The sequence below is a fragment of the Streptomyces sp. NPDC048171 genome, assembly GCF_043202655.1.
GTDB lineage: Bacteria > Actinomycetota > Actinomycetes > Streptomycetales > Streptomycetaceae > Streptomyces.
In genome coordinates this window covers 169,481-216,046 of sequence record NZ_JBIDAU010000005.1, presented here as the reverse complement: position 1 = coordinate 216,046, position 46,566 = coordinate 169,481, and the positions used below count along the sequence as shown (strand labels likewise).

Genomic DNA, 46,566 nt, shown 5'->3' with positions numbered 1-46,566 from the left:
CACCCCCCGCGCCCCCCCCCCCCCCCCCCCCCCCCCCCCCCCCCCCCCCGGGGGGCGGGGGGCGGCCCCCCCCCGCCCCCCCCCCCCCCCCACGGCGATGTTTCACGTGAAACGGCGGCTCAGCGGCCGTAGCGGCGTTCGCGCAGCGAGTAGGAGCGCAGGGCGCGCAGGAAGTCGATCTCGCGGAAGTCCGGCCAGTAGGTCTCGCAGAAGTGGACCTCGGCGTAGGCGGACTGCCAGAGCAGGAATCCGGAGAGGCGCTGCTCCCCGGAGGTGCGGATGATGAGGTCGGACTCGGACCGCGTCTTGGAGTACAGGTGCTTGGAGATGTGCTCCATGGTGAAGGTCTCGATGAACTCGTCGATGTCCCCGCCCTGCGAGCTGTGCTCGGTCAGGGCCGAGCGCACGGCGTCGACGATCTCGCGACGGCCCCCGTAGCCCACGGCGACGTCGACCTTGGTGCCGCCCTTGCGGCCCTGGGTGGCGGCGGTGGCGGTCTTGAGCCTTCCGGCGGACTCGGCGGGCAGCAGGTCCAGGGCGCCGACCGCTTCCACGCGCCAGGGGTTGCCGGGGGCAGCGAGCCGCTCGACGACTTCGGCGATGATGTCGATCAGCGGGTTCAGCTGGTCCTCGGGCCGGTGCAGGTTGTCGTCGGAGAGCATGAAGAGGGTGACGTGCTCGATCTGCGCGGAGTCGCACCAGCGCAGGAAGTCCAGCACCTTCGCTCCGCCGGCCCGGTAGCCCTCTCGCGGGTCGTCTATGCCCGACATCTTGGCCCAGCGGCGGTTGCCGTCGAGCATGATGCCGATGTGCTGGGGGCGTGGGCGTCCCTCCAACTCCTTGACCAGGCGCTTCATATACAGCGCGTCGAGAGCGGCCCGTACCTTCGCCCGCATGCTCTACCCCTTCCACCTCGTCGGTAGCGACCGGACGCCTCCGACGGCGATGAGCCACGTGGCACCGGCCCGCCGGGGTGTGGTGGTGGTGCCCTGTGGGGTGACGATATCAAGAGCAGACAGCACCTCCCCGGTGCCGAGCGACGGCCGTCCGTGGGCCCGTTCCCTTCGGGCCGCGTGAGCCGTGCGGCCGTTTCCCGTGGTCAACTGGGCCTTTCCGTGCGGTCGTTGGTGATCGTCCGAATCGGTTGCCCACCGGCGGCCGGGGTGCGCGGGTGCGGTCGGTGAGGAACGTCTCCGCACCCCCGGGGCGGATATCGGGCGAAACACCCTCAGAGGGCGCGCCGACGGCGGTCCAGGGTGGCGGGTCCCGGGCTGGTCACCCTACTGCCGGCGTTCACCAGCTGATCCCCGCGGCCACCGGCAGATGGTCGCTGCCCGTGGCCGGCAGTGTCCACGAGCGGTCCGTCCGTACGCCCCTGACCAGGATCTGGTCGATCCGTACCACCGGGAAGCCGGCCGGATAGCTGAAGCCGAATCCGTCCCCGGCCTGCTCCTGGGCCGAGGCCATCCGCGAGGTGATGCCGTCGAGGGCGCCGTCGTCCACGGTGCCGTTCAGGTCGCCGAGCAGCACCGTCCGCTCGTTCTCCTCGGCGGCGACGGCCTCGGCGAGCGCCTGCGCGTTGCGGTCGCGGCTGCCCGTCCAGAAGCCGGTGCGGGGCAGCACGCGCACGGACCCCAGGTGGGCGACGTAGACCGCGAGCGGCCCCTGGTCCGTGGCCACCGTGGTGCGCAGGGCCCGGGTGGAGGCGAGCTTGACGTCGTCCGGCTTGGTGTCCGCCAGCGGCCCGTAGTCGATCCTGGTGTCGACCGGCGCGGTGCCGGACAGCGGCAGCCTGCTCCACAGTCCGACCGTGCCCTGCACCGTGTGGTGGGGATAGGCGTCCGCGAGTTCCTTCTCGTACGTGGCCCGGTCGCGCTCGGTCAGCTCCTCGAGGGCCAGCAGGTCCGCGCCGGAGGCGGCCAGGTCACGGGCGGTGCCCGCCGGGTCGGGGTTGGCGGCGCCGACGTTGTGGCTGACCACGGTGAGGTCGCTGACGCCCGGGCGGGACTTGTCGGCGATCATGCCGCCGAAGAGGCTCGTCCACGCCACGCACGGAACCAGCAAGGCGACGGTCGCGGTCGCGGAGCGCCGCAGCAGCGCCGCGACCAGGAGAACCGGTACGCCCAGGCCGAGCCACGGCAGGAAGGTCTCCACGAGACTGCCGAGTCCGGCCCGGTCCGTGACCAGCGCGTGCAGCGGCATGACCAGGCCGAGCAGCACGGCCAGGGCGGCGAGGACCCGGCCGCGTCGCCAGGGCCCCGGGCGGGAGAGGGCGCGGGCCACCCGTCGCAGGAGCACGCGCAGGCTCCCGGAGCCGGGCTCCGGGCGGGCGGGTCCGCCCTGGCCGGTCGCCGCCGTGTCCACCTGCGTCATGGGCCGCCCTCGCTCACCGTGCGTGTCACTCGTCTTCACATCGAATGCGCTGGTCACCGCTGTGTCCGCGGGTCCTGCGCGGGGTTGTCGTACAGGGCCGGGCAGCCGTGCGCGGCGGCCTCGGGGCGCAGCTCGTAGTGCCAGGGCTCGTTGGCGTAGGTCTGGCAGAGTCCGTACGCGCTGCCGTTGCGGGAGAGCCAGGCCGTCGCGTCGGAGCCCCCGAGGTCGACGGCGTCTCCCGACACGTGGGCGGAGGTCTCCGGAGCGGCCACCCACTTCGCGGCCTCCTCCTGGGAGCCGTACTCGTCGACCGCCTCGTCGAGGAGCTGTGTCTGGTAGTCCGCGGAGCGCCAGCCGCTGTTGACGCGGAACGCCCGGACGCCGTCGTCCTCGGCGTCGGCCGCCGCCCGCCGCAGGGCCGCGAGGAGCGCCGGCTCGAGGCGGGTGACGGCCGGGACGTCCGTGTCAAGAACGGTCGTGCCGTCGGGGACGACACCGTCCTCCTCGTCGATCACGCCGGGGGGCTCCACGGGCCGTGCCTCACCGGGTGACGCGGTCGGGGACATGGGCGGCGACGGGGACGCCAGCGCCTGGCAGCCGAGGGCGGCGATGATCAGGGCGGCCACCGGCAGACCGGTCTTGAGGACGTCGGTGCGCCGGTGGGGCCTCTTGTGTGCGGATGCGTCGCGAGTCATGCCCCCAGACAAGGGAACGCGGTGTTGCCGCCGCGTACGCGGTTTTCGATACGCCGACGACATGCGCCGGCTCCTAGCATCGGAGCATGCGAGTGCTGATCGTCGAGGACGAGCCGTACATGGCGGAAGCCATCCGCGACGCACTGCGGCTGGCGGCGATCGCCGCCGACATCGCGGGGGACGGCGACACCGCTCTGGAGCTGCTCGGTGTGAACACGTACGACATCGCCGTCCTCGACCGCGACATCCCCGGCCCCTCCGGCGACGAGGTCGCCCGGCGCATCGTCGACTCCGGCAGCGGCATGCCGATCCTCATGCTCACCGCCGCCGCCCGGCTCGACGACAAGGCCTCCGGGTTCGAGCTGGGCGCCGACGACTACCTCACCAAGCCCTTCGAGCTGCGGGAGCTGGTGCTCCGGCTCCGGGCCCTCGACCGCAGGCGCGCGCACAGCCGGCCCCCGGTGCGGGAGATCGCGGGGCTGCGGCTCGACCCGTTCCGCAGGGAGGTGTACCGGGACGGCCGTTTCGTCGCGCTCACCAGGAAGCAGTTCGCCGTGCTCGAGGTACTCGTCGCCGCCGAGGGCGGGGTGATCAGCGCCGAGGAGCTGCTGGAACGGGCGTGGGACGAGCACGCCGACCCGTTCACCAACGCCGTACGGATCACCGTCTCGGCGCTGCGCAAGCGGCTCGGGCAGCCCTGGGTCATCGCCACCGTGCCCGGCGTCGGCTACCGCATCGACGTACGGCGGGACGCGGCGGACGCGCCGGACGTCGCGGGCGAGGGAGCGGGCCGTGGATAGGGAGGGCGGGCCGAGCGTCCGGCTCAAGCTCACCCTCAGCTACACCGGCTTCCTGATGCTGGCCGGCGCCCTGATGCTCGCGGCCGGGTGGCTGTTCCTGACGCGGGTGTCGCACGTCGGGCTCGTCTTCCAGCCCGAGTACCAGCTCTCGGTCGCGCGCGACTTCGCTCCGATGGCGGCGGTCACGATGGCGTTCCTGCTGGTGTTCGGTCTCGCGGGAGGGTGGTTCCTGGCCGGCCGCATCCTGGCCCCGCTGAACCGCATCACGGAGGCCACCCGCACGGCGGCGGGCGGATCGCTCTCGCACCGCGTCCGGCTGCCGGGCCGTCAGGACGAGTTCCGCGAACTCGCCGACGCCTTCGACACCATGCTCGGGCGGCTCGAAGCGCACGTCGCCGAGCAGCGGAGATTCGCGGCCAACGCCTCGCACGAGCTGCGCACCCCGCTCGCGATCTCGAAGTCGCTGCTCGACGTGGCCCGCGCCGACCCGGACCGCGACACCGGTGAACTGGTGGACCGCCTGCACGCCGTCAACACTCGGGCGATCGACCTGACCGAGGCGCTGCTCCTGCTCAGCCGTGCCGAGCAGCGTTCCTTCGCGCGGGAGCGCGTCGACCTGTCGCTCCTGGCGGAAGAGGCCACCGAAACGCTCCTGCCCCTCGCGGAGGGGCGCGGCGTCACCCTCGAGACCAGCGGCGACCTCACGCCGGCGACGGGTTCACCGTCGCTCCTGCTGCAGCTGACCATGAACCTCGTGCACAACGCGATCGTCCACAACCTGCCGGAACGGGGCACCGTCCACGTCACCACCGCCGTCCGCCCCAGGACAGTGGCGCTCACGGTCGAGAACACCGGCGACCAGGTCACCCCCGAGCTGGCCTCGACGCTCACCGAACCGTTCCAGCGCGGCACCGAACGCGTCCACACCGATCATGCGGGCGTCGGCCTCGGCCTCGCGATCGTCAGCACCATCGCGCAGGCCCACGACGGCACCCTCACCCTGACCCCCCGCCCCACGGGCGGCCTCAGCGTCACGGTGGAACTGCCGGCGGCGCCCCGAGCCGCCGGACGGCCGTGAAGGCCGAGCGCCCGCGGCACGCGAAAAGCCCCTCCGAACCACGTTTCCGCAGTTCGGAGGGGCTTTCATCGGTGGAGCCTAGGGGAGTCGAACCCCTGACATCTGCCATGCAAAGACAGCGCTCTACCAACTGAGCTAAGGCCCCTCGGGAGGCGGCGCCGGTCGCTTCGGGCGGGCCGACGGTCACCGCGGACAAGAGTACCGGGTCGCGCCCCGGATCTCACAAATGATTGGGGCTCCCGGGGAACGACCACGCTCCGTAAGATGCTCGGCGTGGTTCGCTGGAGCGAACTGCGGTTCTTGGGGAAGCGATGGGGAGACGCAATGGACGCCGCACAGCAGGAAGCCACCGCGAGAGCGCGGGAACTGCAGCGGAACTGGTACGGGGAGCCGTTGGGGGCGCTCTTCCGTAGGCTCATCGACGATCTTGGTCTCAATCAGGCTCGTCTCGCGGGGGTACTGGGACTGTCGGCACCGATGCTCTCGCAGCTGATGAGCGGTCAGCGGGCGAAGATCGGCAATCCCGCCGTGGTGCAGCGGGTGCAGCTGCTGCAGGACCTGGCGGGGCAGGTCGCGGACGGCAGTGTGAGCGCGGCCGAGGCGACGGAGCGCATGGACGAGATCAAGAAGTCGCAGGGGGGTTCGGTGCTCAACAACACCACGCAGACGACGAGCAGTTCGGGTGCGCCCACGGTCAAGCGGGTGGTCCGCGAGATCCAGTCGCTGCTGCGCTCGGTGGCGGCCGCCGGGGACATCATCGACGCGGCGGACGCCCTGTCCTCCTCGCACCCGGAGCTGGCGGAGTTCCTGCGGGTGTACGGAGCGGGCCGCACCTCGGACGCGGTCGCGCACTACCAGTCCCACCAGAACTGATCCCGGGGTCCGGCCGCCGCAGGGGGGTCGCGGCCGGACCCGGGAGTGGCGCGAGGGGAGGAGCGGCACACAGCCATGGGTGAGGTCTTCGCCGGACGGTACGAGCTGGTCGACCCGATCGGCCGCGGCGGCGTCGGTGCCGTCTGGCGTGCGTGGGACCACCGCCGCCGACGGTATGTGGCCGCAAAGGTGCTCCAGCAGCGGGACGCGCACTCGCTGCTGCGGTTCGTCCGCGAGCAGGCGCTGCGCATCGATCATCCCCATGTGCTCGCGCCCGCGAGCTGGGCCGCCGACGACGACCAGGTCCTGTTCACGATGGACCTGGTCACCGGTGGCTCCCTGGTCCATCTGATCGGGGACTACGGCCCGCTGCCGCCCGCCTTCGTGTGCACGCTGATCGACCAGCTCCTCGCGGGCCTCGCGGCGGTCCACGCCGAGGACGTGGTCCACCGGGACATCAAGCCCGCCAACCTGCTCCTCGAGGCCACCGGCACGGGCCGGCCGCGGCTGAGGCTGTCCGATTTCGGCATCGCGATGCGGCTGGGTGAGCCGCGGCTGACCGAGACCAACCTCGTGGTGGGAACGCCCGGTTATCTCGCGCCGGAGCAGATGATGGGCGCGGAGCCGGACTTCGCCGCGGACCTGTTCGCGGTCGGCCTGGTCGCCCTGTACCTGCTGGAGGGGGCCAAGCCGGACGCCAAGGCGCTGGTCCAGCACTTCGCCGAGCACGGGACACCGGCCGCGCCGCAGGGGATACCCGAGCCGCTGTGGCAGGTCGTCGCGACGCTGGTGCAGCCGGATCCGCCGGCCCGGTTCCGTACGGCGACGGGGGCGCGCAAGGCGCTGGCCGCGGCGGCGGAGCTGCTGCCGGAGCCGGGACCCGACGACGAGCTGATCGAGATCTTCGACCAAGTCGGCCCGCTGCCCCCGGGGTTCGCCGCCGACGGTCCGCTGAAACGGGCGTCCGGACTGGACGACACCCCACCGGGAGCCCCGTCGGCGGACCCACCGGGAGGCCGCTCGACGACCCCACCGGGAGGCCCGCCGACGGACCCACCGGCCGACCCCCGCCGCCCGTCCGCCCCGGTCACGCCCCCGTCTCCGGCGTCGCCGACACCTTCTGGACCCGCGACTCCGCCGGCCTCCTCCACACCGTCGGCACCCCCCGAGCCGTCGTCCGCCATGTCGGAGACCGGCAGCTTCCACCTGCCGCCCCCGCAGCCGACCGTCACCTCCGCCGCGAGGGACGGAGCGCCGACGCCCGCCCCGCCTACCGGCCAGTACCCGCCCGAGTACCCGCCGCCGTACACCCCGCCGCCGCCCGCGCCGACCCTCGCACCGGCTCTCACGCCGCCCCCGTGGCAGACGCCCGACGACGCCCCCACCGCCTCGTACACCGCCCGCACCCCACAGGCCCCCGCGCAGCACCGGGCCACGCGACGGCGGCGCCGTCCAGGTCCCCCGGCGGCGGTGGCGGTGCCCGTGCTGCTCCTCGCGCTGGCCTGCTACGCGGTGGGTTTCTGGGCGCTGACCCGGATCTGAACCGGGCCGCTCCTCACCTCGCCCTGCGCCGGGCCGCCGCGGTCCACACCGTCAGGCCCGCCAGCAGCAGGCTGCCGGTGCCGATGCCGCCCACGGCGACCGCCTTCATGGCGAGGTCCTCGTCGTCCGGCGAGCCGCTCTCCGGCGCCGCCGCCCGGTCCTGGGCCGAGACGGCGAAGATCCCCTCGGGCCGCGACTCCCCCGCGTAGTCGGGCCCGCTCCGCGCGGTTCCCCTCAGCCCGACGCGGAGCGTCAGTCCGAAAGGCCCCTCGCCGAAGTCCTCGGCCACCTGCGCCGCCAGGTGCACGACGACGTAGTAGTCGCCGGCGAAGCGCACCGCGCCGACCTGCCCGCTCGTGGCGTACCGGTTGGGGTAGGCCACCGGCGGCAGGGCGGCGAGTCCGACGGTGGCGGGGCGGCCGGTATAGCCCTTGGCGGCGTCGTCGACCTCGCCGCGCACCGGGTTGTGCAGCGCCAGGCGCAGGGCACCGGTGGCGTAGCCGGAGGCCTCCCGGGCGCCGTCGAGTTCGGCGGTCGCGTGGATCTGGCGGCCCCAGTCCACCGGAACCTTGTAATAGAGGGTCTGTCCGGGCCGGATGCCGTCGCGCCAGGCGCCCGGTCCGAGGGGCGTGGCGTGGGCGAAGCCGTTACCGCCCGTGCGGGGCTCCGGCTCACCGGGTACGGCCTCGGGCGAGGCGGAGTCCCAGGCTTCCGGCGCCTCGGTCGCACCCGTCCGGGCGGGGCGGGGTTCGGTGGCGACGGTGAGTTCCAGGTCCCAGTCCTCGGGCGGGGAGTCCTGGGGCCTGGCCCGCTCGACGGTGACGTAGTAGGTGCCGGGCTCCTGGCACCGGTTGCCGCCGGGCGCGATCTCCCGCATGCCCCACGCGGTGACCGGGCGGGGGCTGTGCGCCGCGCCGAAGGTCGCGCTGTCGGAGGAGCAGGAGCCGCCCTCGGCGTCCTGCACGGAGACGCGGATGCCGTCGACGGCGGTGACCTCACCGGCGGAGCCGGGTACGGCGGTCACGGAGACGTAGGCGTCGGAGGCGGCGTCGAGGCCGAGGCGGTAATAGAGGGTGCCGTCGCGCGGCAGCGAGCTGCGGTACGTGGCCCCGGCCGTCAGCGCCGCGGCGTCCGAGGCGGCGTTCGTCCCCTCGACCCGAGGGGCGCCGTCGGCGAAGGCGTACCCCGGCGCGTCACCGGCCGCGACGGCGGCACCACCGGGGAGGGCGACGGCCGTGACGGTGGCGCAGGCGGTGGCCAGTACGGCGGTCACGACGGACAGCCGCCGCCCGGACGCCGTACGGCTCGCCCCTGCTGTAGGGCTCCCGGGCCCGGTACGCGACACGGGCGCCGCACGCCGACGGGGCGCACTCCGCCGTCCGGGCGCCGGGGCGGACGCGGGCGCGGCCGACTGCGGCCCCGCGCCCCCCGACCCGGCATGCCGCCAAGCCGTACACCACCGTCCCATGACCCGCCACCCCTCGCGCTCGCCGGCCCTCGCCGCCCGCCCCGAACGACCGTGCCCCATCCTGCCGCGCGCCCCGGCGCTTCCGCGCCCCCGCCCGGAGATCCGGGCAACAGAAAACCCCGACCGTTTGACGGCCGGGGTCTGCTCGGGACCGGATGTCGGTCTTGCTCAGGAACCCGTGGGCACGGAGTCAGTCGCCTCCGTCCACAGATCCTGCTCGGCGCGATCCGCCTGGATCTGGCGGTACACGAGGAGCCCGCCGATGGCGGCCAGTGCGACCAGGAGAAGCTTCTTCACCGCGCGACCTCGTCTTTCCTTGACGTAGGGGACCTCTGGCGCCCGACTATACACACCGGCCGATACCGATCGGTGACCTGCGTCGGCGGTCAACTGCCGTACGCCGAAGCCCTCCAGAAGCGGACGAACCCGTTCTGATCGGAGGGTGATCACACCCCTACGCGAGGTGACTTTTCGCCCGCCTCTCTCCCGTATTGGCATCTTTTCTGCACCCTTGCGGCCATTCGGGTTGTGTTCATCTGAACATCGACGCGCCACGGGCGTAGGTCCACCACTTCGCGATCCGCATACACATCATGAGGAAAGTACGCAAATCGCCCAACCTGAAAGTGAGGGGTTATGGCCCGGAACAAGGTCATGACGCTGTGGACCACCGTCGTCACCGCCTTCCTCGCGCTGTGCACGGCGCTCGGACTCATCACGACGACCGCCGCCGCGGCCGCGCCGCAGACCGGAACGCACAGCAAGAGCGAGAGCGCCTCCCCTGAGGCGGCACCCGCGACGGCGGTCCCCTGGTCCTGGTCCCGGGCCGGCTCCCTGCCCCCCACGATGAAGCAGCGCATCCGCGCCGAGGCACACGGCTCGGCCCCCAGTTGCCGGCACCGTCCGCTCAGCGACGCGACCGCCACGGCCACCGAGACCGCGACCGGCCTCCCCTGCGACGACACCGCGGGGTCACCGGCCCAGCACACCGCGCCGCTCCAACGCTGAGCGGGCCGAGGCGGCGCCCGGTTCGCACCGCGCCCGCCCCGCCCGACCCGACACAACGGCGATCTGCGTACCGCACCACACGCGAGAAACGGCCCGGCCGCTCGACAGAGCAGCCGGGCCGCCGCCATGTGTGGCCCCCCGGCCCACCAGCGCCCCTCCAACGCCCCCTAGCCTGTACGGCACTGCACTCCTGCGGAAAGGTGGTGAGTGCCGCCCGTGAGCCGGCGCATCGTCATCGTCACGGCCGTCCACGGCCCCTCGGCGCGCTACCTGCCGGAGGCCCACGCGTCTCTGGCCGCCCAGGAGTTGCCCGACGGCTGGGACTGGCGCTGGGTGATCCAGGAGGACGGCGGGACCCACGACGTCCGCCCGCACGTGCCCGACGACCCGCGCGTCGTCTTCCGCCAGGGCCGCGGGGACCGGCAGGCGGGCCCCGGCGTCGCCCGCACCATGGCCCTGGCCCACGCGGACGGCGAGTACGTGAAGGTCCTGGACGCCGACGACCGGCTCGCGCCGGGCACCCTGGCCCGCGACCTGACCGCGCTGGAGGCCGACCCGGGGCTCGGCTGGGCGACCTCACGGGCGCTGGACCTCCTGCCCGACGGCTCGACGGCCGGTTTCCCGGGCGACCCCGCGCACGGACCGATCGAACGCGGCGCGGTGCTCGACTTCTGGCGGGCCAACGGCTTCCGTGCCCAGGTCCATCCGGCGACGCTCCTCGTCAGGCGCGACCTGCTGCTCGCCCTCGGCGGCTGGATGGCCCTCCCGGCGTCCGAGGACACCGGCCTGCTGCTGGCCCTGAACTGCGTGAGCCGTGGGTGGTTCACCGAGGAGGTGGGCCTGCTCTACCGCAAGTGGGAGGGCCAGGTCACCGGCCAGGCGTCCCACGTGGACCCGGTCGAACGGGAGGCGAGGATGGCGGTGGTCGAGGCCAGGGCGCGGGCCCTGTCGTCCTTCGGCTGGCGTCCGCCGCACCGGACCCAGGGCGCGGACCTGCGGCGTTGACGCCGGTGACGGCCGCCCGCCCCGCCGCCGTGACGACGGCTCAGGGCAGCGTCTCGGCGTCCACCCGGGAGAAGACCAGGTCGCTCTCCCCCACGACCGGCCCCCGCCAGCGGACCGGTACACCGGGCTGGCCGCGCAGCGCCGCGGGGTAGCTGCCGGGCGCGTAGTCGTTGACCAGCCGGTAGACGTGGAATCCGGCGTCCCGCATAACCCCCAGCAGATCGTCGGCCGAGTCCCCCAGCAGCGCCATGCGTTCCGGCGTGACCTCGACACAGATCTCCGCGTCGGGCCGCAGGTCACCCAGCACCGGCGCCAGAGAGCGCACGACGCCGCCCTCCGCGCCCTCCACGTCGATCTTGATCACCCGTGCGCCGGCCAGCTCCGCCGGGTCGAGGAGTTCCGGCAGCGGCCGGGCCTCGGCCTCGAAGCCGGACTCCGCCGGGCCGTCGTACGGGACGATGCTGTTCGCGCCCGTGTTCCGTGAGCTGGCGAGCACGAAGTGCAGGGTCCTGCGGCGGTCGGACACGGCGGCGTCGAGCGCGCGGACGTTGTGCAGGCCGTTGAGCCGCACGTGCCCCACCAGGCGGCGGTGCAGGACGGGGGAGGCCTCGATGGCGACCACGTGGCCCTCCTCGCCGACGAGTCGAGCCGCGAGCACGCTGAAGACCCCGATGTTCGCCCCGACGTCCACGAAGCCGTCCCCCGGGCGCAGCCGGCGCCGCAGCCACGCCGTCAGGTGCGGCTCCCAGACGCCGAACAGGTACAGGTACCGCTGGATGAGGTCCTGTGTGTCCACGGCGAACAGGCCTCCGGAGCGCACCCGGACGACCCTGCGGCGGGGCCGCTCCCGCAGCCGCGCGTTCAGCCAGTGCGTGGTGAGCGCCGACTTCCCGAGGGTGCCGGGCGCATGGCGCACGTAGCGGGCGGCGAGGGTGACCAGGGCCTGGGACGGTGCCCCGGCAACGGACGCGCCCCGTTCCCCCCGGGGGCTCACTCGCCCGAGACGGTGATCGCCGCGGAGGGGCACCCCTCGATCGCCTCCCGCACCCGGTCCACGTCGATGTCGTGCTCCCGCCCGGGTATCACGGCGCCCAGACCGTCCACCTGGGTGAAGACGGACGGGGCCCGGTGGACGCAGTCACCGGAGCCGTAGCACTGCTCGGGGTCGACGGAGATCCTCATACGCGCTCCAGCGTCGGTCGGCTCGGGAACCTTCACGACGTGCCTGCCCGCGGATCACGGCGCCGAACCCGACCGGCTCGCCCGTGTGTTGACCCGGCGCCCGCGGAATCGGACAGCACACGCGCCGGCATGGTTTGGCACCGGTCCCTCCCCTCGTGGGGACCGGTGCCGAACCATGCCGGCGGTGTACTGCGGGTGGTACCGGAGCGGGTCGGGGAGGGCCGGGCCACCGAAAGCTGACCGAGAACGTGCGGCCTCGTGGGGTGGCTCCGCGAACACCGAGCCGCTGACCTGTCAGGGTGCCTCGCGGCCGACTCGCCTCTGCGACGGAATCCTGCCATCCGAGGTCGCCGCCGAGGAGGTTCCGGACCCGCGAAACCGAGGTAGCCGCAGGTCAGGCATATAGAGTGGGTTTTCCGGTCCGGACGTCCAAGTGCGGGGGAAGTAAGGAGTGGAGACCTTGAGTTTCGACTCAGGGGCACGCACGGCCTTCGCGGAACGCCTCGCACTCCTCTACAAGGAGGCGGGCAACCCTCCTCTGAAACGCGTGTCCGAGGCCGTCGTCCGGCTCCAGCGGGTCGACGAACGGGGCCGTCCCGTCCGGGTCTCCGCCCAGCGGATCAGCGACTGGCGGCGGGCCAAGAACGTCCCCGCCCAGTTCCCCGCCCTCGCGGCCGTCCTGCACGTCCTGGTCCCGCTCGCGCGCCGGGCGCGTCCCGTACCGGTCTCCGCCGGGCTGTACGACCTGGTCCAGTGGCAGCGCCTGTGGGAGCGGGCGGTGGCCGACCCTACGGGCGAACGCCCCGCGCCGTCCGCCGCGGACGAGGAACACCCCGCGGCCGATCCCCAGGCCGCCGGCGGAGTCTGCCCGTACCGGGGGCTGGCCGCCTATCGCCGGCAGGACGCCGACTGGTTCTTCGGGCGGGAACGGAGCACGCGGGCCCTGGCCGCCCAGCTCCGCGCGGCCGAGGACACGGGCGGCCTGGTCATGCTGGTGGGCGCCTCGGGGGCCGGGAAGTCCTCGCTCCTGAACGCCGGACTCGTGCCCGCCCTGCGCGAGGGGACGCCGGGCGGCGGGACCGGACCGCCGGGTGGGCCGAGGGAGCCGAGGCAGGTGCTCCAGCTGGTGCCGGGCGTCGATCCGCTCGGGGAGCTGAGCCGCCGGATACCCCAACTGGAGCCCGTCGTACGCGCCGTGCGCAGGACGGGGAGGCCGGGCGCCCCCGGGACCGAGGACGCGGTCAGGGCGGCCTTCGCGGCATGGGCGGCGCCCGGCGAGGGGGCGGGGTCGGGGGCGGGGGCACCGTCGAGGTCGGAAGCGGGGTCGAGGTCGGAGGCGGGGGCGGAGCACGGGCCCGAGCCGGAGTCGCCGTCCGCGCGTCCCGTCGTCATCGTGGACCAGTTCGAGGAGACCTTCACCCTCTGCCCCGACGAGTCCGAGCGGCGCGCGTTCATCGCGCTGCTGCAGGCCGCCTGCGTGCCGGGCGGTCCTGGACAGGCGGCGCCCGTCCTCGTGCTGCTCGGCATACGCGCCGACTTCTACGAGCACTGCCTGCGCCATCCCGAACTGGCCGACGCGCTCCAGCACCGGCACATGGTGCTCGGGCCGCTGACCACCCCGGAACTGCGCGAGGCGGTGACCGCACCGGCCAAGGCCGTCGGCATGGAACTCGAACCGGGCCTCGCCGAGCTGATCATCCGTGAGGTGAGCACCGACGGCCCGCACGGGACCCACGACGCGGGCGTGCTGCCACTCCTCTCGCACGCCCTGCTCGCCACCTGGCAGCGGCGCAAGGCGGGCCGGCTGACGCTCGCCGGGTACCGCGCGGCGGGCGGCATCCAGGGCGCGGTGGCCGGTACCGCCGAACGGGCCTGGTCCGACCTGGACCCGGCGGCCCGCACGGCGGCGAGGCTGCTGCTGCTCAGGCTCGTCCGGCTGGGCGAGGACACCCAGGCGACCCGCAGACGCAGCACGCGGCGGCGGCTGGCGCAGGAGTCGAGGGACCCCGGCAAGACCGAGGAGTCCCTGGAGGCGCTGGTCCGGGCCCGGCTGGTGACCCTCGACGCGGAGGCCGTGGAGATCACCCACGAGGCGCTGCTGCACGCCTGGCCCCGGCTGCGCGACTGGATCGACGAGGACCGCGCCGGCAACCTGCTGCGCCAGCGGCTGGAGGAGGACGGCCGGGCCTGGGAGGAGTCGGACCGCGACACCTCGCTGCTCTACCGGGGCTCCCGGCTGGAACAGGCCCGCGGCTGGGCGGACTCGGCCGGCGGCACCTTCCTGACCCGCAGCGCGGTCGACTTCCTGGCCGCCGCGAGCAGACTGCGCAGGCGCACCGTCCTGATCCGGCGCGCCGCGGTTTCGACGCTGGTCGTGCTCGCCCTGGTGGCCGTCGGTTCGGCGGTGATCGCCTGGCAGCAGCGCAACGACGCGGTGTTCGAGCAGGTGGTCGCCGAGGCGGACCGGGTCGAGGACACGGACCCGTCGCTGTCCGCCCAGCTCGACCTGGCGGCGCACCGCCTGCGGCCCGACGACGAGGACGTCCGCAACCGGCTGATATCGATCGTGAACGCGCCGCTGGCCACCCCGCTCCTCGGGCACACCGGCGCCGTCTACCTGACCTCCTTCAGCCCCGACGGCCGGCTCCTGGCGACGGCCAGCTACGACCGGACCGTCCGGCTGTGGGACGTGTCGGACCCGGCCCGGCCGGAACAGCTGGGCAAGCCCCTCACCGGCCACCGGAGCTGGGTGAGCACCGCCGTGTTCAGCCCGGACGGCCGCACCCTCGCCAGCGCCTCCGACGACGGCACGATCCGGCTGTGGGACGTACGGGACCCGAGCCGTCCGCGTCCGCTCGGCGCACCCCTGTCCGGCCAGGGCGGCACCGTCTACCTGCTCGCCTTCGGCCCCGACGGACGCACCCTGGCCTCCGCCCACGACGATCACGCCGTGCGCCTGTGGAACGTGGCCGACCCGCGCCGGCCGCGGGCCCTGGCCACCCTGACCGGCGCGAAGGCGGCGGTGCGCTCCGTGGCGTTCAGCCCCGACGGACGGACGCTCGCCGCCGGTGGCGACGACAACGCGGTCCGGCTCTGGGACGTCGCCGACCCGAACCGCCCGGAGCCGGCCGGCGCACCGCTGACCGGTCACGGCGCCCTGATCCACTCCGTGGCGTTCAGCCCCGACGGCACCACCCTCGCCAGCGGGAGCGCGGACGACACCGTACGGCTCTGGAACGTGGCCGACCCGGACCGCGCGAGATCGGCGGGTGCTCCGCTCACCGGCCACACCGGCCCCATCTGGTCGGTGGCCTTCAGCCCCGACGGCGCCATGCTCGCCGCCAGCAGCGCGGACAGCACGGCGAGCCTGTGGAACGTCAGCGACCCGTCCTACCCCTCCCAGGTGGGCATGTCGCTGGCCGGGAGCAGCGGCGAGATGTACGCCCTCGGCTTCAGCCCCGACGGGCGGACCCTCGCCACCGGCAACGGCGACAGCAAGGTGCGCCTGTGGTCGCTGCCGACATCGGACATGATCGGCCGGATCGGCGCCTTTCGCCGGGACGGGCACGTGCTGGCCACGGCGGCCCGCGACGGCCGGGTCCGCCTGTGGGACGTGACGAACCCCGCCCGGCCGGTGTCCCTGAGCGAGCCCTTCAGTCCGGGCGAGAGCGACATACGGTCACTGGTGTTCTCCCCGGACGGCGACACCCTGGCGGTGCTCTCCGCCGACGCGGTCCGTCTCTGGAACGTCGGCGACCCGGCCCACCCCACCGCCCACGGACCACCGGTGCCGCTGCGCACCCGCTACGCGGGCCCCGACACCCTGGCGTTCAGCCCCGACGGCCGCACACTGGCCACCGCCTACGACGACCGCACCGTCCAGCTGTGGAACACCGGGGACCCGTCCCACCCGCGCCGCCTGGGCCGGCCGCTGAGCGGCCACCGGGGATACGTCAACACCCTGGCCTTCAGCCCCGACGGGCGTACGCTCGCCAGCGGCAGCGCGGACGACACCGTACGGCTCTGGGACGTGACCGACCCCGCGCACGCCACCCCCCGCGGTACGCCCCTCGCCGGGCATCTCGGGCCCGTCAACGCCCTCGCCTACAGCCCGGACGGCCACACCCTGGCCAGCGGCAGCGACGACGGCACGGTCCGCCTCTGGGCCGTCCCCGGCGGCGGCGGACCCGGCCGGGCCGAGTCGACACTCGCCGGTCACACCGACTCGGTGGTGTCACTGACCTTCAGCCAGGACGGCAAGACCCTGGCCAGCGGCGCCAACGACAACACCGTCCGCCTCTGGAACGTCACGACGCCCGCCGAGGCCGCGCCCATCGGCCAGTCGATGAGCCCCAACGCCAAGACGGGCAACTTCCTCTCCTTCAGCCCTGTGCGTCACATGCTGGGGGTGTCGAGCGGAACGGACACCGTCCGGCTCTGGAACCTCGGGGTGGACGACGCCATCGACCGCATCTGCTCGGCCACCCGGAACGTACTCACCGAGGAGAAGTGGCACGAGTACCTGCCGCGCCTGGACTACGAGCCGCCGTGCGACCGTTGACGAAGTGATCCCGGTCACACCTCGGAGCCCCGACCGACCAGTCGGCACCCATGACGCACCGCCCCTTGTTAGCCTTGGCCACAGCCCGGCCGCTGGCGCATCCCCCGTCGCCAGCGGCCGGGCCTTCTCATACCCGGCGCCGCCCCGGAGCCACTCACACGAAAGACCCCCAGTCGCTACCGACTGGGGGTCTTTTTCGCTGGTGGGGCTAACAGGATTTGAACCTGTGGCCTCATCCTTATCAGGGATGCGCTCTAACCAACTGAGCTATAGCCCCGCCGCGCTCTGCGGTGTATGTCCCGCGCGCTGACTCCTGAAGATTAGCGCACGAGGAGGGCAGTCCCAAAATCGGTTGTCGCGGGCTCCCGGAGGGACGGTCACTCGTCCTCGGCGAGCGTCAGCTCCACGCCTCCGACGAAGCCGGCGGACAGGTTGTAGATGAACGCGCCGAGCGTGGCCAGCGCCGTCGCGAGGACGACGTCTATGACGGCGATGACCGTCGCGAACAGCAGCACGTTGGGCAGCGACAGGAACGACTGCAGGTCGAAGCCGTTGGACTCGTTGGATCCGGTCGCCTCGGAGATCGTGCCGCCGACCGTGGAGAAGACGCCCATGGCGTCCATGACCATCCACAGCACGGCGGACGCGACGATCGTGCAGATGCCCAGCGCGATGGAGAGCAGGAAGCTGACCTTCATCACCGACCACGGGTCGGCCTTCGACACGCGCAGGCGCGCCTTGCGGACCCGGGGCGTGGTGCGCGCGCCGGTGCGCGGGCGGCGCACGGCGGACGCGTTGCCGCCCTGGGTCTGGTAGGCCTGCGGCGGGTGGTACGGCCCGCCGGGCTGCTGGGGCTGCCGTTCCCCCGGCAGCGGCGAGGCCGCCTGCTGAGTCTGCTGGCCTCGGGTGTCCGTCACAGTTCCCCCCTGGGATCCATGCTTCTGCGACGTCTGCGAGTCGGTCGCGCCGTCGTCGATCTTGCGCAGCTGAGTCGTGTGCGGATCGGTCGCACGCGCGGCGGAGCCACGGCCGCCGCCGCCCGTTTCCGTACCCCTGGAGGTACCGGCCGACCCGGCGCCCGTGGCTCCGCTCACGATGACTCTCTCCTCGTGCTACTCGGCCGAGGGCGCCTCACCCTCGTCCGTGCCGGTGGTCCCGGGACCCTCGGCGGCCTCGTCGACGACGACATCGCCGTCGACCTCCTCCGCCTCGCGTCCCGCCTCGGCGTTGCGTGCGATGCCGACGACGGCATCGCGCTTGCCCAGATTGATCAGTTGAACGCCCATGGTGTCACGGCCGGTCTCCCTGACCCCGCTGACTCGCGTACGAATCACACCGCCCGAGAGTGTGATGGCGAGGATCTCGTCGTGCTCCTCGACCACCAGCGCACCCACGAGCGACCCGCGGTCCTCGACGATCTTGGCGGCCTTGATGCCGAGGCCGCCGCGACCCTGGACGCGGTACTCGTCGACGGAGGTCCGCTTCGCGTAACCGCCGTCGGTGGCAGTGAACACGAACGTACCGGCTCGAACAACATTCATCGAGAGCAGCTCGTCCCCTTCACGGAAACTCATGCCCTTGACGCCCGAGGTCGCACGGCCCATCGGACGCAGCGTGTCGTCCGACGCGGTGAACCTGATCGACTGCGCCTTCTTGCTGATCAGCAGCAGATCGTCCTCGGCCGAGACCAGCTCGGCACCGATCAGTTCGTCGTCGGAACCGTCCGCCTGCTCGCGCAGGTTGATGGCGATCACGCCACCGGAACGCGGCGAGTCGTAGTCCTTGAGCGACGTCTTCTTCACCAGGCCGGCCTTGGTGGCCAGGACCAGGTAGGGCACCGCCTCGTAGTCGCGGATCGCGCGAATCTGGGCGATCGTCTCGTCCGGCTGGAAGGCCAGCAGGTTCGCGACGTGCTGCCCGCGCGCGTCGCGCCCCGCGTCGGGCAGCTCGTACGCCTTCACGCGGTAGACGCGGCCCTTGTTGGTGAAGAACAGCAGCCAGTGGTGGGTGGTGGACACGAAGAAGTGGTTGACGATGTCGTCTTCCTTGAGCTTCGTGCCGCGCACGCCCTTGCCGCCGCGCTTCTGGGCGCGGTAGTCGTCGGTCTTGGTGCGCTTGATGTAGCCGCCCCGGGTGACCGTGACGACGATGTCCTCCTCGGCGATCAGGTCCTCCATGGACATGTCGCCCTCGTACGGGATCAGCTTCGTCTTGCGGTCGTCGCCGTACTTCTCGACGAGCGCCGCCAGCTCCTCGCTGACGATGCCGCGCTGCCGGGCCGGGGAGGAGAGGATCTCGTTGTACTCGCGGATCTTCGCCTGGAGTTCGTCGTGCTCCTGGACGATCTTCTGACGCTCCAGAGCCGCCAGGCGGCGCAGCTGCATCTCCAGGATCGCGTTGGCCTGGATCTCGTCGATCTCCAGGAGGCCCATCAGGCCGTGGCGCGCGATCTCGACGGTGTCGCTGCGCCGGATCAGCGCGATGACCTCGTCGATGGCGTCCAGGGCCTTGAGCAAGCCGCGCAGGATGTGCGCCCGCTCCTCCGCCTTGCGCAGCCGGAAGCGCGTACGGCGGACGATGACCTCGATCTGGTGGTTCACCCAGTGGCGGATGAACGCGTCCAGGGAGAGGGTCCGCGGCACTCCGTCGACCAGCGCCAGCATGTTGGCGCCGAAGTTCGACTGCAGGTCGGTGTGCTTGTAGAGGTTGTTCAGGACGACCTTGGCGACCGCGTCCCGCTTCAGGACGATCACCAGGCGCTGGCCGGTGCGGGACGACGTCTCGTCGCGGACGTCGGCGATGCCGCCGATCTTGCCGTCCTTCACGAGGTCGGCGATCTTCTGCGCGAGGTTGTCCGGGTTGGTCTGGTACGGCAGCTCCGTGACCACCAGGCACTGGCGGTTCTGGATCTCCTCGACCTCGACGACCGCGCGCATGGTGATCGAACCGCGGCCGGTGCGGTACGCCTCCTCGATGCCCCTGCGGCCCACCACCAGGGCGCCGGTCGGGAAGTCCGGGCCCTTGATCCGCTCGATCAGCGCGTCGAGCAGCTCCTCGTGCGAAGCCTCGAAGTTCTCCAGGTACCACTGGGCGCCGGCCGCGACCTCGCGCAGGTTGTGCGGCGGGATGTTGGTCGCCATGCCGACCGCGATGCCGGCCGAACCGTTGATCAGCAGGTTCGGGAAGCGGGCGGGCAGGACGGTCGGCTCCTGGGAGCGGCCGTCGTAGTTGTCCGTGAAGTCGACGGTCTCCTCGTCGATGTCGCGGACCATCTCCATCGACAGCGGCGCCATCTTGCACTCGGTGTAGCGCATGGCCGCCGCCGGGTCGTTGCCCGGCGAGCCGAAGTTGCCGTTGGAGTCGACGAGCGGCATCCGCATCGACCACGGCTGGGCGAGGCGCACCAGCGCGTCGTAGATGGAGCTGTCGCCGTGCGGGTGGTAGTTGCCCATGACGTCGCCGACGACGCGGGCGCACTTGTAGAAGCCGCGCTCGGGGCGGTAGCCGCCGTCGTACATCGCGTAGAGCACACGGCGGTGCACGGGCTTGAGGCCGTCACGGACGTCGGGCAGCGCGCGCGAGACGATGACGGACATCGCGTAGTCGAGGTACGAGCGCTGCATCTCCCTCTCGAGCCCGACGGGCTCGACACGCATCGCCAGGGCGTCGCCCTCGGGCGTCGTCACAGGGGTGTTCTCGTCGGTCATTGCTGGTGAAGGTCCTTCCTGGTGCGGTCAGCTGAGACCGACTCAGATGTCGAGGAAGCGGACGTCCTTGGCGTTGCGCTGGATGAACGCGCGCCGAGCCTCGACGTCCTCGCCCATCAGCACCGAGAACAGGTCGTCGGCCTGTGCGGCGTCGTCGAGCGTGACCTGGCCGAGAACACGGTGCTCCTGGTCCATGGTCGTGATGCGCAGCTCCTCGGCGTTCATCTCACCGAGACCCTTGAAGCGCTGCACGGAGTCCTCGCGGATGCGCTTGCCGGCCTGACGGCCCATCTCGATCAGCGCGTCGCGCTCGCGGTCGGAGTACGCGTACTCGAAGTCGTCCCGGCCCCACTTGATCTTGTACAGCGGCGGACGGGACAGGTACACGTGCCCGGACTCGACCAGCGGCCGCATGAAGCGGAACAGGAAGGTCAGCAGCAGGGTGTTGATGTGCTGGCCGTCGACGTCGGCGTCCGCCATCAGGATGATCTTGTGATAGCGGAGCTTCTCGATGTCGAAGTCCTCGTGCACACCGGTGCCGAACGCGGAGATCATCGCCTGGATCTCCTGGTTCTGCAGGATCCGGTCGATGCGCGCCTTCTCGACGTTGAGGATCTTGCCGCGGATCGGGAGGATCGCCTGGTACTGCGGGTTCCGGCCGGACTTGGCGGAACCACCGGCGGAGTCGCCCTCGACGATGAAGATCTCGCACTTGGTCGGGTCGTTGGACTGGCAGTCGGACAGCTTGCCCGGCAGCGACGCCGTCTCCAGCAGACCCTTGCGGCGGGTCAGGTCACGGGCCTTGCGGGCCGCCACACGCGCGGTGGCCGCCTGGATGCCCTTGCGGATGATGTCCGCCGCCTCGTTCGGATTGCGGTCGAGCCAGTCCGCGAGGTGCTCGTAGACCACGCGCTGCACGAAGGTCTTGACCTCCGTGTTGCCCAGCTTGGTCTTGGTCTGGCCCTCGAACTGCGGCTCGGCCAGCTTCACCGAGATGATCGCCGTCAGACCCTCGCGGATGTCGTCACCCGTGAGGTTGTCGTCCTTCTCGCGCAGCAGCCGCTTGTCGCGCGCGTACTTGTTGATGAGCGAGGTCAGCGCCGCACGGAAGCCCTCCTCGTGCGTACCGCCCTCGTGGGTGTGGATGATGTTGGCGAAGGAGTAGACACCCTCGGTGTAGCCGCCGTTCCACTGCATCGCGACCTCGAGGGACAGGTTGCGGTCCTTGTCCTCCGCCTCCAGGTCGATCACGGTGGGGTGCACCACTTCTCCCTTGCGGGAGTTGAGGTACTTCACGAAGTCGACGATGCCGCCCTCGTAGTAGTACGAGACGGTCTTGACCTCGTGCTTCTCGTCCTCGCCCGCCTCGTCCGCACCGGCCGTGGCCTTCGCCGACTCGCGCTCGTCGGTGAGGTTGATGCGCAGGCCCTTGTTGAGGAACGCCATCTCCTGGAAGCGCCGCGACAGCGTCTCGAAGGAGTACTCGGTGGTCTCGAAGATGTCCGGGTCGGCCCAGAAGGTGACCGTGGTACCGGAGTCCTCGACCGCCTCGTGCCTGGCGAGCGGAGCGGTGGGGACGCCCAGCTTGTAGTCCTGCGTCCAGCGGTAGCCGTCGCACTTGATGTCGACGGCCAGCCTCGACGACAGGGCGTTCACCACGGACACGCCGACGCCGTGCAGACCACCGGAGACCGCGTAGCCGCCGCCGCCGAACTTGCCGCCCGCGTGCAGCACCGTCAGGACGACCTCGACGGCCGGCTTCTTCTCGACGGGGTGGATGCCCACCGGGATACCGCGCCCGTTGTCGACGACCCGGACACCGCCGTCGGCGAGGATCGTGACGTCGATGGTGTCCGCGTGGCCGGCCAGCGCCTCGTCGACGGAGTTGTCGACGACCTCCTGCACCAGGTGGTGCAGGCCGCGTTCACCGGTCGAGCCGATGTACATACCGGGTCGCTTGCGGACCGCGTCCAGACCCTCGAGCACGGTGATGGCACTGGCGTCGTACGAGGCGGAGGCCGCGCCGTTCGAAGTGCTCACCACGTCGTTCACGCCGGTGTCGGTGGACGGGTTGTTCTCGTTGGGGTTGCCGGAATCGGCCACGAAGCGCCCTTTCTGGCACAGCACGAGCCGGGCTCGTCGGCAGGTTGCCGGAGCGGCTGCGGCATGTTGCGTTGGTAAGCCTTGATCAGCGTTGCTCAGCTAGTCCCGAACGGTCCCCACGTTCGGGGCGGGATTCTCTCCCAGTCTACCGGTACCACTGACACTGATGGGGGTTTGCCGGTACCTGAGTCCGCATGTGCCGCCCTGAACCAGCCTCGCCCGACTCCCGATATGCAGAAGGGGTCCTCAAGAGGCTCACAACGGCACTCAGCGCTTCGAGGCGTCAACCCTTGGCTACTTGGGAGTCAGATCGTGATTCACAACCGCACGCTGGGGTGCGCCTCAGGGGTCGCCGACGGTTCACACCGGCCATCGAGGACCAAATATGTGAGGTACATCACCCATGCGTGACGGGGCGCCGGAGGGCCCGCCCAGCACCCGGGAAGCGCCCGTGGCTCACCCGTAGGTGTCGCCCGGACCCTGGCTGCCGGGCGCGCGCAACGGGCCGTAACGGCGCCCGGGACCCCCGGAACCACCGGGCCCCAGCACCTTGATCATCCGGACCGAGCCGTGCCCCAGGTCCTCGTTGAGCCGGGCCACCAGGGTCGGCGCCAGCAGCCGCAGGTTCGTCGCCCAGGCCGTCGAGTCGCAGCGCACCACCAGCACCCGCTCGTCCTCGTCGTACCGCTCCGGCACACAGTGCTTGGCCACGTCCTCGCCGACGATCTGCGGCCAGCGGCCCATCACGCCGCCCACCGCGGCCGGCGTCTCCCAGCCGCGCTCGGTGATCAGCCGGTTGATCGCCGACCCCAGCGCCATCGGGTCCCGCCCGTCGGCCCGCGCCCCGGAGCGCAGGCCGCCGCGCCGCGCCTGCTTCTTCTGCTGCGCCGCGTCCCCACGCGCGCGTGCCGCCTCCCGCGCCGCCCTGAGCGCCACACGCGCGAGGTCGACGCCGGACGGTTCGGGATTCCCACCCCGGGGCGCGGGCTGCTCCTCCGGGACTGGTTCGTCGCTGCTCATACGCGCTCCACCGTGCCCTCCGCGACCGTGAACCGAGTCCCCGCCAGCACCCGCGGCACGTCGTCGTCGACCGCGGCCGTCACCAGCACCTGCTCACCGGGCGCCACCAGCTCGGCCAGCCGCTCCCGGCGCCGCGCGTCCAGCTCGGCGAAGACGTCGTCGAGGACCAGGACCGGCTCGTTGCCCTCGGCCCGCAGCAGGTCGAACGAGGCCAGCCGCAGCGCCAGTGCGTAGGACCAGGACTCGCCGTGGGAGGCGTACCCCTTGGCGGGCAGGGATCCGAGTTTGAGCAGCAGATCGTCCCGATGAGGCCCCACCAGCGTGACCCCCCGCTCGATCTCCTGCTTGCGCGCCTCGGCGAGTGCGGCCATCAGCTGCTCGTACAGGTCCTCGCGCGTGTGCGCCTCCCCCGGCGCCGACGGCTTGTACTCCAGGGCGACGGGGCCGCCGCCCGGGGCCAGCTGCTCGTACGCCTTGTCGGCCAGCGGCTGCACCGCGGCGATCAGGTCCAGGCGCTGGGCGAGCAGTTCGGCGCCCGCGCGCGCGAGGTGCTGGTCCCAGACGTCGAGCGTGGACAGGTCCATCGTCCGGCCGCCGTGCCGGCGGGCGAGCGCGGCCGACTTCAGCAGGGTGTTGCGCTGCTTGAGGACGCGGTCGTAGTCGGAGCGCACGCCCGCCATGCGCGGGGAGCGGGCGGTGATCAGCTCGTCCAGGAAGCGGCGCCGCTCCCCGGGGTCGCCCTTCACCAGTGCCAGGTCCTCGGGAGCGAACAGGACGGTGCGCACGATGCCGAGTACGTCACGGGGCCTGACCTGCGAGGACCTGTTGATGCGGGCCCGGTTGGCCTTGCCCGGGTTCAGCTCGAGCTCGATCAGCTGCTGCCGGTCGCCCTGTCTGACCTGGGCGCGGATCACGGCGCGCTCGGTGCCCATGCGCACCAGGGGCGCGTCGGAGGAGACCCGGTGACTGCCGAGGGTGGCGAGGTAGCCGACCGCCTCGACCAGGTTCGTCTTGCCCTGCCCGTTCGGGCCGACGAAGGCGGTGACGCCCGGGTCCAGGGGCACCTCGACCCGGGCGTACGAACGGAAGTCGGCCAGCGACAGATGCGTGACGTGCATGGTCGTTCGCCGACCTCCCCAACTGGTGGTGCCTACTTCTTCTCGACCGCGTGGCCGCCGAACTGGTTGCGCAGCGCGGCGATCATCTTCATCTGCGGGGAGTCGTCCTGGCGGGACGCGAACCGCGCGAACAGCGACGCGGTGATCGCCGGCAGCGGCACCGCGTTGTCGATCGCGGCCTCCACAGTCCAGCGTCCCTCACCGGAGTCCTGTGCGTAACCCCGCAGGTCGCCGAGGTGCTCGTCCTCGTCGAGCGCGTTGACGGCCAGGTCGAGGAGCCAGGACCGGATCACCGTGCCCTCCTGCCAGGACCGGAAGACCTCGCGGACGTTCTCCACGGAGTCGACCTTCTCCAGCAGCTCCCAGCCCTCGGCGTAGGCCTGCATCATCGCGTACTCGATGCCGTTGTGGACCATCTTCGCGAAGTGGCCCGCGCCGACCTTGCCGGCGTGCACGGCGCCGAAGTCGCCCTCCGGCTTGAGGGCGTCGAAGACCGGCTGCACCTTGGCGACGTTCTCAGCGTCGCCGCCGTACATCAGCGCGTAGCCGTTCTCCAGGCCCCAGACGCCGCCGGAGACGCCGCAGTCGACGAAGCCTATGCCCTTGGCCGCCAGCTCCTCCGCGTGCTTCTCGTCGTCCGTCCAGCGGGAGTTGCCGCCGTCCACGACGACGTCGCCGGGCTCCAGCAGCTCGCCGAGCCGGTCGACGGTGGCCTGGGTGGCCTCGCCGGCCGGGACCATGACCCAGACCACGCGCGGGGCGCTGAGCTTGCCCACAAGCTCTTCCAGACTGTGGACGTCGGCGAGGTCCGCATTGCGGTCGTATCCGACGACGGTGTGGCCCGCGCGGCGGATCCGCTCGCGCATGTTGCCGCCCATCTTGCCGAGGCCGACGAGACCGAGCTCCATCAGTTGCTTTCCTTAGGTGTGCGAGGTGGCAAGGCGGCACCTCCGTACCCGCCGGATGCGTGCCGCGGCACTTTCGTACCCGCGCCGAGCCTAAACCCGGACGCCCGTGCACAGCTGTGGGCATACGCGCTCAGACGTACGCCCCCACCTGCGGGTTTTCCTCACCCTGTGGACAACCACCGACGACGCGGACGGCTCAGCCGCTCAGCCGCACCGGCATGATCAGGTACTTGTAGGCCTCGTCCGCCTCGGCGTCCAGCGCGGGCTTGCCGCTGAGCAGCGCCGGCTTCGTGGACGTCGTGAAGGACAGCTGGGCGACCGGCGAGTCGATGGCGCTCAGGCCGTCCAGCAGGAAGGTCGGGTTGAAGGCGATCGAGATGTCGTCGCCGTCCAGCTGGGCGTCGACCCTTTCCACAGCCTGTGCGTCGTCGCTGGAACCGGCCTCCAGGATGAGCACGCCCTGCTCGAAGCTGAGCCGCACCGGGGTGTTGCGCTCGGCGACCAGGGCCACACGCTTGACGGCCTCCACGAAGGGGGCGGTCTCGATCACGGCGACGCTGTTGAACTCCGTCGGGAACAGCGTCTTGTACTTCGGGAGGTCGCCCTCCAGGAGCCGCGTCGTCGTCCGGCGGCCGGCGCCCTCGAAACCGATCAGGCCCTCGCCCGCGCCCGAGCCGGACAGCGCCAGGATCACCTGGTCACCGCTGGTCAGCGCCTTGGCGGTGTCCTGGAGCGTCTTGGCGGGCACCAGTGCGACCGCGGAGACCTCCGGGTTCTCCGGCTTCCACAGGAACTCGCGGACCGCGAAGCGGTACCGGTCGGTCGAGGCGAGCGTCACCGAGTCGCCCTCGATCTCGATGCGCACACCGGTGAGCACGGGCAGCGTGTCGTCGCGGCCGGCGGCGATCGCGACCTGCTGTACGGCCGCGGCGAAGACCTCGCCGGGGACCGTGCCCGTCGCCTCCGGCATCTGCGGCAGCGCCGGGTACTCCTCCACCGGCAGGGTGTGGAGGGTGAAGCGCGAGGAGCCGCAGACCACCGTCGCCCGTACACCGTCTGTGGAAATCTCCACCGGCCGGTTGGGGAGGGCGCGGGAGATGTCGGCGAGCAGGCGGCCGGAGACGAGCACCGTGCCCTCCTCCTCGATCTCGGCCTCGACCGACACCCGCGCGGAGACCTCGTAGTCGAAGCTGGACAGGCTCAGCTGCCCCTCCTCGGCCTTCAGCAGCAGGCCGGCGAGGACCGGCGCCGGCGGACGGGCCGGGAGGCTGCGCGCCGCCCAGGCCACGGCCTCCGCGAGTACGTCGCGTTCCACCCGGATCTTCACTGTTGCCGCCTCCTGCTGTTGCCGGCGCTGCTCGCTCTGCCTGGCCTTCGTCGTCTGGGTCGGTGTCGTCGTTCCCCACGGGACCAGAACACCGGGGACCAGTCTGACGCACCCCACTGACAGTAGGTGCCCTTCGGGGTCAAGTCGTGACGGGGGACGGTCGGGCTCCGGAGAGCGAGTTGTGCACAGGACCCGCTTCGAAACGAATTCCGCTCTCTCTAAGGTCAGGAGTAGTAGTAGGGCCTGTGGATACCGTGGATAACCGCGTTTGCCCAGGTCAGAGCAGGAATTTTGTCCACTGGTCCTGTGGGCGGAGCCCGTGGACAACCGGGCGTATCTGTGGAGAACAGAAAGTTCTGCACACTCCGTGCACAGGGAGAGGCGACTTCTCCCCAACGCCGTCCCCAGGTTTACCCACCTTTCCCACAGCCCAACCCGGCACCCTGATGTGACGCCTTTCACTCGACGCGGTGACAGGGCGCGTCATGTTGCCGAACAGTGGACAGACATGTGGAGAAGCCCATGATCGTTGGGGACAACCGGCCCCAGCCTGTGGGTTGCCCGTGGACAACTCGATGCACAGCTTGTGGACCGTCCCGTCGTCCACAGCCTGTGGAGATCGTTCGTCCACGAATCCACAGGGAGCTGACCTGCCCTGATGATCCCTCAACAGCCTGGCCTGTGGACAGGATCGGGACAACTTCCCAGTCCCCAAGGTGTGGACGGAAAAAAGTGGCCCAATCTGTGGAGGACGGCCGTAACCCCGCAGGTAATCGAACAGCGGCTGGGACGGGCGTACGACCTCCGGGCACGACGCATGCGTCCCCCGGACACGACGCACGCGACCCCGGGCACGCGAAAAAGGCGCCCCCGGAGTGTCCGGAGGCGCCTGTGGGGCCTGTGGGGCCCGTGTCGGCGGCCGTCAGCCGTTCTTGATGCGGTTGGTCAGCTCGGTCACCTGGTTGTAGATGGAGCGCCGCTCCGCCATCAGATTGCGGATCTTGCGGTCGGCGTGCATCACCGTGGTGTGGTCCCGGCCGCCGAACAGGGCGCCGATCTTCGGCAGCGAGAGGTCCGTCAGCTCGCGGCACAGGTACATGGCGATCTGCCGGGCCGTCACCAGCGCGCGCCCGCGCGAGGTGCCGCACAGGTCTTCGACGGTGAGGCCGAAGTAGTCGGCGGTCGCGCCCATGATGGCCGTGGAGGTGATCTCGGGCGCGGAGTCCTCGCCGCCCGGGATCAGGTCCTTGAGGACGATCTCCGTCAGGCCCAGGTCGACCGGCTGCCGGTTGAGCGAGGCGAAGGCCGTCACCCGGATCAGCGCGCCCTCCAGCTCCCGGATGTTCCGCGAGATCCGGGAGGCGATGAACTCCAGTACCTCGGGCGGGGCGTTGAGCTGTTCCTGCACGGCCTTCTTGCGCAGGATCGCGATGCGCGTCTCCAGCTCGGGCGGCTGGACGTCCGTGGTCAGGCCCCACTCGAAGCGGTTGCGCAGCCGGTCCTCCAGCGTCACCAGCTGCCGGGGGGGCCGGTCGGAGGAGAGCACGATCTGCTTGTTGGCGTTGTGCAGCGTGTTGAAGGTGTGGAAGAACTCCTCCTGCGTCGACTCCTTGTCCGCCAGGAACTGGATGTCGTCGACGAGCAGGATGTCCATCTCGCGGTAGCGCTTGCGGAAGCTGTCGCCCTTGCCGTCGCGGATGGAGTTGATGAACTCGTTGGTGAACTCCTCGGAGCTCACGTAGCGCACGCGGGTGCCCGGGTAGAGGCTGCGTGCGTAGTGCCCGATGGCATGCAGCAGGTGGGTCTTGCCCAGCCCCGACTCCCCGTAGATGAAGAGCGGGTTGTACGCCTTCGCGGGCGCCTCGGCGACGGCGACGGCCGCCGCGTGGGCGAAGCGGTTGGAGGCGCCGATGACGAAGGTGTCGAAGAGGTACTTCGGGTTCAGGCGCGCGGTCGGCTCGCCCGGTCCGGTCGCCGGTGCCGGCTGCGCGGCGAGCGGACCGGGGGCGCCGGTGGCGGGGCCGGGGCCGACGGGGCCGCCGCGGTGCACGCGCCCGGAGCCGGACGGGGGCTCGGGCAGGTCCCGGCGGGGGCCGCGCTGGTCGTATTCACCGCGCGGGGAGTCGTATTCGCCGCGCGAGCTCTCGTACTCGCCCCGGGACTGCTCGTAGTCACCACGGGGGGACTCGTAGTCGCCGCGGGGCTTGTCGTACTCCCCGCGCGGTTGGTCGTACTCCCCGCGCTGCTTGTCGTAGTCGCCGCGCGGGGGGTCGTACGGCGGGCGCTCCGGCGACTGCGGCCGGTAGCCCTGCTGGTACGCGTCGTGGGGGTACGGCGCCGGGTCCTGGCCGTACGGCTCCTGCTGCGGTGAGGCGTAGGGGTCCCGCTCCGGGAAGCCGAGGCGCTGCTGCTGCCAGCCGTAGTCGTCCTGCTGCGTCTGGCGCGGCCAGGAGCCGGGCTCGGGGCGCTGGTACTCCTGCGGGTAGGCGGGCCGGGCGGTGGGCAGCTGGTCGGCGCGGTGGCGGCCGTATCCCTCGTACTCGTCGCGGCCCTGGCCGGGAGCGGGGAGCTCGGGCTCCTCGTAGTGGGGCTGGGGACGGCTCGGCGGCGCCTGCGGGGCGGGGCCGGCGGGCTCGCCCGCGGTGTCGTCGACGGTGATCGCGATGCGGATCGGGCGGCCGCACTCGCGGCTGAGGGTCTCGCTCACGACGGGGGCGAGACGGCCCTCCAGTACGCCTTTCGCAAATTCGTTCGGTACGGCGAGCAGGGCGGTGTCGGCGACCAGCGCCAGCGGCTGACAGCGCCGGATCCAGTGCTCGTCCTTCGACTCGACGCCCTGCCCGCGGCCTTCCCCGAGAAGTTGTTCCAGTACGCGTGGCCACACTGCGGCAAGATCGGCAGGTACGTCAGCCACAGGGCACGCTCTCTCACGAGTCCCTCGAAGGTGTGATTCGGGGACGGGTCGGGATGAAACTCGGATGGGGCAGGGATAAGGGAACGAATCGGAGTTCAGCCACGGTAGTCAGCGCGGCCGGTAGGGTTCAAGTTGTTGTCCCCAGCCTGTGGACAAGTGTCTCCCGGTCCTCGCTGGTTTGACCGAATGGCGCAGTCGCACGTACCGTAACCAGGTCGAGTTGTCGATGGCTGCTGCCGCCTGCCTCCGATGGGCACAAGTCACGTTCAAGGTGATCGAAAAGCGGTGCACTCGGGCGTAACGCGAGCTACTCGTGGGCGCACGGTGACAGCCAGGACGGCACCCCGCCAACACCCGATTCTTTCTGGAGCCCCCGAGTGAGCAAGCGCACCTTCCAGCCGAACAACCGCCGTCGCGCCAAGACCCACGGCTTCCGGCTGCGGATGCGTACCCGTGCCGGCCGCGCGATTCTCGCGACTCGCCGCAGCAAGGGTCGCGCCCGCCTGTCCGCCTGATCCCGGTCAGGTCATGACATCGTGCTGCCCACCGAGAACCGGCTGAGGCGGCGCGAGGACTTCGCGACCGCGGTACGACGAGGACGCCGGGCCGGCCGCCCGGCCCTCGTCGTCCACCTTCGAAGCGGTGCCACGGACCCGCACGCGCCTGGGGAGAGCGCTCCCCCGACACGTGCGGGTTTCGTCGTGAGCAAAGCCGTAGGAGGCGCGGTGGTGCGCACCAAGGTGAAGCGCAGGCTTCGCCATCTGGTGCGCGACCGGATCCACCTGTTTCCCCCCGGTAGCCTGGTAGTCGTACGAGCGCTGCCCGGTGCGGGTGACGCCGACCATGCACAGCTGGCCCGAGACCTGGACGCCGCCCTGGAGCGGCTACTGGGAGGGGGCGCGCGATGAAGTACCCGCTACTGGCTCTGATCAAGCTCTACCAGTGGACGATCAGTCCGCTGCTGGGGCCGGTGTGCAAGTACTACCCGTCGTGCTCCCACTACGGCTACACGGCCATCGACCGGCACGGAGCCGTCAAGGGCACGGCGCTCACGGCATGGCGCATCCTGCGATGCAATCCGTGGTCGCTGGGCGGCGTGGACCATGTCCCGCCGCGCAAGCGTCCGCGGTGGCACGAAATGCTGCGTGACGCCTGGCGTGCACGTAAGGGCGGGCCCTCCGCCGCCGAACCGGCCACCGAAGGACGGACGGCTCCCACGAGCCCCTCCGGCCCCTCGGGCCCGGCCGCAGAGACCTCGCCCCATGCCCAAGGAGCATGATTAGTGGACACGATTGCCAGCCTGTTCAGCTTTATCACCTGGCCCGTCTCCTGGGTCATCGTCCAGTTCCACACGGTGTACGGGGCGATCTTCGGACCTGACACCGGATGGGCCTGGGGCCTGTCCATCGTGTCCCTGGTGGTCCTCATCCGCATCTGCCTGATCCCGCTCTTCGTGAAGCAGATCAAGGCGACGCGCGGTATGCAGACGCTCCAGCCGGAGATGAAGAAGATCCAGGAGCGCTACAAGAACGACAAGCAGCGTCAGTCCGAAGAGATGATGAAGCTGTACAAGGAGACGGGCACCAACCCGCTCTCCTCGTGCCTTCCCATCCTGGCGCAGTCCCCGTTCTTCTTCGCCCTGTACCACGTGCTCAACGGCATCGCGTCCGGTGACACCGTCGGTGCGGTCAACCAGAAGCTCCTGGAGAGCGCGCAGCAGGCCCACATCTTCGGTGCCCCGCTGGCCTCCAAGTTCTTCAGCAGCGAGAGCGACGTCGCCGCCCTCAACGCCTCGCTGACCGACGTGCGGGTCGTCACCGCGATCATGATCGTGCTGATGTCCGCGTCGCAGTTCTTCACCCAGCGCCAGCTGATGACGAAGAACGTCGACACCACGGTGAAGACTCCGTTCATGCAGCAGCAGAAGATGCTGATGTACGTCTTCCCGGTCATGTTCGCCGTTTTCGGCGTGAACTTCCCCGTCGGTGTCCTCGTCTACTGGCTGACCACCAACGTGTGGACCATGGGCCAGCAGATGTACGTCATCCGCAACAACCCGACGCCGGGTTCCAAGGCCCAGGCCTCCTACCTGGAGCGGCTGCACAAGAGCGTCACCGAGCACGGCAAGACGCGCGGCCGGGGCGAGAGGGCCGTCGTGAAGGCCATCGTCGCCAAGGGCCGGGACCGCAACGAGTTCGAGCGCAAGTTCATCAACGGCCTGAACAAGGCGGGTCTCGCCGCCCAGCCCGACGGCAACGTGATCAAGAGCGATGCCTCCGCGGCCGCTCAGAGCGAGGACGGCACGGCCGTCGCCACCGGCACGCCCAAGCGTCAGCAGCCCAAGCGCCAGAGCAAGTCGCAGCGCCACCAGTCCACCAAGCCGGCCGGTGAGGCGGAGACGAAGACCTCGCTCACCAAGTCCGACGAGCCGGAGGACGGCAAGCAGGCCGCCAAGCCCGCCGATACCGCCAAGAAGTCCGGACAGCAGAAGCCCGCCCAGCAGAAGGGCGGCGGCACCCGCAGCAAGGCCCAGTCCGGGCAGCGCAAGGGCCCGCAGCGGCCCAAGTCCCCGTCGAAGAAGTAAGAAGGAGTCCATCCCGTGACGGAAGGCACCACCGCCGCCGCTGCCGAGGGCGCAGACACCCTCTCCCGCCTCGAGCAGGAGGGCGAGATCGCCGCGGACTACCTGGAGGGCCTGCTCGACATCGCCGACCTCGACGGCGACATCGACATGGACGTCGAGGCAGACCGTGCCTCTGTCTCGATCATCAGCGACTCGAACAGCCGCGACATCCAGAAGCTGGTCGGCCGGGACGGTGAGGTGCTGGAGGCTCTGCAGGAGCTGACGCGCCTGGCCGTGCACCGGGACACCGGTGACCGCAGCCGACTGATGCTCGACATCGCCGGCTACCGCGCCCAGAAGCGCGCCGAGCTGTCCGAGCTGGGCGCCAAGGCCGCGGCCGAGGTCAAGAGCAGCGGCGAGTCCGTGCGGATGAAGCCGATGACCCCGTTCGAGCGCAAGGTCGTGCACGACGCGGTCAAGGCCGCAGGGCTGCGCAGCGAGTCCGAGGGCGAGGAGCCCGAGCGCTTCGTCGTCGTGCTTCCCGCCTGATCGGTTCTCTCGTTCTCCGGCCCCGTCTGTTGCGCAGGCGGGGCCGAGTTTTGTCAGCCTGATAGTTCTGGTGGTTCTGGCACCGGCGCCTGGTGCGCCGGGCGCCGTACGGAAGGACGGTCCCCGTGACGGAGGCAGCGGAGCTTCCCCCTGTACCCGAGCAGGCACGTGCCGTGTTCGGCGATCGCTACGCGGACGCGGTCCGCTATGCGGAGCTGCTTGCCGAGGCGGGGGTGAAGCGCGGTCTGATCGGCCCGCGTGAGGTTCCCCGTCTGTGGGAGCGGCATCTGCTGAACTGTGCGGTGCTCTCGGAGGTCGTGCCCGAGGGAGTGACGGTGTGCGACGTCGGGTCGGGCGCGGGTCTGCCCGGGATCCCGCTGGCGCTGGTCCGGGACGACCTGAAGATCACTCTGCTGGAGCCGCTGTTGCGGCGCACGAACTTCCTGACCGAGGTCGTGGAGCTGCTGGGCCTGGACCATGTGACCGTCGTGCGCGGCCGGGCCGAGGAGGTCATGGGCAAGATGCCGCCGGTGCACGTGGTGACGGCTCGTGCTGTCGCACCGCTCGACCGGCTGGCCACCTGGGGGATTCCCCTGCTGCGCCCGTACGGCGAGATGCTCGCGCTCAAGGGCGACACGGCGGAGGAGGAGCTGAAGGCGGCGGCCACCGCGCTGAGCAAGCTGGGTGCCGAGAAGACTTCCGTCCTTCAGGTGGGCGAGGGCGTCGTGGATCCTCTGTCCACCGTGGTGCGGGTCGAGGTCGGTGAGAGCCCTGGTGGTGTGCGCTTCGCCGCCAAGCGGGCCAAGGCGGCTCGGACGGGGCGGACGCGTCGGCGTCGCGGCTGACCCGTCCTGGCGTCCGGCGGTACTCCACACAAGCTGCCAAACCTACGCATGCCGGAGTGTCGCGGGAGTTCGGCATCGCGCGCTGTGCATCGTGTTTCACGTGAAACGTCGCTCACTGCTGCACGGCATCATCAGTCGCGGCCGCGCTGCGGCCGACCCCCGCGACCGAAAGCCTCTCGGGTCGCTCGGAGAGGGGGTGGAGTTGTCCACAGAGGTGGATTTCTCCACAGAACACCAGGCCTCACTGGTTCATGACCCCGAAGGCATGGGAGGCTCTGTTCATTGCGAGCCTGAAGTCGAGGAGAGTGAATCCTTGCGGTCCGACGCCAATATCGCGGGACCGATGACCGATCCGGTCCCCGGTCCCCGTACCGAGTCGATGGGAGCGGATGTTTCACGTGAAACACCGCCTCCGATGGACGACACTCCGATCGGTCGCGCTGCCCAACTGGCGGTGGAGGCTCTGGGGCGCGCCGGCGAAGGGCTGCCGCGACCCGAGCAGACCCGGGTCATGGTGGTGGCCAACCAGAAGGGCGGTGTGGGCAAGACGACGACGACCGTCAACCTTGCCGCCTCACTCGCCCTCCACGGTGCCAGAGTCCTGGTCGTCGACCTGGACCCGCAGGGCAACGCGTCCACCGCCCTGGGCATCGATCACCACGCCGACGTCCCCTCCATCTACGACGTACTCGTCGAGAGCCGGCCACTCTCGGAAGTGGTCCAGCCGGTCCCGGATGTCGAGGGTCTGTTCTGCGCGCCCGCCACGATCGACCTCGCCGGCGCCGAGATCGAACTGGTCTCTCTGGTCGCCCGGGAGAGCCGACTCCAGAGGGCGATCGCCTCGTACGAGCAGCCGCTGGACTACATCCTCATCGACTGCCCGCCCTCCCTCGGTCTGCTGACGGTCAACGCGCTTGTCGCGGGCCAGGAAGTGCTGATCCCGATCCAGTGCGAGTACTACGCGCTGGAAGGTCTGGGACAGCTGCTCCGCAACGTCGACCTGGTGCGAGGGCACCTCAACCCGACGCTGCATGTGTCGACCATCCTGCTCACCATGTACGACGGCCGGACGCGGCTCGCGTCCCAGGTCGCGGACGAGGTACGCAGCCACTTCGGCGCAGAGGTGCTGCGGACGAGCATTCCCCGCTCGGTCCGTATCTCCGAGGCCCCTAGCTACGGGCAGACGGTACTGACCTACGATCCAGGATCGAGTGGAGCCCTCTCCTACCTGGAGGCGGCACGTGAGATGGCCCTGAAGGGTGTGGGCGTCCAATACGAGGCGACGCACGCTCACCTCGGCGCACAGAATGACCCGAACATGGTGGAGGGGATCCAGTGAGTGAGCGACGGAGGGGGCTGGGCCGTGGTCTGGGCGCACTGATCCCCAACGCCCCGACGGAGAAGTCGGTGGCTTCGGCAGCGCTGGGGAACGCGGTCTCCGCTTCTCCGGGGACGATGCCGCTGCTGCCGAACGAGCGAGGGGTGGCCGCGGCGAAGGTGGCCACGCTGCCCCCTGTTTCACGTGAAACGGAGGAGCCGACGGCGGCATCCGGTGGCGCGGAGGGTCTCCGGGCACCCATGGGGGCGCACTTCGCCGAGGTTCCTCTCGACGCCATCACGCCGAACCCGAAGCAGCCGCGAAAGGACTTCGACGACGACGCGCTGGCCGAGCTGGTCACCTCCATCAGGGAGGTCGGGCTCCTCCAGCCGGTCGTCGTCCGGCCGATCGGCCAGGGTCGCTATGAGCTGATCATGGGCGAGCGTCGTTTCCGGGCTTGCCGCGAGCTGGAGCTGGAGGCCATTCCGGCCATCGTCCGGGCCACCGAGGACGAGAAGCTTCTCCTGGACGCCCTCCTGGAGAACCTGCACCGTGCCCAGCTGAACCCGCTGGAAGAGGCCTTCGCCTATGACCAGCTGCTGAAGGACTTCAACTGCACGCACGACCAGTTGGCCGACCGGATCGGGCGCTCCCGGCCTCAGGTCTCCAACACGCTGCGTCTGCTGAAGCTCTCGCCGAAGGTGCAGAACCGGGTGGCCGCGGGTGTGCTCTCCGCAGGGCATGCCCGGGCGCTGCTCTCCGTCGACGACCCGGAGGAGCAGGACCGCCTCGCGCACCGCATCGTGGCCGAAGGGCTCTCCGTGCGGTCGGTCGAGGAGATCGTGACCCTGATGGGTTCCCGGCCCCAGAAGCCGCAGCGTGCCAAGGGCCCGCGTGCCGGTTCTCTGGTCTCCCCGGCGCTCTCCGACCTGGCGACGCGGCTGTCCGACCGCTTCGAGACCCGAGTGAAGGTCGACCTGGGACAGAAGAAGGGCAAGATCACCGTGGAGTTCGCCTCCATGGACGACCTTGAGCGGATCCTGGGAAGCCTCGCCCCCGGTGAAGGGCCCGTGCTGCAGAAGGGCCTCCTGGACGACGAGGACGAGGGCCTCGACTCCTGAAACGCAGGCCGCCAGGGCGGGCCGTGTCCGGTGCATACCGGAACACGGCCCGCCCTTTGCTTTGCGTCGGTGTCGGGGCCGGCGCATCGTGGATACGATGCGATCGGGATGCGTCATCACCTGGCAGTACCTCTGAGAGGAAGGCAGGGGCCATGCGCACGATGGGCCGCACCGGACTGGTGAGCGCGGGCTTGGGACTGGGCGCCGTCGGTGGCTTCATCGGCAGCCTGCTCAGGGAACGGAGCGCTCTGACAGCCGCTCGTGACGCGGCAGGCGAAGGAAGCGAGGAACAGCCTTCATGGGGCGCCGGCTCGTACCGCTCACGCTGGACAACCTTCAGGACCTTCCCCAGGGCTGTCGCTCGTGTGTCTTCTGGGAACTGGATCCCGTCAGCGGCGAAGCCGCGGTAAAGGCCGGGACGCCCGGCCTGGAGAAGGAGTCCTGGATCTCCGCGGTGCTGCTGGACTGGGGATCGTGCGGCCGGGTGGTCTATGTCGACGATGTTCCGGTGGGCTTCGTCCTCTACGCTCCGCCGGCCTACGTGCCCCGCTCGACAGCGTTCCCCACCAGCCCCGTCTCGTCCGACGCGGTCCAGCTGATCACAGGGTTCGTGATGCCGGGCTACCAGGGCCAAGGCCTCGGGCGCGTGATGGTCCAGACGGTTGCCAAGGATCTGCTGCGCCGGGGCTTCAAGGCGATCGAGGCCTTCGGGGACGCACGCTGGAAGGAACCGGCCTGTGTCCTTCCCGCGGAGCATCTGCTGGCGGTGGGCTTCAAGACGGTCCGGCCCCACCCCCGCCATCCGCGGCTGCGGCTGGATCTGCGGTCCACGCTGTCCTGGAAGGAAGACGTGGAGTTGGCGCTGGACCGTCTGCTCGGAGCTGTCCAGAAGGAACCCGCGCTGCGTCCGCTCTAACAACGAGCCGGGGCGAGGAAGCTGCCGCAAACGAAGGGGCCGACCCATCCGGGTCGGCCCCTTCGTGTTTCACGTGAAACGTCAGTCGGCGATGAAGTCCTCGAGGTCGCGAACGATCGCGGCCTTCGGCTTGGCGCCGACGATGGTCTTGGCCACCTCGCCACCCTGGTAGACGTTCAGGGTCGGGATGGACATGACGCCGTACTTGGCGGCCGTACCCGGGTTCTCGTCGATGTTCAGCTTGACGATCTCGATCTTGTCGCCGTACTCGGCGGCGATCGCCTCCAGAGACGGCGCGATCTGGCGGCAGGGACCGCACCAGGCGGCCCAGAAGTCCACCAGGACGGGCTTGTCGCTCTTGAGGACGTCCTGCTCGAAGGAGTCGTCGGTCACTTGCTTCAGGGTGCCGGCCACGGCGGGCTCCTTAAATGGTTGGTACGGGGGATGGGGGTCAGACAGCGGTCTTCTCGGGCTCCGCCTTGTCCTCGTCGCTGAGCGCGGCGAGGAAGCGCTCGGCGTCGAGAGCGGCGGAGCAGCCGGTGCCGGCCGCGGTGATCGCCTGGCGGTAGGTGTGGTCGACCACGTCACCGGCGCCGAAGACACCGGTCAGGTTGGTCCGCGTCGACGGAGCCTCGACCTTGAGGTAGCCCTCCGCGTCCAGGTCGAGCTGGCCCTTGAAGAGCTCGGTCCGCGGGTCGTGCCCGATCGCGATGAACAGGCCCGTCACCGGCAGGTCCGAGAGTTCGCCGGTCTTCACATTGCGCAGCTTCAGGCCGGACAGCTTCTGGTCGCCCTGGACCTCCGCGATCTCGCTGTCCCAGACGAACGTGATCTTCGGGTCAGCGAAGGCGCGCTCCTGCATCGCCTTGGAGGCGCGCAGCGTGTCCCGGCGGTGGACGATCGTCACGGACTTGGCGAAGCGGGAGAGGAACGTGGCCTCCTCCATCGCGGTGTCACCACCGCCGATCACCGCGATGTCCTGGTCCTTGAAGAAGAATCCGTCACAGGTCGCGCACCAGGAGACGCCGCGTCCGGAGAGGGCGTCCTCGTTCGGCAGGCCGAGCTTGCGGTGCTGCGAGCCGGTGGTGATGATGACGGCCTTGGCCCGGTGCACCGTGCCCGCGGTGTCGGTGACGGTCTTGATCTCGCCGGACAGGTCCACGGCGACGACATCGTCCGGGATCAGCTCGGCGCCGAAGCGCTCGGCCTGGGCGCGCATGTTGTCCATGAGCTCAGGGCCCATGATGCCGTCCTGGAAGCCGGGGAAGTTCTCCACCTCGGTGGTGTTCATCAGTGCTCCGCCCGCGGTGACGGCTCCTTCGAACACCAGCGGCTTCAGCGAAGCGCGCGCGGTGTACAGGGCCGCCGTGTAGCCGGCGGGCCCGGAGCCGATGATGATCACGTTTCGGACGTCGCTCACGGCTGCATTCCTCGTCTCTGGACTAGCTTCTTCGGGGCCGGGTGAAGCTGCACTCGGAACTCTCACCCCACCTAACGGATCCTACGGGGCGCGCATTCCCGCCGTGCCCGGGCACACGGGAACGGCTCCGGGCGCGGGACGGGATGGAAGAACCTGATCGCTACGAGCGTGCGTAGGAGTGCTTCAGGAGGATCTCGGCCTTGCTGACGGCGGGCTCCCGCACGCACGACGAGTCGACGATGTAAGCGGTGACCCGCGAGTCGTTGGAAGCGTCGGGCAGGACCACGAGCAGGACGTCCTTGCCCTGGTAGACGCCCTTCTCCGTGGCGATCACCGCATCGTCGCGGCCGATGCCCTTCTCGACGCACTCCGGGATCGTCGGCTGCTTGAAGACATGGTTCTCTGCACCGGTCTCGTTGCCGTTCTCGGACTCCGTGCCGAAGGTGCGGGGGGTACGCGGTCCGCTCTCGTTGCCCTGCCCCTCCACGAGGAGGCCGGTGACCTTGTCCTGGAGCTTGCCCTCGGAGAAGGTGTCCGCCGGTGCCGACTGCTGTCCGTGGGCAGTGTCGTCCGACGGGCTCCCGCCGGTCAGGGAGGACACGACGACCGAACCGAGGCCGATGGCGGCTGCGGCGGCCACGGCGCCGAGTACGGCGATCCTGCGCCTGCCACCACGCCGGCGGTCCTTGCGTCCCGGGCCGGTGGAGGAGGGACGGGCATGCCCGGCGGGACGGTCGGCTGCCGCCGATGCCGAGGGTGATGCCGATGTTTCACGTGAAACACGCGCGCTGTCGTCGCTGGACGCGGCTTCCCCTGCGGGGGCCTTTAGCGACGCCTCGGCCGCCAGGGCGGCGTCGATGCGCTCGGCCACGTCGTCCGGCATCCGTTCCGGCTCCGGCAGGGCGCCGAGCAGTCCCTGGATCTCCTCCAGCGAGGCATAGACGTCCGCGCAGGGGTCGCACTCCTCCAGATGCCGCCGTATGTCGGTCGTCCGGGCGGTCGGGAGGAGGCCCTCGGCGAGGTCGGCGATCTCGGCGACGTCCGGGTGCCCGGCCCTGTCTGTCGTCGACGACGTCACGCTCGTCCACCTCCGCCCTTCACTGCGGCTGAATCGCTCGGCCCGATCTCCGGCGGACCCGCACGGTGCGGTCCCGCTGCCGGTGGGACGGATGTCCCCGGCGTCCGGTTCCGCTCGGCTCCCGACTTCCTGTCCTCGCCGCTCCCGCCACTGCCCTCCGGGCGTAGATGGGAGAGCTGCGGCAGGAGTCTGGCTCTGCCCCGGGCGCACCTGCTCTTGATCGTGCCGGTCGGCACGTCGAGGATCCGGGCGGCCTCGGCGACGGGGTAACCCTGCATGTCCACCAGGACGAGGGCCGCCCGCTGGTCGGCCGGCAGGGTGCCCAGGGCCTTCAGCAGCTGGCGGTGCAGGTCGTTGCGTTCGGCGGGGGCGGAGGCCGACTCGTGCGGCTCCAGCAGCTGCTCCAGGCGCTCGGTGTCGTCGACCGGAGCGGTCTTCCGGGAAGCGGCCTTGCGTGCCCGGTCCAGACAGGCGTTCACGGTGATCCGGTGCAGCCACGTCGTGACGGCCGCCTGTCCGCGGAAGGTGTGGGCGGCCCGGTAGGCGGAGACGAGCGCGTCCTGAACGGCGTCAGCCGCCTCCTCCCGGTCCCCCAGCGTCCGCAGAGCCACGGCCCAGAGCCGGTCGCGGTGACGGCGCACGAGCTCACCGAAGGCGTCGGGATGGCCGTCGACATGGCTGGCCAAGAGGTCCTGATCGCTCATGTCGCCGAGCGAAGGCTCTTCCTGCACGACTCCCCTCCCTCCGCGGGCGACTCACGAACGCGTCAGCTGGTCACCTTGACGTCCACTACTCTCCCGCGGAAATTGCCGTCGTCGGTTGGCGGCAACTGGGTCAGCCAGACCAGCAGGTAGCGCGCCTGGAGTGGCTCTCCGGGCTTGAGCGTCACCGTGGTGCCGGTGCCCTCAGCGGCCTTCGTGTACCCGTCGATGCTCTGCGGCTCGGTGGTGTCCGTTCCGGCGGACCGCAGCTCGACGGAGGTGTTTCCGACGAACGATACGGTCACCTCGCCCACCTGCTGGACCTTCCCGAGGTCGAGGACGACACCGAGCCCCGACTTCAGGCGCCCGAAGTCGGCGCTCTTGTAGTAGTCGGTCTGCCAGTAGGTACCGGGAGCGCCGTCGTAGACATTGCCGATGTCCGACGGTTTCTCGGAGCCGTCACCGAGGGGGTCGAAGTCGCGCGCGCCCGTGATGGCGACGGGCTGCCCGCCGGCGGCCGGCTTCTTCGGGCTCTTGTCGTCGTCGCCGTCCGTCGTCTGCGTCTGGTTCTGGTCGTCGGACTTGCCGCCGCGCTCCATGAGCGCGTCCGCCAGCTGCCAGCTGCCCAGGCCGAGGGCGGCGATCAGCAGAGCGGAGACGCTCCACTTCAGTGCCTTGCCGGTACGGCTCTGCAGCGGGGGCGGCGGCGCCTGCACCTCCTGGGTGGCGCCGGGACGCGGTGCCGGACGGCCGTACGCGCCCTGCTGGTAGGCGGTGCGCTGGTAGTCGGGCGGTGCGGTGTACGACGGCTCCGGCGGGCGGATGCGGGGCATCTCGCCGATCGCCTTCACCAGCTCCTCCGGCGTGGTGCACGGGGCCTCGTGCCGGGAAGCGGTCGCGCCGTCGTTGGCGAGCGCCCGCATGGCCAGTTCGGACAGACCGCGGTGGACACCCGCGCGGACCTGGTCCGGCGGGATCAGCCCGATGTCCTTGGGCAGACCGGCCAGACCGTGGGCGTCGCTCTCGTACGGCCAGCGCTGGGTGAGCGTGGCGTACAGCAGGGCGCCGATGGCCTCCGTGTCGGTGCGCTGGGGGGACGCTGAACTGATGCCGCGCAGTGCGGCGTTGACGGCGAGTCCGCGGATCCGCCACTGGCCCGACGATGTACGCAGCACCGCGTTGGGGCTCAGCCGCAGATGCGCGAGACCCTCACGGTGGGCGGCCGCCATGGCGGAGGACACCTGACTGACCATCTGGTAGGCGTCGTACACCTCCAGCGGGCCCGAGGCGAGGAGCGCGGTCAGCTCCGTGGCGTCGGGGAGCCATTCGTGGACGACGTAGACGAGGTCGTTGTCCTCGACGGCGTCCAGCACCTGGACGAATCGGGGGTCGCCGAGCAGCGCGGAGGAACGTGCCGCGGCCAGCACGGAGCGGGCCCGCGTGTGGTCGGTCGGCAGGATGTGGACTCCGACGGCGCGGCGGAGCTTCTCGTCGACGGCGCGCCAACTGCTGAAGCCGTCCAGACGGGTGACGCACTCCTCGAGGCGGTACCGTCTGGCGAGCTTGTGTCCGCTGTGCAGTTCGGGAGGCGAGGCCTTGCCGGTTTCCTCGCTCGTGGGGGTCCCCTGTGCCTCGTCGCTGTCCGTGTCCCGCTCCCGGTTGTTGGCCACCCCGTCGGCCGTGGACTGGTCCGCCTGTGCGGTCAGCGGCTCATCACCGCTGTTGTCTGCCACGTCGACGGCAGCTGTGCTCCGTTCCGCCACCGTCGTTCCTGCCTCCCCATTCGATGCGCGTCGGCCGACTCCCGATGTGCGCGTCCGACGCCGAACCCAATTGTGCCCACAGTCCGGCGCTATGCACGACACACGGCGGCGGACGATGGTTGTGCGCCTACCCCGGGTCTCAGCGTCCCAGGCGTCCGCGCACCATGCCGACCAGAGAGTTGACCTCCTCGATGCGCATCCGGCGGGCAGCGACGAAGAAGACACCGAACAGCAGCAGCCCGCCGGCCAGCAGCGCGGCGAACGATCCCACGACACCCTGACCGAGCGACTTGGTGATGGCGTAGCAGGCCGCGCCACTGAGCAGGACGGCCGGGACGGACGCGATGCACAGCCGGGCGTACGTCCGCAGCACCCGGGCGCCGTCAAGGTCGCCGCCGAGCCGCTTGCGCAGCCTGCGCCAGGCGATGCCCACGCCGATCACGTAGGCCAGGCCGTAGGAGGCAGCCATGCCGACCACGGCCCAGCGGGCCGGCAGCAGGAGGAAACAGAGTCCCGAGGCGGCGGCGTTGACCACGGCCACGATGACCGTGTTGTAGAAGGGCGTCCGGGTGTCCTCGTAGGCGTAGAAGGCGCGCAGGACGACGTACTGGACGGAGTACGGGATGAGGCCGAGGCCGAAGGCCATCAGCATGTAACCCATGTTGGTGGCCGCGCCGGTGCCCGAGGAGCCGAAGATCAGGGTGCACATCGGCACGCCCAGGGCCAGGAAACCGAAGGAGACCGGCACGATGGCCACGGCCGTCGTGCGCAGGCCCTGGGAGATGTCGTCGCGCACCGCGCCGCCGTCCTCCTCGGACGCCGAGCGGGAGATGCGGGGCAGCAGGGCGGCCATCAGGGAGACGGTGATGATCGCCTGCGGCAGACCCCAGATGAGCTGGGCGTTGGCGTAGGCGCTGAAACCGGTGCCGGGGATGTCCGTGTCCGTGACCGACGCCGTGGCCAGCTGGGTGACGACGAGGGCGCCCGCCTGGTTGGCGAGGACGAACAGGATCGTCCACTTGGCGAGCATCGCGGCCTTGCCCAGGCCGTGACCCTTCCAGTCGAACCGGAGCCGGAGCCGGAACCCGGTCTCGCGCAGATACGGGATCATCGCCAGGGCCTGGACCACGAGGCCGAGGAGAACGCCGACGCCGAGCAGTCGCTCGCCCTCCGGCGGGATGTTCTCCACCGTCATCCCGGAGTTCCCCGCGGTGCCGTAGACCCAGATGAACGTGCCGAGCGTGACGATGATGACGATGTTGTTCAGGACCGGAGTCCACATCATCGCGCCGAACCTGCCGCGCGCGTTGAGGATCTGTCCCATCACCACATGGACGCCCATGAAGAAGATGGACGGCAGGAAGTAGCGGGTGAAGGTGACGGCGGTCTCGTTGGCCGCGGGGTTCGTGGCGACCGGGTTCGAGAGCGCTCGCACCAGCAGCGGCGCGGCGAGCATCGCGAGCGCGGTTAGCACGCCGAGCGCCACCATGACGAGGGTCAGCAGGCGGTTGGCGTATGCCTCGCCACCGTCGTCGTCCTCCTTCATGGCACGGACGAGCTGCGGCACGAACACCGAGTTGAGGCCGCCACCGACGGTCAGGATGTAGATCATCGTCGGTAGCTGGTAGGCGATCTGGAAGGACTCGCCCAGCAGGGCGAGCCCCAGCGCCGAAACGATCATCGCCGATCGGATGAATCCCGTCAGCCGCGACACCATCGTGCCCGCGGCCATCACGGCGCTCGACTTCAGCAGGCCACCCGCGCGCCCGCCCTTCTTGGCCGCGCCGGCCGGAGCGGCCGCGGGAGCCGGCTCGGGCTCCACGAGAGGGGCCTCGGCAGCTTCCGGGGTCGGGGCGACCGCGTACTGGCCGGGAGCGGGGGGCGCGTGCTGCTCATGCCCCGGTGCCGGGCCGCCGTACTGGCCGGGCGCCGGAGGGTTGCCGTAGGGGGCGGGCCCTTGCGGGGCACCGTACTGGGCCGGTCCCTGCGGGCCGCCGTACTGAGCGGGGCCCCCGGGGGCGCCGTACTGAGCGGGTCCCTGGGGGCCGCCGTACTGGGCCGGTCCCTGGGGAGCGCCGTACGGCCCCGGTGCCTGGGCGGGCGCGGGTACGCCGCCGTGGTCGTCGTACGAGGGGTGGCCGCCGCCCTGCTGCTGGTCGCGGAAGAGGTGCGCGAAGGCGTCCGGCTCGTGGCGCTGGTCACCGGCCTGGGTGACCAGGTCGTCCACGCCGACGAACTGGGTGGTCCGCGGGTCGTCGCCGTACGGCAGGTACTGCGTCGGGCCCTCCGGTTCGGGGGCCGGGGTCTGCCCCCAGACGCGCGGGTCGGGGGCGTGCGGCGACTGGGCGGGCTGGGAGTACAGCGGCTGCTGCGGCGGGTACGCGGCCGGAGGCGGCGGGGGGTGCGCGGCCCGGTCGTAGAGCGCCTCGGAGACCGGGTCCTGGGCGGAGAGGTCCTGTGCCCGGTAGGGGTCCTGGTCGTAGGCGTCCTGGAGGTACGTGTCCGCGGGCGGCTGCGGCGGCGTCTGACGGGGGTCCTGCGGTGGGCCCTCGGGGTGGCCCGAGCCGTCCGCGGACCGACCGCGGTCACCGTCGTACGGCGCGTTCATCGCTACCCCACCTCATCGTCCCGGGCCGACCGGCCACGACATCCTCAACGGTCCACTCTCTCACCCGTGCCGGACGGGTCCGTGCTTTCCGTTGCGGTGTTTGGTGTCGGGTCACTCGGCTGCTCGGGGTCGCCTGCCCGGGCCGTTGCCTCGGACTCCTTCTTGAGACGCCCCTCGGCGCCGTCCGGGTTCTCCGGTCCGTCCTCGGGGTCCTCCGACGTCTCCGACCCGTCGGCCCCGCCCTTCTCGGCGTCCCGGGCCGCGGCGCGCTTGCGCTGCGTGTACATCCGGAAACCGGCCAGGACGAGCAGCAGGACACCGCCGCCGATGACGAGCATCACGGTGGCCGTGATCTCGGTGACCTTCACGTCGAAGGTGACGGGCTCGCCGTACTTGCGTCCGTCCATCGTGTACAGCTGGGCGATCACCGTCGCCCGGCCGTTGGCATTGGCGGACGTGGTGAACTTCACCGACTGGCTGTGGCCGCCGGAGACCTGGATCGGCTGCTCCTGGTACCGGTCGCCGTCGATCTCCAGGCGCGTCGGGTTGGTCGAGGTGAGCCGCAGGACCAGGGGCCCGACGTCCTGCACGAGATTGTTCTGCACCGTCACGGGGATGGTGGCGCTGCGTCCGGAGAGCTTGGTCTCGGACTTGTCGATCAGTCTGACCCGGCCGGTGAGCCCGTTGAGGTAACCCTTCACGCCGTCGCGGAACGACTCCGCCTCGGTGGCCCGGCCCCGCCAGGACACGGACATCTCCCGGTTGAGGGCGCGTCCGAAGGGGGTCACCACGCGGGACGGGTTCGACAGGACGACCTGGAAGTTGTCGAGCGTGCCCTGGGTCCGGGCGATCTCCTCGAACGCCGACCGCGGCAGCTCGTTCTTGCGGAGTTCCGAGGGGTACGACGAGGATCCCGGGATCTTCGTGGTGGCGTCCGGGTCCGGCTTGGCCGCGGCGGCGGCGCCCAGTTTCTGGGAGTCGGACCAGGTGCTCCCCTGCAGGGCGCGCAGCGCCTCGGCCATCGCGCGTGCCTGGCTCCCGGACGGCATGCGCTGCGGTGCGATGACCACGCTGCGCTGCTTTCCGGTCTGGAGGCCCAGGCCCAGGCTCTGGGCGAGGAACCGCTGCACCGCCAGCGTGGACGAGGACGCCTTCGTCAGGTCGCCCTCGAACGCCGTGGACAGCCGTGCGTCCGCGACGACGGCCGTGGTGCCGCCGCCGACGGGCCGGGCGGCGGAGGGCGTGTACGACAGACCGTTGCTCTCCTGGAGGCTGTCGCTGCGGGCGATCACCTTGTCGGCGCCGGCGGAGGTCGCGACCTTGACGATCGACCGGTCGACGGCGCCGTCCACGGGCCAGGCGAACTCGGTGCTCGGCTTCACGTGGAGGATCGTCCCGACCGTGTCCTCGATGACGTCCGTGGCGCTCTTCAGCTGGCTCAGCGAGCCGGTGACGTTCGTGCCGTTGTGGGCCAGGGACGCCAGGTCGGGGTCGGCGAAGGGGAGGGCGACGACCTCCTTGTCGGCCACCGCGTCCTGCAGGTCCGCGAGCCACTGCTTGGCGACGTCCTGATGGGTTCCGGCGACGGTGTTCTCGCCGTCCCGGACGCGGTAGCTGCCGGTCATCGCGTCGACGGAGGCCAGCAGGTCCGGGTCGACCACCCAGGTGACGTCGAGATCCTTGCCCAGCGCGAGCATCTGGTTCAGCCGGCCGCCGGGGGAGATCTCCTTGGCCAGGTCGTCATTGAGGAGGACCGGCGTCTGCTCCTCGTTCGGCCCCGTCTCGGCGGCCATGTGCGTGGTGGAGATCAGCGGCCACAGGGCCGTGGTCTTCGTCTTGGTGTCGGCCCCGCCGGGCTGCCACGGCAGGAAGGTCCGCTGGATGCCGAGGATCTGCTCCCACGGCTGCGCGGAGGTCTGACCGGAGAGCGAGACGGCGAATTCGTAGACGCCGTCCTCGCCGAGGTTCAGGTCGTCGGCGGGCACGGAGATGTTGAAGTGCT

General features: G+C 70.8%; 38 protein-coding genes and 2 tRNA genes (1 of these 40 running past the window's edge). 16 read left to right on the top strand and 24 right to left on the bottom strand.

Annotation, left to right across the window (positions count from 1 at the left end; translation table 11 throughout):
- Positions 1-119 precede the first annotated feature (119 nt).
- The 3 genes from ACGF3J_RS15555 to ACGF3J_RS15545 form a co-directional block, all read right to left on the bottom strand.
- Positions 120-896, bottom strand: coding sequence for an isoprenyl transferase (locus tag ACGF3J_RS15555; protein ID WP_122616579.1), 777 nt, complete (start codon positions 894-896; stop codon positions 120-122).
- A gap of 397 nt (positions 897-1,293) precedes the next feature.
- Positions 1,294-2,373, bottom strand: a complete 1,080-nt coding sequence (locus ACGF3J_RS15550; protein ID WP_161332017.1) for an endonuclease/exonuclease/phosphatase family protein — start codon at positions 2,371-2,373, stop codon at positions 1,294-1,296.
- A gap of 53 nt (positions 2,374-2,426) precedes the next feature.
- The gene (locus ACGF3J_RS15545) at positions 2,427-3,068 is read right to left on the bottom strand and encodes a M15 family metallopeptidase (protein WP_161332016.1); all 642 of its coding nucleotides are present in this window, start codon (positions 3,066-3,068) and stop codon (positions 2,427-2,429) included.
- 86 nt (positions 3,069-3,154) lie between these two features.
- On the opposite strand from ACGF3J_RS15545, the gene ACGF3J_RS15540 reads away from it, so the two are divergent.
- The gene (locus tag ACGF3J_RS15540) at positions 3,155-3,868 is read left to right on the top strand and encodes a response regulator transcription factor (protein WP_161332015.1); all 714 of its coding nucleotides are present in this window, start codon (positions 3,155-3,157) and stop codon (positions 3,866-3,868) included.
- On the top strand, positions 3,861-4,946 hold the full coding sequence (locus tag ACGF3J_RS15535; protein WP_346346305.1) for a HAMP domain-containing sensor histidine kinase: 1,086 nt from the start codon (positions 3,861-3,863) through the stop codon (positions 4,944-4,946). Before ACGF3J_RS15540 ends, ACGF3J_RS15535 begins: the two co-directional genes overlap by 8 nt.
- 72 nt (positions 4,947-5,018) lie before the next feature.
- Here ACGF3J_RS15535 and ACGF3J_RS15530 read toward each other — a convergent pair.
- Positions 5,019-5,091 (bottom strand) — tRNA-Ala (locus ACGF3J_RS15530).
- Positions 5,092-5,270: 179 nt separating this feature from the next.
- Between ACGF3J_RS15530 and ACGF3J_RS15525 the strand changes: the two genes are divergently transcribed.
- Entirely contained in the window at positions 5,271-5,819 is a 549-nt protein-coding gene (locus ACGF3J_RS15525) for a DNA-binding protein (protein WP_114528355.1), read from the top strand.
- Positions 5,820-5,894: 75 nt separating this feature from the next.
- Positions 5,895-7,361, top strand: a complete 1,467-nt coding sequence (locus ACGF3J_RS15520) for a protein kinase (protein WP_161332014.1) — start codon at positions 5,895-5,897, stop codon at positions 7,359-7,361.
- A gap of 13 nt (positions 7,362-7,374) precedes the next feature.
- On the opposite strand, the gene ACGF3J_RS15515 is transcribed toward ACGF3J_RS15520, so the two are convergent.
- Complete coding sequence (locus ACGF3J_RS15515; RefSeq protein ID WP_393854204.1) at positions 7,375-8,889, bottom strand: hypothetical protein; 1,515 nt, start codon at positions 8,887-8,889, stop codon at positions 7,375-7,377.
- A 108-nt stretch (positions 8,890-8,997) separates the two neighbouring features.
- On the bottom strand, positions 8,998-9,126 hold the full coding sequence (locus ACGF3J_RS15510) for a DLW-39 family protein (protein WP_003999697.1): 129 nt from the start codon (positions 9,124-9,126) through the stop codon (positions 8,998-9,000).
- Positions 9,127-9,465: 339 nt separating this feature from the next.
- On the opposite strand from ACGF3J_RS15510, the gene ACGF3J_RS15505 reads away from it, so the two are divergent.
- The gene (locus ACGF3J_RS15505) at positions 9,466-9,837 is read left to right on the top strand and encodes a DUF6344 domain-containing protein (RefSeq protein ID WP_161332012.1); all 372 of its coding nucleotides are present in this window, start codon (positions 9,466-9,468) and stop codon (positions 9,835-9,837) included.
- Between the two features lie 216 nt (positions 9,838-10,053).
- Complete coding sequence (locus ACGF3J_RS15500; protein ID WP_161332011.1) at positions 10,054-10,842, top strand: glycosyltransferase family 2 protein; 789 nt, start codon at positions 10,054-10,056, stop codon at positions 10,840-10,842.
- A gap of 40 nt (positions 10,843-10,882) precedes the next feature.
- Here ACGF3J_RS15500 and ACGF3J_RS15495 read toward each other — a convergent pair whose 3' ends face one another.
- Both ACGF3J_RS15495 and ACGF3J_RS15490 read right to left on the bottom strand, forming a co-directional pair.
- Positions 10,883-11,758, bottom strand: coding sequence for an FkbM family methyltransferase (locus ACGF3J_RS15495; protein ID WP_161332049.1), 876 nt, complete (start codon positions 11,756-11,758; stop codon positions 10,883-10,885).
- A 74-nt stretch (positions 11,759-11,832) separates the two neighbouring features.
- Entirely contained in the window at positions 11,833-12,024 is a 192-nt protein-coding gene (locus ACGF3J_RS15490; RefSeq protein WP_161332010.1) for a ferredoxin, read from the bottom strand.
- Positions 12,025-12,475: 451 nt separating this feature from the next.
- On the opposite strand from ACGF3J_RS15490, the gene ACGF3J_RS15485 reads away from it, so the two are divergent.
- Complete coding sequence (locus ACGF3J_RS15485) at positions 12,476-16,585, top strand: hypothetical protein (RefSeq protein WP_161332009.1); 4,110 nt, start codon at positions 12,476-12,478, stop codon at positions 16,583-16,585.
- 200 nt (positions 16,586-16,785) lie between these two features.
- Here ACGF3J_RS15485 and ACGF3J_RS15480 read toward each other — a convergent pair.
- The 9 genes from ACGF3J_RS15480 to dnaA all read right to left on the bottom strand — a co-directional run bounded on the left by ACGF3J_RS15480 (position 16,786) and on the right by dnaA (position 29,682).
- A tRNA-Ile gene (locus tag ACGF3J_RS15480) sits at positions 16,786-16,862 on the bottom strand.
- Positions 16,863-16,962: 100 nt separating this feature from the next.
- Positions 16,963-17,679 carry a DUF3566 domain-containing protein gene (locus tag ACGF3J_RS15475; RefSeq protein ID WP_079163581.1) on the bottom strand — a complete coding sequence of 239 codons (717 nt, stop codon included), beginning with the start codon at positions 17,677-17,679 and terminating at the stop codon, positions 16,963-16,965.
- Positions 17,680-17,697: 18 nt separating this feature from the next.
- Positions 17,698-20,292: a DNA gyrase subunit A gene (gene gyrA / locus ACGF3J_RS15470; protein ID WP_393854203.1), complete on the bottom strand. Its 2,595-nt coding sequence runs from the start codon at positions 20,290-20,292 to the stop codon at positions 17,698-17,700.
- A gap of 42 nt (positions 20,293-20,334) precedes the next feature.
- The gene (gene gyrB / locus ACGF3J_RS15465) at positions 20,335-22,395 is read right to left on the bottom strand and encodes a DNA topoisomerase (ATP-hydrolyzing) subunit B (protein WP_346346207.1); all 2,061 of its coding nucleotides are present in this window, start codon (positions 22,393-22,395) and stop codon (positions 20,335-20,337) included.
- Positions 22,396-22,851: 456 nt separating this feature from the next.
- Positions 22,852-23,415 carry a DUF721 domain-containing protein gene (locus ACGF3J_RS15460; RefSeq protein WP_161330548.1) on the bottom strand — a complete coding sequence of 188 codons (564 nt, stop codon included), beginning with the start codon at positions 23,413-23,415 and terminating at the stop codon, positions 22,852-22,854.
- The gene (recF, locus tag ACGF3J_RS15455) at positions 23,412-24,533 is read right to left on the bottom strand and encodes a DNA replication/repair protein RecF (RefSeq protein WP_161330547.1); all 1,122 of its coding nucleotides are present in this window, start codon (positions 24,531-24,533) and stop codon (positions 23,412-23,414) included. Before recF ends, ACGF3J_RS15460 begins: the two co-directional genes overlap by 4 nt.
- A gap of 32 nt (positions 24,534-24,565) precedes the next feature.
- Complete coding sequence (gene gnd, locus ACGF3J_RS15450; RefSeq protein WP_125491284.1) at positions 24,566-25,441, bottom strand: phosphogluconate dehydrogenase (NAD(+)-dependent, decarboxylating); 876 nt, start codon at positions 25,439-25,441, stop codon at positions 24,566-24,568.
- Positions 25,442-25,637: 196 nt separating this feature from the next.
- A complete protein-coding gene (gene dnaN / locus ACGF3J_RS15445) occupies positions 25,638-26,768 on the bottom strand; it encodes a DNA polymerase III subunit beta (protein WP_161330546.1) in 1,131 nt (376 codons plus the stop codon).
- Between the two features lie 922 nt (positions 26,769-27,690).
- Complete coding sequence (gene dnaA, locus ACGF3J_RS15440) at positions 27,691-29,682, bottom strand: chromosomal replication initiator protein DnaA (RefSeq protein WP_161330545.1); 1,992 nt, start codon at positions 29,680-29,682, stop codon at positions 27,691-27,693.
- A 377-nt stretch (positions 29,683-30,059) separates the two neighbouring features.
- Here dnaA and rpmH point away from each other — a divergent pair, with 377 nt between their 5' ends.
- The 9 genes from rpmH (at position 30,060) to ACGF3J_RS15395 (ending at position 36,994) form a co-directional block, all read left to right on the top strand.
- On the top strand, positions 30,060-30,197 hold the full coding sequence (gene rpmH, locus ACGF3J_RS15435) for a 50S ribosomal protein L34 (protein WP_003975051.1): 138 nt from the start codon (positions 30,060-30,062) through the stop codon (positions 30,195-30,197).
- Between the two features lie 21 nt (positions 30,198-30,218).
- On the top strand, positions 30,219-30,590 hold the full coding sequence (gene rnpA, locus ACGF3J_RS15430) for a ribonuclease P protein component (protein ID WP_122616561.1): 372 nt from the start codon (positions 30,219-30,221) through the stop codon (positions 30,588-30,590).
- The gene (yidD, locus tag ACGF3J_RS15425; protein ID WP_125491288.1) at positions 30,587-30,961 is read left to right on the top strand and encodes a membrane protein insertion efficiency factor YidD; all 375 of its coding nucleotides are present in this window, start codon (positions 30,587-30,589) and stop codon (positions 30,959-30,961) included. The genes rnpA and yidD overlap by 4 nt, the downstream gene beginning before the upstream one ends.
- 3 nt (positions 30,962-30,964) lie before the next feature.
- A complete protein-coding gene (gene yidC, locus ACGF3J_RS15420) occupies positions 30,965-32,266 on the top strand; it encodes a membrane protein insertase YidC (RefSeq protein ID WP_161330544.1) in 1,302 nt (433 codons plus the stop codon).
- A 15-nt stretch (positions 32,267-32,281) separates the two neighbouring features.
- On the top strand, positions 32,282-32,794 hold the full coding sequence (locus ACGF3J_RS15415; RefSeq protein WP_125491290.1) for a R3H domain-containing nucleic acid-binding protein: 513 nt from the start codon (positions 32,282-32,284) through the stop codon (positions 32,792-32,794).
- Between the two features lie 125 nt (positions 32,795-32,919).
- Entirely contained in the window at positions 32,920-33,639 is a 720-nt protein-coding gene (gene rsmG, locus ACGF3J_RS15410) for a 16S rRNA (guanine(527)-N(7))-methyltransferase RsmG (protein WP_161330543.1), read from the top strand.
- 265 nt (positions 33,640-33,904) lie between these two features.
- Complete coding sequence (locus ACGF3J_RS15405; RefSeq protein ID WP_161330552.1) at positions 33,905-34,978, top strand: ParA family protein; 1,074 nt, start codon at positions 33,905-33,907, stop codon at positions 34,976-34,978.
- On the top strand, positions 34,975-36,078 hold the full coding sequence (locus tag ACGF3J_RS15400) for a ParB/RepB/Spo0J family partition protein (RefSeq protein ID WP_161330542.1): 1,104 nt from the start codon (positions 34,975-34,977) through the stop codon (positions 36,076-36,078). Before ACGF3J_RS15405 ends, ACGF3J_RS15400 begins: the two co-directional genes overlap by 4 nt.
- 298 nt (positions 36,079-36,376) lie before the next feature.
- The gene (locus ACGF3J_RS15395) at positions 36,377-36,994 is read left to right on the top strand and encodes a GNAT family N-acetyltransferase (protein WP_161330541.1); all 618 of its coding nucleotides are present in this window, start codon (positions 36,377-36,379) and stop codon (positions 36,992-36,994) included.
- Between the two features lie 81 nt (positions 36,995-37,075).
- Here ACGF3J_RS15395 and trxA read toward each other — a convergent pair whose 3' ends face one another.
- The 7 genes from trxA to ACGF3J_RS15360 form a co-directional block, all read right to left on the bottom strand.
- Positions 37,076-37,408: a thioredoxin gene (trxA, locus tag ACGF3J_RS15390; RefSeq protein ID WP_063482508.1), complete on the bottom strand. Its 333-nt coding sequence runs from the start codon at positions 37,406-37,408 to the stop codon at positions 37,076-37,078.
- A gap of 37 nt (positions 37,409-37,445) precedes the next feature.
- Complete coding sequence (gene trxB / locus ACGF3J_RS15385; protein ID WP_161330540.1) at positions 37,446-38,414, bottom strand: thioredoxin-disulfide reductase; 969 nt, start codon at positions 38,412-38,414, stop codon at positions 37,446-37,448.
- A gap of 160 nt (positions 38,415-38,574) precedes the next feature.
- A complete protein-coding gene (locus tag ACGF3J_RS15380) occupies positions 38,575-39,492 on the bottom strand; it encodes a hypothetical protein (protein WP_161330539.1) in 918 nt (305 codons plus the stop codon).
- Positions 39,489-40,223, bottom strand: a complete 735-nt coding sequence (gene sigM / locus ACGF3J_RS15375) for an RNA polymerase sigma factor SigM (RefSeq protein ID WP_346346205.1) — start codon at positions 40,221-40,223, stop codon at positions 39,489-39,491. Before sigM ends, ACGF3J_RS15380 begins: the two co-directional genes overlap by 4 nt.
- 35 nt (positions 40,224-40,258) lie before the next feature.
- The gene (locus ACGF3J_RS15370) at positions 40,259-41,956 is read right to left on the bottom strand and encodes a protein kinase family protein (RefSeq protein ID WP_161330538.1); all 1,698 of its coding nucleotides are present in this window, start codon (positions 41,954-41,956) and stop codon (positions 40,259-40,261) included.
- A gap of 139 nt (positions 41,957-42,095) precedes the next feature.
- Complete coding sequence (gene murJ / locus ACGF3J_RS15365) at positions 42,096-44,564, bottom strand: murein biosynthesis integral membrane protein MurJ (protein WP_161330537.1); 2,469 nt, start codon at positions 44,562-44,564, stop codon at positions 42,096-42,098.
- 44 nt (positions 44,565-44,608) lie between these two features.
- Positions 44,609-46,566 carry the 3' portion of a DUF6049 family protein gene (locus ACGF3J_RS15360; protein ID WP_161330536.1) on the bottom strand. It continues 439 nt past the right edge of the window, so the window shows 1,958 of its 2,397 coding nt (coding positions 440-2,397); the start codon falls outside the window, past its right edge — the gene reads right to left on this strand; its stop codon occupies positions 44,609-44,611.

Coding starts and splice junctions, on each gene's coding strand:
- ACGF3J_RS15555 (WP_122616579.1), bottom strand. CDS start 896: ATGCGGGCGAAGGTACGGGCCGCTCTCGACGCGCTGTATATGAAGCGC.
- ACGF3J_RS15550 (WP_161332017.1), bottom strand. CDS start 2,373: ATGACGCAGGTGGACACGGCGGCGACCGGCCAGGGCGGACCCGCCCGC.
- ACGF3J_RS15545 (WP_161332016.1), bottom strand. CDS start 3,068: ATGACTCGCGACGCATCCGCACACAAGAGGCCCCACCGGCGCACCGAC.
- ACGF3J_RS15540 (WP_161332015.1), top strand. CDS start 3,155: ATGCGAGTGCTGATCGTCGAGGACGAGCCGTACATGGCGGAAGCCATC.
- ACGF3J_RS15525 (WP_114528355.1), top strand. CDS start 5,271: ATGGACGCCGCACAGCAGGAAGCCACCGCGAGAGCGCGGGAACTGCAG.
- ACGF3J_RS15520 (WP_161332014.1), top strand. CDS start 5,895: ATGGGTGAGGTCTTCGCCGGACGGTACGAGCTGGTCGACCCGATCGGC.
- ACGF3J_RS15515 (WP_393854204.1), bottom strand. CDS start 8,889: ATGGGGCACGGTCGTTCGGGGCGGGCGGCGAGGGCCGGCGAGCGCGAG.
- ACGF3J_RS15505 (WP_161332012.1), top strand. CDS start 9,466: ATGGCCCGGAACAAGGTCATGACGCTGTGGACCACCGTCGTCACCGCC.
- ACGF3J_RS15490 (WP_161332010.1), bottom strand. CDS start 12,024: ATGAGGATCTCCGTCGACCCCGAGCAGTGCTACGGCTCCGGTGACTGC.
- gyrA (WP_393854203.1), bottom strand. CDS start 20,292: ATGACCGACGAGAACACCCCTGTGACGACGCCCGAGGGCGACGCCCTG.
- ACGF3J_RS15460 (WP_161330548.1), bottom strand. CDS start 23,415: ATGAGCAGCGACGAACCAGTCCCGGAGGAGCAGCCCGCGCCCCGGGGT.
- recF (WP_161330547.1), bottom strand. CDS start 24,533: ATGCACGTCACGCATCTGTCGCTGGCCGACTTCCGTTCGTACGCCCGG.
- gnd (WP_125491284.1), bottom strand. CDS start 25,441: ATGGAGCTCGGTCTCGTCGGCCTCGGCAAGATGGGCGGCAACATGCGC.
- yidD (WP_125491288.1), top strand. CDS start 30,587: ATGAAGTACCCGCTACTGGCTCTGATCAAGCTCTACCAGTGGACGATC.
- ACGF3J_RS15405 (WP_161330552.1), top strand. CDS start 33,905: ATGGGAGGCTCTGTTCATTGCGAGCCTGAAGTCGAGGAGAGTGAATCC.
- ACGF3J_RS15395 (WP_161330541.1), top strand. CDS start 36,377: ATGGGGCGCCGGCTCGTACCGCTCACGCTGGACAACCTTCAGGACCTT.
- murJ (WP_161330537.1), bottom strand. CDS start 44,564: ATGAACGCGCCGTACGACGGTGACCGCGGTCGGTCCGCGGACGGCTCG.